This is a genomic window from Xenorhabdus hominickii, from assembly GCF_002632725.1.
In the GTDB taxonomy this organism is placed as follows: domain Bacteria; phylum Pseudomonadota; class Gammaproteobacteria; order Enterobacterales; family Enterobacteriaceae; genus Xenorhabdus; species Xenorhabdus hominickii.
Window position 1 is genome coordinate 924,748 of sequence record NZ_NJAI01000001.1, and the last position, 57,671, is coordinate 982,418.

56 protein-coding genes and 4 pseudogenes (1 of these 60 running past the window's edge) are annotated in these 57,671 nt (G+C 45.6%); 18 read left to right on the top strand and 42 right to left on the bottom strand.

Translation table 11 applies throughout. The annotated features are described in order from the left end of the window. The 6 genes and pseudogenes from treC to Xhom_RS04185 form a co-directional block, all read right to left on the bottom strand. On the bottom strand, positions 1 to 464 hold the 5' portion of the coding sequence (gene treC / locus Xhom_RS04165; protein WP_069317521.1) for an alpha,alpha-phosphotrehalase. 1,198 nt of this gene lie to the left of the window's left edge; only the first 464 of its 1,662 coding nucleotides appear in the window; it begins with the start codon at positions 462 to 464; its stop codon lies beyond the left edge, outside the window. 57 nt (positions 465 to 521) lie between these two features. Then, the gene (gene treB, locus Xhom_RS04170; RefSeq protein WP_069317522.1) at positions 522 to 1,955 is read right to left on the bottom strand and encodes a PTS trehalose transporter subunit IIBC; all 1,434 of its coding nucleotides are present in this window, start codon (positions 1,953 to 1,955) and stop codon (positions 522 to 524) included. 660 nt (positions 1,956 to 2,615) lie between these two features. Then, positions 2,616 to 2,739 (bottom strand): annotated as a pseudogene (locus tag Xhom_RS36340) (type II toxin-antitoxin system mRNA interferase toxin, RelE/StbE family); the annotation flags it as partial. 6 nt (positions 2,740 to 2,745) lie between these two features. Next, positions 2,746 to 2,823: pseudogene (locus tag Xhom_RS42695) on the bottom strand (type II toxin-antitoxin system antitoxin, RelB/DinJ family); the annotation flags it as partial. 43 nt (positions 2,824 to 2,866) lie between these two features. After that, positions 2,867 to 4,047, bottom strand: a pseudogene (locus Xhom_RS04180) (M20 metallopeptidase family protein). 49 nt (positions 4,048 to 4,096) lie between these two features. Then, entirely contained in the window at positions 4,097 to 4,639 is a 543-nt protein-coding gene (locus Xhom_RS04185) for a dihydrofolate reductase family protein (protein ID WP_069317524.1), read from the bottom strand. Positions 4,640 to 4,933: 294 nt separating this feature from the next. On the opposite strand from Xhom_RS04185, the gene Xhom_RS04190 reads away from it, so the two are divergent. Both Xhom_RS04190 and Xhom_RS04195 read left to right on the top strand, forming a co-directional pair. Further along, a complete protein-coding gene (locus tag Xhom_RS04190) occupies positions 4,934 to 5,158 on the top strand; it encodes a hypothetical protein (RefSeq protein ID WP_069317525.1) in 225 nt (74 codons plus the stop codon). A 327-nt stretch (positions 5,159 to 5,485) separates the two neighbouring features. Continuing rightward, the gene (locus Xhom_RS04195) at positions 5,486 to 5,701 is read left to right on the top strand and encodes a hypothetical protein (RefSeq protein ID WP_069317526.1); all 216 of its coding nucleotides are present in this window, start codon (positions 5,486 to 5,488) and stop codon (positions 5,699 to 5,701) included. 79 nt (positions 5,702 to 5,780) lie between these two features. Here the strand turns inward: Xhom_RS04195 and catB are convergent, their stop codons facing one another. The 14 genes from catB to paaA form a co-directional block, all read right to left on the bottom strand. Continuing rightward, positions 5,781 to 6,419, bottom strand: a complete 639-nt coding sequence (catB, locus tag Xhom_RS04200; RefSeq protein WP_069318528.1) for a type B chloramphenicol O-acetyltransferase — start codon at positions 6,417 to 6,419, stop codon at positions 5,781 to 5,783. 43 nt (positions 6,420 to 6,462) lie between these two features. Continuing rightward, positions 6,463 to 7,728 carry a CmlA/FloR family chloramphenicol efflux MFS transporter gene (gene cml, locus Xhom_RS04205; protein ID WP_069317527.1) on the bottom strand — a complete coding sequence of 422 codons (1,266 nt, stop codon included), beginning with the start codon at positions 7,726 to 7,728 and terminating at the stop codon, positions 6,463 to 6,465. Positions 7,729 to 7,999: 271 nt separating this feature from the next. Then, positions 8,000 to 8,941, bottom strand: a complete 942-nt coding sequence (gene paaX, locus Xhom_RS04210; RefSeq protein WP_069317528.1) for a phenylacetic acid degradation operon negative regulatory protein PaaX — start codon at positions 8,939 to 8,941, stop codon at positions 8,000 to 8,002. A 102-nt stretch (positions 8,942 to 9,043) separates the two neighbouring features. Next, a complete protein-coding gene (paaK, locus tag Xhom_RS04215) occupies positions 9,044 to 10,375 on the bottom strand; it encodes a phenylacetate--CoA ligase PaaK (protein ID WP_069317529.1) in 1,332 nt (443 codons plus the stop codon). Between the two features lie 85 nt (positions 10,376 to 10,460). Beyond that, positions 10,461 to 11,669, bottom strand: coding sequence for a 3-oxoadipyl-CoA thiolase (pcaF, locus tag Xhom_RS04220; RefSeq protein WP_069317530.1), 1,209 nt, complete (start codon positions 11,667 to 11,669; stop codon positions 10,461 to 10,463). Next, the gene (paaI, locus tag Xhom_RS04225; protein WP_069317531.1) at positions 11,666 to 12,142 is read right to left on the bottom strand and encodes a hydroxyphenylacetyl-CoA thioesterase PaaI; all 477 of its coding nucleotides are present in this window, start codon (positions 12,140 to 12,142) and stop codon (positions 11,666 to 11,668) included. The genes pcaF and paaI overlap by 4 nt, the downstream gene beginning before the upstream one ends. Next, positions 12,132 to 13,808 carry a 3-hydroxyacyl-CoA dehydrogenase gene (locus tag Xhom_RS04230; RefSeq protein WP_071933926.1) on the bottom strand — a complete coding sequence of 559 codons (1,677 nt, stop codon included), beginning with the start codon at positions 13,806 to 13,808 and terminating at the stop codon, positions 12,132 to 12,134. Before Xhom_RS04230 ends, paaI begins: the two co-directional genes overlap by 11 nt. An 8-nt stretch (positions 13,809 to 13,816) precedes the next feature. Further along, complete coding sequence (paaG, locus tag Xhom_RS04235; protein ID WP_069317532.1) at positions 13,817 to 14,614, bottom strand: 2-(1,2-epoxy-1,2-dihydrophenyl)acetyl-CoA isomerase PaaG; 798 nt, start codon at positions 14,612 to 14,614, stop codon at positions 13,817 to 13,819. A 3-nt stretch (positions 14,615 to 14,617) separates the two neighbouring features. Then, complete coding sequence (gene paaF / locus Xhom_RS04240; RefSeq protein WP_069317533.1) at positions 14,618 to 15,391, bottom strand: 2,3-dehydroadipyl-CoA hydratase PaaF; 774 nt, start codon at positions 15,389 to 15,391, stop codon at positions 14,618 to 14,620. A gap of 25 nt (positions 15,392 to 15,416) precedes the next feature. Then, positions 15,417 to 16,505 (bottom strand): 1,2-phenylacetyl-CoA epoxidase subunit PaaE, encoded by a 1,089-nt coding sequence (paaE, locus tag Xhom_RS04245; RefSeq protein WP_069317534.1) that lies wholly within the window; start codon positions 16,503 to 16,505, stop codon positions 15,417 to 15,419. Between the two features lie 26 nt (positions 16,506 to 16,531). Further along, positions 16,532 to 17,047, bottom strand: a complete 516-nt coding sequence (paaD, locus tag Xhom_RS04250) for a 1,2-phenylacetyl-CoA epoxidase subunit PaaD (RefSeq protein ID WP_069317535.1) — start codon at positions 17,045 to 17,047, stop codon at positions 16,532 to 16,534. A gap of 69 nt (positions 17,048 to 17,116) precedes the next feature. Continuing rightward, positions 17,117 to 17,893 (bottom strand): 1,2-phenylacetyl-CoA epoxidase subunit PaaC, encoded by a 777-nt coding sequence (gene paaC / locus Xhom_RS04255; protein WP_069317536.1) that lies wholly within the window; start codon positions 17,891 to 17,893, stop codon positions 17,117 to 17,119. A 12-nt stretch (positions 17,894 to 17,905) separates the two neighbouring features. Continuing rightward, positions 17,906 to 18,193 carry a 1,2-phenylacetyl-CoA epoxidase subunit PaaB gene (gene paaB / locus Xhom_RS04260; protein WP_069317537.1) on the bottom strand — a complete coding sequence of 96 codons (288 nt, stop codon included), beginning with the start codon at positions 18,191 to 18,193 and terminating at the stop codon, positions 17,906 to 17,908. Between the two features lie 73 nt (positions 18,194 to 18,266). Further along, on the bottom strand, positions 18,267 to 19,208 hold the full coding sequence (gene paaA, locus Xhom_RS04265; RefSeq protein WP_069317538.1) for a 1,2-phenylacetyl-CoA epoxidase subunit PaaA: 942 nt from the start codon (positions 19,206 to 19,208) through the stop codon (positions 18,267 to 18,269). Positions 19,209 to 19,536: 328 nt separating this feature from the next. Between paaA and paaZ the strand changes: the two genes are divergently transcribed. After that, a complete protein-coding gene (paaZ, locus tag Xhom_RS04270; protein ID WP_069317539.1) occupies positions 19,537 to 21,609 on the top strand; it encodes a phenylacetic acid degradation bifunctional protein PaaZ in 2,073 nt (690 codons plus the stop codon). 130 nt (positions 21,610 to 21,739) lie between these two features. Here paaZ and Xhom_RS04275 read toward each other — a convergent pair. The 8 genes and pseudogenes from Xhom_RS04275 to yhfZ all read right to left on the bottom strand — a co-directional run bounded on the left by Xhom_RS04275 (position 21,740) and on the right by yhfZ (position 29,441). After that, positions 21,740 to 22,433: pseudogene (locus Xhom_RS04275) on the bottom strand (IS1 family transposase). Positions 22,434 to 22,732: 299 nt separating this feature from the next. Then, the gene (locus Xhom_RS04280) at positions 22,733 to 23,812 is read right to left on the bottom strand and encodes an aminotransferase class V-fold PLP-dependent enzyme (protein ID WP_069317540.1); all 1,080 of its coding nucleotides are present in this window, start codon (positions 23,810 to 23,812) and stop codon (positions 22,733 to 22,735) included. A 3-nt stretch (positions 23,813 to 23,815) separates the two neighbouring features. Further along, positions 23,816 to 25,165, bottom strand: a complete 1,350-nt coding sequence (locus Xhom_RS04285; protein WP_069317541.1) for a YhfT family protein — start codon at positions 25,163 to 25,165, stop codon at positions 23,816 to 23,818. Positions 25,166 to 25,175: 10 nt separating this feature from the next. Continuing rightward, a complete protein-coding gene (locus tag Xhom_RS04290; RefSeq protein WP_069317542.1) occupies positions 25,176 to 25,538 on the bottom strand; it encodes a DUF2620 domain-containing protein in 363 nt (120 codons plus the stop codon). A gap of 69 nt (positions 25,539 to 25,607) precedes the next feature. Next, on the bottom strand, positions 25,608 to 26,507 hold the full coding sequence (locus Xhom_RS04295; RefSeq protein WP_232326378.1) for a phosphotriesterase-related protein: 900 nt from the start codon (positions 26,505 to 26,507) through the stop codon (positions 25,608 to 25,610). A gap of 304 nt (positions 26,508 to 26,811) precedes the next feature. Further along, positions 26,812 to 27,993 carry a YhfX family PLP-dependent enzyme gene (locus Xhom_RS04300; RefSeq protein WP_069317544.1) on the bottom strand — a complete coding sequence of 394 codons (1,182 nt, stop codon included), beginning with the start codon at positions 27,991 to 27,993 and terminating at the stop codon, positions 26,812 to 26,814. 106 nt (positions 27,994 to 28,099) lie between these two features. After that, on the bottom strand, positions 28,100 to 28,462 hold the full coding sequence (locus tag Xhom_RS04305) for a PRD domain-containing protein (RefSeq protein WP_069317545.1): 363 nt from the start codon (positions 28,460 to 28,462) through the stop codon (positions 28,100 to 28,102). Between the two features lie 70 nt (positions 28,463 to 28,532). After that, the gene (gene yhfZ / locus Xhom_RS04310; RefSeq protein ID WP_069317546.1) at positions 28,533 to 29,441 is read right to left on the bottom strand and encodes a GntR family transcriptional regulator YhfZ; all 909 of its coding nucleotides are present in this window, start codon (positions 29,439 to 29,441) and stop codon (positions 28,533 to 28,535) included. 428 nt (positions 29,442 to 29,869) lie between these two features. Here yhfZ and Xhom_RS04315 point away from each other — a divergent pair, with 428 nt between their 5' ends. Continuing rightward, on the top strand, positions 29,870 to 30,769 hold the full coding sequence (locus Xhom_RS04315; protein ID WP_069317547.1) for an alpha/beta fold hydrolase: 900 nt from the start codon (positions 29,870 to 29,872) through the stop codon (positions 30,767 to 30,769). Positions 30,770 to 30,793: 24 nt separating this feature from the next. After that, on the top strand, positions 30,794 to 31,675 hold the full coding sequence (locus tag Xhom_RS04320; RefSeq protein WP_069317548.1) for a hypothetical protein: 882 nt from the start codon (positions 30,794 to 30,796) through the stop codon (positions 31,673 to 31,675). A 78-nt stretch (positions 31,676 to 31,753) separates the two neighbouring features. Here Xhom_RS04320 and Xhom_RS04325 read toward each other — a convergent pair whose 3' ends face one another. The 8 genes from Xhom_RS04325 to gntX form a co-directional block, all read right to left on the bottom strand. Further along, the gene (locus Xhom_RS04325; RefSeq protein WP_069317549.1) at positions 31,754 to 32,296 is read right to left on the bottom strand and encodes a GNAT family N-acetyltransferase; all 543 of its coding nucleotides are present in this window, start codon (positions 32,294 to 32,296) and stop codon (positions 31,754 to 31,756) included. Between the two features lie 14 nt (positions 32,297 to 32,310). Further along, the gene (locus tag Xhom_RS04330; RefSeq protein WP_069317550.1) at positions 32,311 to 32,553 is read right to left on the bottom strand and encodes an alpha/beta hydrolase; all 243 of its coding nucleotides are present in this window, start codon (positions 32,551 to 32,553) and stop codon (positions 32,311 to 32,313) included. A gap of 299 nt (positions 32,554 to 32,852) precedes the next feature. Continuing rightward, complete coding sequence (glpD, locus tag Xhom_RS04335; RefSeq protein WP_069317551.1) at positions 32,853 to 34,358, bottom strand: glycerol-3-phosphate dehydrogenase; 1,506 nt, start codon at positions 34,356 to 34,358, stop codon at positions 32,853 to 32,855. Between the two features lie 289 nt (positions 34,359 to 34,647). Beyond that, positions 34,648 to 35,406, bottom strand: a complete 759-nt coding sequence (locus Xhom_RS04340) for a DeoR/GlpR family transcriptional regulator (protein ID WP_069317552.1) — start codon at positions 35,404 to 35,406, stop codon at positions 34,648 to 34,650. 58 nt (positions 35,407 to 35,464) lie between these two features. Further along, on the bottom strand, positions 35,465 to 36,301 hold the full coding sequence (gene glpG, locus Xhom_RS04345; RefSeq protein ID WP_069317553.1) for a rhomboid family intramembrane serine protease GlpG: 837 nt from the start codon (positions 36,299 to 36,301) through the stop codon (positions 35,465 to 35,467). Positions 36,302 to 36,377: 76 nt separating this feature from the next. Then, the gene (gene glpE, locus Xhom_RS04350; protein ID WP_069317554.1) at positions 36,378 to 36,701 is read right to left on the bottom strand and encodes a thiosulfate sulfurtransferase GlpE; all 324 of its coding nucleotides are present in this window, start codon (positions 36,699 to 36,701) and stop codon (positions 36,378 to 36,380) included. Between the two features lie 183 nt (positions 36,702 to 36,884). Next, positions 36,885 to 37,460 (bottom strand): Fe-S biogenesis protein NfuA, encoded by a 576-nt coding sequence (nfuA, locus tag Xhom_RS04355; RefSeq protein ID WP_069317555.1) that lies wholly within the window; start codon positions 37,458 to 37,460, stop codon positions 36,885 to 36,887. 59 nt (positions 37,461 to 37,519) lie between these two features. Continuing rightward, positions 37,520 to 38,203, bottom strand: coding sequence for a DNA utilization protein GntX (gntX, locus tag Xhom_RS04360; protein WP_069317556.1), 684 nt, complete (start codon positions 38,201 to 38,203; stop codon positions 37,520 to 37,522). Positions 38,204 to 38,241: 38 nt separating this feature from the next. On the opposite strand from gntX, the gene bioH reads away from it, so the two are divergent. Then, positions 38,242 to 39,015 carry a pimeloyl-ACP methyl ester esterase BioH gene (gene bioH, locus Xhom_RS04365; protein WP_069317557.1) on the top strand — a complete coding sequence of 258 codons (774 nt, stop codon included), beginning with the start codon at positions 38,242 to 38,244 and terminating at the stop codon, positions 39,013 to 39,015. 72 nt (positions 39,016 to 39,087) lie between these two features. Here bioH and Xhom_RS04370 read toward each other — a convergent pair whose 3' ends face one another. Beyond that, a complete protein-coding gene (locus Xhom_RS04370; RefSeq protein ID WP_069317558.1) occupies positions 39,088 to 39,531 on the bottom strand; it encodes an OsmC family protein in 444 nt (147 codons plus the stop codon). A gap of 386 nt (positions 39,532 to 39,917) precedes the next feature. On the opposite strand from Xhom_RS04370, the gene Xhom_RS04375 reads away from it, so the two are divergent. Next, complete coding sequence (locus tag Xhom_RS04375; RefSeq protein ID WP_211287885.1) at positions 39,918 to 41,090, top strand: MFS transporter; 1,173 nt, start codon at positions 39,918 to 39,920, stop codon at positions 41,088 to 41,090. Positions 41,091 to 41,161: 71 nt separating this feature from the next. Here Xhom_RS04375 and Xhom_RS04380 read toward each other — a convergent pair whose 3' ends face one another. The 5 genes from Xhom_RS04380 to Xhom_RS04400 all read right to left on the bottom strand — a co-directional run bounded on the left by Xhom_RS04380 (position 41,162) and on the right by Xhom_RS04400 (position 47,666). Next, positions 41,162 to 41,401, bottom strand: coding sequence for a FeoC-like transcriptional regulator (locus Xhom_RS04380; RefSeq protein ID WP_069317559.1), 240 nt, complete (start codon positions 41,399 to 41,401; stop codon positions 41,162 to 41,164). Positions 41,402 to 41,408: 7 nt separating this feature from the next. Then, entirely contained in the window at positions 41,409 to 43,721 is a 2,313-nt protein-coding gene (feoB, locus tag Xhom_RS04385; RefSeq protein WP_069318530.1) for a Fe(2+) transporter permease subunit FeoB, read from the bottom strand. A gap of 103 nt (positions 43,722 to 43,824) precedes the next feature. Next, positions 43,825 to 44,052: a ferrous iron transporter A gene (gene feoA / locus Xhom_RS04390; protein ID WP_069317560.1), complete on the bottom strand. Its 228-nt coding sequence runs from the start codon at positions 44,050 to 44,052 to the stop codon at positions 43,825 to 43,827. Between the two features lie 371 nt (positions 44,053 to 44,423). Continuing rightward, the gene (locus Xhom_RS04395) at positions 44,424 to 44,942 is read right to left on the bottom strand and encodes a pyridoxamine 5'-phosphate oxidase family protein (RefSeq protein WP_069317561.1); all 519 of its coding nucleotides are present in this window, start codon (positions 44,940 to 44,942) and stop codon (positions 44,424 to 44,426) included. Between the two features lie 375 nt (positions 44,943 to 45,317). Beyond that, complete coding sequence (locus Xhom_RS04400; RefSeq protein ID WP_069317562.1) at positions 45,318 to 47,666, bottom strand: Tex family protein; 2,349 nt, start codon at positions 47,664 to 47,666, stop codon at positions 45,318 to 45,320. 250 nt (positions 47,667 to 47,916) lie between these two features. Here Xhom_RS04400 and greB point away from each other — a divergent pair, with 250 nt between their 5' ends. The 11 genes from greB to Xhom_RS04455 all read left to right on the top strand — a co-directional run bounded on the left by greB (position 47,917) and on the right by Xhom_RS04455 (position 57,659). After that, positions 47,917 to 48,399, top strand: a complete 483-nt coding sequence (greB, locus tag Xhom_RS04405; protein ID WP_069317563.1) for a transcription elongation factor GreB — start codon at positions 47,917 to 47,919, stop codon at positions 48,397 to 48,399. Between the two features lie 176 nt (positions 48,400 to 48,575). After that, a complete protein-coding gene (ompR, locus tag Xhom_RS04410) occupies positions 48,576 to 49,295 on the top strand; it encodes an osmolarity response regulator transcription factor OmpR (RefSeq protein ID WP_069317564.1) in 720 nt (239 codons plus the stop codon). Beyond that, complete coding sequence (locus Xhom_RS04415; RefSeq protein ID WP_069317565.1) at positions 49,292 to 50,320, top strand: ATP-binding protein; 1,029 nt, start codon at positions 49,292 to 49,294, stop codon at positions 50,318 to 50,320. Before ompR ends, Xhom_RS04415 begins: the two co-directional genes overlap by 4 nt. 158 nt (positions 50,321 to 50,478) lie before the next feature. Beyond that, entirely contained in the window at positions 50,479 to 51,525 is a 1,047-nt protein-coding gene (pstS, locus tag Xhom_RS04420) for a phosphate ABC transporter substrate-binding protein PstS (RefSeq protein WP_069317566.1), read from the top strand. A gap of 42 nt (positions 51,526 to 51,567) precedes the next feature. Next, on the top strand, positions 51,568 to 52,524 hold the full coding sequence (gene pstC / locus Xhom_RS04425) for a phosphate ABC transporter permease PstC (protein WP_069318531.1): 957 nt from the start codon (positions 51,568 to 51,570) through the stop codon (positions 52,522 to 52,524). Positions 52,525 to 52,582: 58 nt separating this feature from the next. Further along, positions 52,583 to 53,434 carry a phosphate ABC transporter permease PstA gene (pstA, locus tag Xhom_RS04430; protein WP_418384942.1) on the top strand — a complete coding sequence of 284 codons (852 nt, stop codon included), beginning with the start codon at positions 52,583 to 52,585 and terminating at the stop codon, positions 53,432 to 53,434. Positions 53,435 to 53,531: 97 nt separating this feature from the next. Then, positions 53,532 to 54,308 (top strand): phosphate ABC transporter ATP-binding protein PstB, encoded by a 777-nt coding sequence (gene pstB, locus Xhom_RS04435; RefSeq protein WP_069317568.1) that lies wholly within the window; start codon positions 53,532 to 53,534, stop codon positions 54,306 to 54,308. Between the two features lie 18 nt (positions 54,309 to 54,326). Further along, a complete protein-coding gene (gene phoU / locus Xhom_RS04440; RefSeq protein ID WP_069317569.1) occupies positions 54,327 to 55,040 on the top strand; it encodes a phosphate signaling complex protein PhoU in 714 nt (237 codons plus the stop codon). 175 nt (positions 55,041 to 55,215) lie between these two features. Next, on the top strand, positions 55,216 to 56,064 hold the full coding sequence (locus Xhom_RS04445) for an ABC transporter substrate-binding protein (RefSeq protein ID WP_069317570.1): 849 nt from the start codon (positions 55,216 to 55,218) through the stop codon (positions 56,062 to 56,064). A gap of 112 nt (positions 56,065 to 56,176) precedes the next feature. Continuing rightward, the gene (locus Xhom_RS04450; RefSeq protein ID WP_069317571.1) at positions 56,177 to 56,914 is read left to right on the top strand and encodes an amino acid ABC transporter permease; all 738 of its coding nucleotides are present in this window, start codon (positions 56,177 to 56,179) and stop codon (positions 56,912 to 56,914) included. A 1-nt stretch (position 56,915) separates the two neighbouring features. Then, positions 56,916 to 57,659, top strand: coding sequence for an amino acid ABC transporter permease (locus tag Xhom_RS04455; protein ID WP_069317572.1), 744 nt, complete (start codon positions 56,916 to 56,918; stop codon positions 57,657 to 57,659). The last annotated feature ends 12 nt before the right edge of the window (positions 57,660 to 57,671 follow it).

Genomic DNA, 57,671 nt, shown 5'->3' on the forward strand with positions numbered 1-57,671 from the left:
TCTGCATGCCATTGCCACGCATTACCACCAAATTTAGACTTCCAGTTATTGGGCAGGGAATTGTTGACACTGTCTTGCCAGATATAAAACTGGCGGTAAGGACTATGAATATCTTGTGCCGCTTGGAACCACGGATGTTGAGTGGATGTGTGATTAAAGACCATATCTAAAATGATGCGAATGCCACGTTGATGAGCATTCTTCACCAAATTATCAAAGTCCTCTATCGAGCCATAATCAGGATTGATTGCGCAGTAATCGGCTACATCATAACCATTATCCACTTGTGGAGATGGATAAATGGGCGTGATCCAGATAGCTTCCACGCCAATGTGTTGTAAATAATCCAGCCGCTGGGTGATCCCGTTGATATCCCCTGTGCCACTCCCGGTACTATCCTGAAAACTTTTTGGATAAATTTGGTAGATAACGCTATCCATCCACCATGGTTTTTGTTCGGTCATAAATATACCTGCATACCTGCTAATGAATGTACTTGCTAATTGAATGCACCTGCACAATTAATTGGTTAGATCATTGGGCAAGAGTGTTTTGCGTTCATTTCTACGATAAACCAGAACGGTCAGTAGCAATGGCACAATAATCGCGACGAGCATGGCGATAAGGAAAACCATCCAGAACTGCGGCTTGATAGAAAGAATTCCTGGTATTCCCCCAACACCGATGCCATTAGCGGTCACTTGGTTGAGTCCACAGATAAGCCCTGCCAGACTTGCCCCAATCATCGCGCAGAACATTGGATAGCGATACTTGAGGTTAATACCATACATGGCAGGCTCAGTGACACCAAGATAGGCTGAAATTGCTGCGGGGATGGAAACTTCGCGTTCTTTTTTCTTCTTACTTGCCCAGATAATTCCGGCTACTGCGGAGCCTTGGGCGATATTGGATAGCGCAATAATAGGCCAGATTGGGGTTCCTCCTGTGCTCTGGATCATTTGTAGGTCAATAGCCAGAGTGGTTTGGTGTACACCTGTAATAACGAGCGGAGCGTAGAAGAAACCGAACAAAGCGGCACCGATGGGGGCAAAACTACCTGTCATCAACCCTTTGACTGCCCAAGCAACGCCGTCACCGATAGCGCGTCCAGCAGGGCCTATCAGCGCGTGGGCAAGGAAAACAGCCAGCAGCAGGGAGGTTACAGGGACAATCACAAGGTAGAGATAATCCGGCACCCATTTTTTCAGCCGGGTTTCAATCCATCCCAACGTTAGACCAGCGAGTAAGGAAGGAATGACCTGCGCCTGATAACCGACCTTAGAAATTGTAAACCAGCCGAAATTCCAGATTTCGGGGGTTTGCTGCCCAAGTAGGTAAGCATTCATTAATTGTGGAGAAACCAGCGTAATCCCCAGGATAATCCCTAAGATAGGGGTTCCTCCCATTTTTTTGACGGCAGACCAACAAATACCGACAGGGAGATAAAAGAATATTGCCTCACCGATCAACCAAAGGAAATCATAGATGTTTTTCCAGACAGGATGAAGTTGTGCAAGTGATTTACCATCGCTAAAGGGGATATCCCCGATGAGGTTACGAAAACCAAGAATTAAACCACCGCTGATGAGGGCGGGCAGTAATGGGAAAAAGATCTCAGCAAAATGTGAAATTGCATTCTCATACCATTTCATATTTTGGCGAGCGGCTTGTTTAACTTCTTCTTTATCAGCGGATTGTTTTCCGGTCGTTTCAAGCAAGGCTTTATAATAAACATCCACATTCGTTCCAATGACCACCTGAAACTGCCCGGCATTGGTGAAGCAGCCTTTGACCATCGATAATTCTTCAATGGCTTTGGCATCTGCATTTTCTGGTGTATTGAGAACGAATCTGAGACGAGTAATGCAATGTGTGACGGAAGCGATATTCTCTTTTCCACCAATTAAGGTGATAAGATTATCAATATCCTTTTGATTTATTTGTTTTTTCTTCATGCCTTTTCTCCTTGGTGGGCAGGAGTGATAACTAATCGAATTGTGCGATTAACAGAATGATTACTCTCGTGATGAGATAGTGAATAGACTGAAATAATAGCTAATTTATCCTAGTTATATTTCGAGATTTTGAATATGAAAATATGTTTTGTTTGAGTTTTGGATCACATTTTCTCACATTGGATTGAAATTTAAGGTTTTTTATATTTCAAATGCTCATTGATAAAATTTTTTTGATTGCTTAGGTAATTAATGGATATTTATTATGTATTGTGTTGATTTTGTATTTACCTTTTCACACAAAAACAGCACTTCCTAACAGAATGCTGTTACATGATATCGGCTGTTTTTTCACTAAATCAAGTGTGTTTATGAATTCATTCCATCATATGGTAAAATAAAGAAAGGTTCACATTCTTTCGCTTCACAACCCAGATAAATAGTTTTGTTGTTATTTTTAAATTCACTTATTCCACCACCATTGATAGAGAAACTCCATATCTCATTATTTAATTTAGCAGTTCCATTTATATCACATGGTGTCTGAGAAAATGCGTTATATGGGTTGTGTTCATAAAGTTGGTTGAGTAAGTTTGAGGAATAAATGCCGCTAAGGTGAATATCAATATATTTAATTTTGTAGATAATAATCCAGTCTTATTCAATATAATCATCCCGACATTCCTTATAATTCCCTTGTGGTGGGTGATATTTTATGGCGCTTCTGAGCCAATTTCAAATCCTTATGAAACTGTCCAGAGTATTCAATCTCCCGTTGTTTCATGATCTATCAGATACCCAGTTTATCAAAGAGATCATCAGCATATTTTGCTTTATGAATATCAATCCCTTTTTCACTGTTAGCAATGATGCGTCCGGTTTATATTACCATTACCGGACGCAAACGATAATTAACGACTGACGAGGTTAATAAAGATTTGAGCTCCCACCAATAGGCTGTCATCATCAACAAAATAAGGATTAGAATGCAGGTAATTATCTATTCCTTTGGCTTTATTGCCACTGCCGAGGAAAACATTGCGCCGATACGATCTCTGGTCGCGTTGATCATATAGCTGAAATCTTCGCTGCCGGTTATGGGGTGACTATTTGATTCGATATGTTCGATTGGAAGAAATTGGGCTGCGGCTTCCAGTATTCTTTGATGGGATTTCGGATGATTTTCCACAGCAGGATAGCTGTCATAGGTGATGGTGGTTTTGAATCCTCCCGCTTCACTGCGGGCAATAATTTCCTGAAAGCTGCTTTTCAGGATCTGGTCTGTTTCTTGATCCATAGCGCGGATTGTCCCGCATGCCTGAACGTGATCGGCTACAGCGTTAGGTATGGTTCCCCCTTTGATCATGCCGCAACTGAATACCGCGGGGCTGAAAGGATCCGTTTTCTTGGCAACGATATAATCCATATAATCAATGATACGACAGGTTTCCCGAATGGCATCCAACCCCTTCTGGGGCGTTGAGCTGTGGGCGGAAACTCCGTATACATCCAGTATCCATGATGAGCCCCATGAAGATACCACTCCTGCATTGAAACTGATATATCCGGTTTCCAATGCGCCGCAATTATGCAGGGCGTAGATTTCACTAACACCTTCCACACAACCCAGCTCTACCATTTTATCCTCCCCAGGAACGCGCATGTCTTCTTCCGCCATTTGGAAGATGAAACGGACATTGGCATGCATTTCATCCCGATGTTTTGACAAATAATTGGCGGCTGTCAGGGCGATGGCCATATGGGTATCATGACCACAGTTATGGGCACACCCTTCATGAATTGAGCTATATTCATTGTTGGTCATATCGGGCATGGCGAGGGCATCCATATCAGCACGGAATGCAATCAAGGGCTTCGCTGGATCAACGATTAAGTCCGCAATAAAACCGGTATAGCCTTCATAGGTTTTGGTGGCATAACCAAATTGGGTCATTAAATCATGACAATACTGGGACGTTTTAACTTCCTGACCGGATAATTCAGGGATTTTATGTAAATATTGGCGTGTTTTTTTGCTGAACTCATTCAGTTCAAACAGTTTTTCACTTACGTTATATTGGTTCTTGTTCATTAAATCCCCCTTTATATGAACAACGAGAGACGTTCTTAAGAATTTATTATCATTTCTCTATCTTGATATCCATTAATGTTTCAATCGCGCCACTGCGTAAAAAGTGCTGTTTATTAGGAGTCACTTGGATAGATTGGCTGACCGGCAGGATAGGAATGCCAGCACCTAAAAAAACGGGAACGGTGGTAATAAAGAGCTGTTGTAGTTCTCCTGCATCTGCAAAACTGGCGGCGGTTTTACCTCCTCCAACAACCCAAACATCTTTGTTTTTGGCTGCGGCTCTTGCTTGAGTGGCAATATCTTTGGGGCTGTCTTGTGTGACAACAGCATTAATGTTGTCTGGAATGGTGAAGTTTTTTGAGGAAAGAACAAAAGAAGGGATATTTTGATATGGCCATTCACCGGAGGCATTTTTCATGATCCACTCGTAGGTACCCGCTCCCATAATGGTTGCCCCGATATTTTGATAAAACTCATCATAAGGCGTAGCGTCGTCACCGAGAGGACATTCGTATAACCAATCTAATTCGTGGTTTTTCGTAGCAATATAGCCATCCATTGTTGCGGCGACATAATAGATGAGCTTTGACATGTTTTTTCCTCATTAAAATTATAGGGGATAGAACTCTGGCAATCGGGAAAGAAATTGATTAGCTATTTTGAGAGTTCTTTTTGGCGTATGTGTTTAAAATCGATATTGAACACATAAAAATCACTTGCTAACCTGACTTAATTGTAACTTTTATTACATAATATACATATAATAAATTCAACTAAGATATGTATTTTACTGGACAATAGTTTGGTTTATTCATAATATTAATTTTTATTATAGAATGTGTTTTATCAAGAATGGATTTCAACAAAACTAAAAGGATAATTAATTATGTCTAAATTTATCATAAGACAGAATAACCGGACATTCCTGAATGAAACTGTATTTCATCTGACTAAAGGAAATATGCTGACATTAAAGATTGATGGCTTAAATAGTAATGCTAGAAAACACCTTAAATTTCAATCTAATAAAACCCTGCGCCAAAATTTTACCAAGTTATTTTCATTGCAAGGACAAGGCTTTTATAAATTATCAGATGGATACTTTAAATAAGAGGTTGTAAATATGAAATATTTAATCGGTTTTATTATAATATTATTCTCTATCACTGCTTTTACAAAGCAAGATAAACTTAACTTTAAAACTTAGAGGGAAACAGGTGGTTGGGGAATCTATAATAAAAAGCCAGATAATTATTTTAAACCATTAGGAATTAATAAATATAAAAAAGGATATTTACCTTCATTTAGTTATCTTATTAGACAATTTGATTTGCAAAATGTAGATAATCAATCCTGTCTGATTGACTATAGATAGAATAAAACAAAAGATAGTGAAGAACATAAAAATATTATTGTGTTTTGGAAAACAGCAAATTATATGATTAATTGGGATCTACCCGAAGGTGAGGATGAAAACAGTTATAAATTCATTATATTCAGCAAACCATTCATTAACATGTCTACATCTGTTGTCCCTTATAAGGAAGCAGAAGGAGCACAGGCTTTATGGGCTAAAGAAGGTGTGATTCAACTTATTGATGATTGTGAATTGCATGGGCAGAAAATCACGATTAATCCCTGTGAGGTTCAATAAGCCAAACTGTCCGCAGCCTGCAAACAGTTTGGTAAAGACAATGATTTGAAATCTACTGTGTATATTGGATATGGGTGGCTTATTTCGCTCTGTTCTGAGCTTTCCACCACAGATACAGCGCTTCAATATCTGATGATGTCATCAGTTTCATGGCTGCCTTGAGTTGTTCCAGCGGCCAGTTCCACCACTGCATTTCCAGCAATAACGCGATATGCTCATCGGAAAACCGTTTTCGGAGCATTTTGGCTGGATTACCGCCAATAATGGCGTAAGGTTCTACATCCTTGGTGACAAGGGCACGAGTGCCAATTACAGCCCCATCGCCAATTTTCACGCCGGGCATGATAATCGCTTCGGCACCAATCCAGACGTCATTACCGACAACAGTATCGCCCATCGGCAGATAACCATTCTCTGCATCAGTAAAGGCGGGTTCTTCCGACATATAGAAGAATGGAAATGACGAAATCCAATCCAACCGATGGCCTTGATTACCCGCCATCATAAAGACGACACCTGTCCCAATGGAGCAGAAGCTGCCGACGATGAGCTTGTCCACATTGGTTAAATCAGGAGATAAATAACGGGCGCATTCATCAAAAGAATGACCGTGATAGTAACCAGAATAGTAGCTGAAACGTCCAACCTGAATGTTTGGGTTGGTGACTTGTTCTGCCAGTGTTTTGCCCTTAAAGGGGCTGTCGAAGTAGTTTTGCATAGAGTGCCTATTGTTATTGATTATGGGTTTCCAGATATCAGTGTTAGTCATGATCATTGTCCGACTGCGAATGACCAATTCCTCGTGGTGCGAGGGCATCATTCTCTTCACTGCTAATATGGAGTTTGTTGGGATTAAAGCAGGACAGACAAAGCACTGTTGTTGCCAGGATTAGGCAATAAGCGATAATCGGCCAGGTAGTCGAGCTGGATAAAAGTGTAAGGGTGAGCGTTCCGGCTCCTCCTAACAGCAGTCCCCCCAGGCAGAAGTAGACTGCTGTAGCCGTTCCGGCGATATGATCGAAACCTAGAAGCGCACCATTAGGTGCCACAGAAACTGCAATAGCGATACCAACACCGACAAGCCACATTGGGGCGATGAAGCCAAATACCGATTGAGGTATGAGTGTTTCTCCAATAGCTAGTAACAGTGCTCCTGCCATCAGGCAGCCCATTCCCGCCCGTAACATATTCAGGCTGCCCCACCGGACAATCAGACCTCCCACGAACCGCGAAGTCACCACCATTGCGATGGCCACTGTTGCAAATAGCAAGCTGAAGCTAAGCTGCGATAACTCTTGTCGGCCCATCATTAGCCAAGGGGCAGTCGAAAAAAAGACGAAGAAGCTGCCCATCCCCGCACTGTAGCAGAGCGTGTACAGCCAGAAATTCAGGTGTCTTACAGGAAGAAGTAGCTGCGACCACTGTAAGTCTGCCGTCCGTTGCCATCGGGTCTCTGGCCAGAGTTTCCAGGCTGCAATAATCGCTAGTGTCATTGCGACCCCGAGCAAACCAAAAATTGCGCGCCACCCCAGCCAGATGTCAACCAGCGCTCCCAGCAGTGGGCCTAAGGCTGGAACCATAGCAAGCATAGAACTGAGCAAGCCATAGATGATGTTGCTTTCCTCACGACCTGAATAGATGTCGCGTATGGTCGCGAAAGTGGCTATGAGGCATGCCGAAGCACCGCAGGCTTGAATAACCCGGAAGCCCAGAAAAATTTCTGGTGATGAAGCGGCGGCGAGGCCGAATGAAGCCGCAATGTAAGCAATCCCACCACTCAGTAACACAGGACGGCGCCCAAACCTGTCTGACAGTGGGCCGAATAGAAGCTGACCGGCTCCCAACAGAATCAGGTATAGCGTCAATGTTAGCTGTATTATCCCTGCTCCGGCACCAAGTACATCGGCGATGAAAGGAATTACGGGCAGATACATATCCATGCCCAGTGAGGCCAGTAAATCGAATGGTGATAACAGTAATATTGTGGCAGTAAGAGAATATTGCCAGGAAAAGTCTTTTGAGTGCACGAATCCATCTCCTCAAATTAAGGATTTGGCGGCGATCTCGTAAGCTATGTGGTTTTTGAGAACGCCGCAACAACCGAAAAAACTAGGAACTAGGGTTGCTGCGGCTTACTTAACTACTCTCTTGGTGAGACTCATATGCGGATTACCTTATGAATGGATCCATATCGTAACAATTTTCACGCTAAGATACGGAAAATATTAATAAAGGGCATCGTACCAACAAGAGCGTTTTTTGTCCAGTTGAGAATAACCGTTTCCTCTGGGTACATCGTCAGACGGAGCTGGATTCGTTATGCAATCCACCAAACCGACGATAATACGCAGTAGCAGGCTGGGGCAACGTACCTATGGTGGTTTCACATTGTTCGCTGACGTAACGTGTTGCAGCAAGCTCAATCCGTTGATAGATATTGATACATAAGTTGCGGGCGATCTGTCCTTTCCATTGTGCAGGCAGCAGTGCATCCGGCAGCAGTGGATCGCGTAGTACAACACGGCGATAAAAATGGATAAGCAGAAGACGTAACTGGAAGCAGCGCTCTGGTGTCAAATCGATTTCATTACTCTCTTGCAGCAGTTTCATTAAGGGACGAAATGAGACGATAAATTCGTGATAGTGTTGCGCGACTTGATCCAATGACCAACTGGCCGATACCCGATCTTTCAGGCTTTGTTCGGAACGCAGGTAGGGATAGTCTGCCCGAAAATAGATGACGGAATCACTGGCATTGAGTTCCCCAAGCAGGGCTGGGATGTCACTTTGCGAGCTGCTTGGTGCAGCCATCAGGGTATTGTTGAGCTGACCGAATCCAAGCCAACTCAGCTCTTTTTTCAGACGAGAGCGCTCTTCTTTGCTGGTTTCTTCAAGTAGCAGCAGATCCCATTTACCATCCCATTCTGGTTGCTCACTGAGGTAAATTTTGCTTTCAGCATGGCGGAATTGATTCATACCCCGCTCGGTGATGCGGTAATAGCTGCGTCGGCCGATTTTTTCCACAGCCAGCCAACCTTCTTTTTGCAAGCGAAAAAGGGATGTCCGCACAAAGCGGTCACTGAATCCCATGGGTTCCAGCAGAAGGCTCAGACTGCCAAGCCAAACTTCACCACCCCGATGACTGATGGCATCGCCAAACAAGGAAATGATCAGTGACGTTCCGCTAATGGGTTGGGCATCAAGGGCATGTCGGATAAAGTCGTCGAGTTTATGTGTCATATTTTGTCATTACCTGCTCGAAATTGTGTCATGACTTTAGCGTAACTGGGATGATGCGCTCAGGGAAACCACCACCGTTTGGAGTTAACGGTGGTAGAACCGTTAGTGATGCAGACGATTATCAATCACCCGAACAGCTTTGCCCTCTGAACGGGGAATGCCACCGCAGTTAACGATGCTGACTTCGGCGCTGAGCCCTATCATGGATTTAATGTGATGGCGCAATTGATGGCAGATATCGCAGCGTTGTTGAGCACTGAGTCGGTCGGGCTCTTTTAGTTCGACCTTGACGGACAGGCTGTCATAATTTCCTATGCGGTTTACTTCCAATTGGTAGTGTGGAGACAATTCTTTGAAGCGTGTTATCTGTTCTTCCACTTGTGATGGAAAGACGTTAATGCCACGGATGATCAGCATGTCGTCAGAGCGTCCAGTGATTTTGTCCATGCGACGCATATTGCGGGCGGTTCCCGGTAATAAACGTGTCAGGTCGCGAGTGCGGTAACGGATCACTGGCATGGCTTCTTTAGTCAGTGTTGTGAAAACCAGTTCGCCATGCTCTCCATCCGGCAGTATGTTCAAGTTGTCAGGATCAATCACTTCTGGATAGAAATGATCTTCCCAAATGGTAGAACCATCCGCATATTCCACAGACTCCATCGCAACACCCGGCCCCATGATTTCGGATAAGCCGTAGATATCTAACGCCTTGATGCTCATGCGGGTTTCGATCTCGTTGCGCAGGCCCTCCGTCCACGGCTCGGCGCCAAAAATTCCGACACGCGGGGAACATGTTCTGGCATCTCCGCCCATTTGCCGCTCCAGTTCATCCAGCAGGGTCAGGCAGTAGGAGGGGGTCATCATGAGAATATCGGGTTTGAAATCCCTAATTAGCTGTGCCTGTTTTTCTGTTTGCCCGCAAGACATCGGTATCACGGCGGCACCAAGTCGTTCAGCTCCGTAATGCGCTCCCAAACCGCCTGTGAATAAGCCGTAACCGTAGGCAACGTGGACTTTATCCTTCGCGCTGGCACCGGCAAAGCGTAGGCTACGGGCGACGAGATCTGCCCAATTATCGATATCCCGCTGGGTATAACCGACTACGGTAGGGCGCCCTGTGGTGCCGGATGACGCGTGGATCCGCACGATTTGTTCCATTGGGACAGCGAAAGTATCAAAAGGGTAGTTCTCCCGCAGATCTTGTTTGGTGGTATAGGGAAATTTAATGATGTCATCGAGTTGCTTGAAATCACTGGGGTGAATATCGATAGCGTCAAATTTGCGGCGGTACATGGGCACGTTGTTGTAGGCGTGATGCAAAGTCCACTTTATTTGCTCAAATTGCCGCGCCTGAATTTCATCTCGTGAAGCAAATTCAATGGGGTCTAGGTGCTCGTCAGGGTGGGTGTTTAAGTGTTGTACGTTGTTGCTCATAGTTTCCTGTCCTTTTGTTGATTTGGTTGTAATAACAGGTTGTTTTTTTATTTATATGCAGGTGCTGGCTATAAAAAGTTACGTATTATGAAATACGTTCAATAATCATGGCGATGCCTTGTCCTACGCCAATGCACATGGTGCATAAGGCATAACGACCGGCTCGCCGTTCCAGTTCAAGGCTGGCCGTCAGCGCAAGGCGAGCACCACTCATGCCCAACGGATGGCCCAGCGCAATCGCACCACCATTCGGGTTTACGTGTTCTGCATCATCCGGTAGCCCTAATTGGCGCGTTACGGCCAGTGACTGCGCGGCGAAGGCTTCGTTCAACTCAATGACATCCATTTGGTTCAGGCTTAAGCCCGTGAGTTCCAGTACCTTACGAGTGGCAGGCAGCGGCCCGATCCCCATGATGCGCGGCTCTACTCCACACGTTGCTGTTGCAACGATGCGTGCACGTGGAGTCAGCCCTTCCCTTAATGCCGCTGTTTCTGAGGCGATGATGAGTGCTGCCGCCCCATCGTTGATACCGGAAGCGTTTCCCGCTGTGACTGTGCCGGCAGTACGGAACGGTGTTTTCAACCGTTGCAGTTGCTCGAAAGTTGTTTCTGGCCGTGGATGTTCATCCTGCGTGATGGTTGTTGCTATGCCTTTTTTGTGGGACAGAGTGACAGGAATGATTTCTTCCGCCAGTACGGCACGCTGTTGCGCACTGGCGGTGCGTTGTTGGCTGCGCAGCGCAAAGGCATCCTGATCGTCACGGCTAATTTGGTATTGTGCGGCAACGTTTTCGGCTGTTTCTGGCATTGAATCTGTGCCGAACTGTTTTTGTATTTGCGGATTAATGAATCGCCAGCCGAGCGTGGTATCAAATATCTCTGCCTGACGGCTGAAGGCACTTTCTGCTTTGCCCATCACTAACGGCGCACGCGTCATGGATTCAACACCACCTGCCAATATCAGTCGGGCGTCACCGGCTTTGATACTGCGAGCGGCAAAAGCCAATGCATCCAGACCGGAGCCGCACAGCCGATTGATTGTCGTGCCGGAGACTGAATCCGGCAGGCCCGCCAACAGTGAAGCCATGCGCGCTACGTTGCGATTATCTTCGCCCGCCTGATTGGCACAGCCGAGGATCACATCATCAACTTTTCCCCAATCCAGCGTAGGATAGCGTGCCATCAATGCCTGTAGCGGCAAGGCCGCCAGATCATCAGCCCGTAGGCTGGATAACGCTCCGCCATAACGCCCGATGGGGGTGCGTACACCATCACAGATAAACGCATGAGTCATAATGGCTCTCCCTGATTGTTTTCTGGAATAGTTGCCGGAATGTTTTCTAGAATGGTGTGGCTGAGGCGATGGGCACGGCCACGGAACAGTGCCACGATTTTGTTGTTCTGATTGATGATTTCGACATCGTACAGACCTGTGGCTTTACCTTGATGTCGCACAGACGCATTGGCGATGAGATGATCACCAATCAACGCGGGACGGATGAAGTCAATGCTGCCACTGGATGCCACTGCTGCCATTCCTTCGCTGTTGCAGGCGTAGGCAAAGGTGGTATCTGCCAGACTGAACAGAATACCGCCGTGACAGCGTTGATGGCCGTTGAGCATATTGGGTACAATCGTCATGCTGAGTCGGGCGATCCCCACGTCAATATGCTCGATGTGCATTCCCATACTTTGAGCACAGATGTCTTTGGCATACATGGCTTCAATGCAGCGTCTAGCCAGTTGGCTGGTGGAGTTATCGTGCATCGGCGCTCTCCTTATTATGGTTTTCATTATAATTTTCGTGCTGTCCGTGAAGCTGCAATTTGGCATGATCTGCTGCCAGTTGGCGCAGCAGAGGCGCAGGTCGGTAACGGGGTTCTCCATAGAATTTCTGCAAGTTTTCCAGCGTACTGAGAATATGTTTCCAGCCCAATTGCTCACCCCATGCCAATGGGCCAATGGGATAATTCACGCCATCGAGCATCGCTAAGTCGATATCTTCGGCGCTGGCGAGGCCTTTATTGAGGGCATCCAGCGCTTCGTTACACAGCATAGCAACGGTACGCATTGTCAGCAGGGCGGGATAATCGGGCAGGAGGATCACTTGCTTGCCGAGAGATTGCAGGAAGCCAACTACTTTTGCTGTTTGATGGGGCGTATTCTGGCAAGCCGTGCTGAGGGTGATAACAGGGGCCGATAGATGATTGGCGGAAAGATCAAATTGCATCACCGGAACTCTGACTTCATCAGCAAGCTGGGCGCAGGTTCTCCCTTTAGTCAGCGTCAAAATAATATCGTCAATGTGTAAGGTGGGGGAATGGAATCGGTCATTTTTTCCTTCTTCGAAGACGATCCCATACTGCTGTAATTTAGGTTTCTGTAGCAGGGAGACAAAATGAGGCAATGCCGCCCAATTCCCGGTTGCCTTGAGCCTCGTAGGCTGTTTTTTTTCTTTGCTCTGCTTAGGCTCTATTTTGGGAAGTGGCTGAGCCTCTTTTTTTCCGCTGTTTCCTTGTACGTTATTTCCTTGCATATTATAGAGGTAGAATCCACGACCACGCTTACGCCCCAAATGGCCGGCATCGACTAATTCTTTCTGCCGCAGAGAGGGTTGGAAACGAGGATCGTTGTGGAAAGCGTGGAACAGGGATTCAGTCACCGCGTAGTTAACGTCATGACCAATTAAATCGGTAAGCTGTAATGGCCCCATCGCAAAGCCGCCAGATTCTTTCATCACTGTATCCAGCGTCGCGGGGGAAGCGACTTGCTCTTCCAGAGCACGCAAGGCTTCTGCATAAAATGGACGGGCAATACGATTGACGATAAAACCGGGGCTAGAGCGACAAATCACGGGCTGCTTTTTCCAGTTGGTGGCAAGCATTTTAAGGGTTGTCACGGTTTGGGGAGAGGTTTCCAACCCTTGTACAATTTCCACTAATTTCATCAAAGGTGCTGGATTGAAAAAATGTAGCCCAGCCATACGTTGTGGTGAAGACAGAACGCGGGCAATCGCGGTAATCGAGAGTGATGAGGTGTTGCTGGCAAATAGCGTTTGGGCCGGACAAATAGCATCCAGTTGGCGGAAAAGATCCTGTTTGGCTTCCAATTGTTCTACTATTGCTTCAATCACCAGCGCACATGGTGCCAGAGTTTGTAACGAATCAACCCGGGTAATGCGTTTTAACAGGAGTTCAGTTGCATCAGCCTCTGCTTTGCCAGCTTCCACGCGTTGACGCAGACGAGCGCGGAGATTATCCAACGCATGACTCGATGCTTCGCTGTTCACATCAAACAGCAGGACAGAATGCCCTGCTTGAGCCGCGACTTGAGCAATGCCGATGCCCATGGTGCCTGCACCAATAATACCTATAATGCCTGCATCAATAATATCTGCATCAATAGTGCTAATGGGGCTGTGGAGTAGAGGCATGGTCATGATTATTTCCCCTTGAACGCTGGATGGCGTTTTTCAATAAACGCATTAACGCCTTCACGGAAGTCTTCACTGCGTCCGCACAGGCGTTGCAAGTCACGTTCGAGATCAAGCTGTTGCTCCAAGGTATTGGCGGCTGCGGCATAAGTGGCTTGCTTGATGCAGCCAAGTGCCACTGTGGGCTGGGCTGCCAGATGCTGCGCAAGTTTCTGTGTTTTCTCTTCTAATTCATCGGGCTCGGCGACTTGCCAGATCATTCCCCATTCCTGTGCTTGATCAGCACTGATTTTGTCTCCCAATAATGCCATTCCCATTGCGCGGGCATGTCCAATCTTATGGGGCAGGAACCAGCTTCCGCCCGAATCCGGCGTCAGACCAATACGGCAGAAGGCTTGGATAAAGCTGGCGGTTCGGGAAGCGATAACAATGTCACAGGCTAGTGCAAGGGAGACGCCTGCGCCTGCTGCCACACCGTTGACGGCGCAGATAATAGGTTTAGGCAAGGAAGTCATGCGTCGGATTAGGGGATTGTAGTAACGCTCAACGGATTGACCGAGATCGGGAACTAAGCCATCGGAGATAATGGCATTACGGTCATTCAAATCCTGTCCTGAACAGAAGCCACGTCCCGCTCCTGTCAGCAAGACACTACGCACAGATTCGTCCTGTTCAGCAATACCCATCGCCTTACTTAATTGTTGATGTAATTCCTCGTTAAAGCTGTTGAGGCATTCCGGGCGGTTGAGCGTAATACTAAGAACACCGGCTTTAATATCAGTAAGTACCGTTGACATGTTTTCCATCTATCAGAACCCTTTGAATATTGGTTTACGTTTTTCCAGAAAGGCGGTGATGCCTTCCTGACGATCGGCTGTACCTGCCAGAGCGACAAACTGCTGGCGTTCGGCAAGTAACCCTTGTGACAGGCCTGTTTCCTGTGAGGTTTTGAGTGCGGCTTTGGCGGCCCGCAGTGCCAGCGGTGAAAATTTGCTGATGCGTTGTGCGATTTGTTCTGCACGTTCTAATGTCAGCTCATCAATGCAAACTTCACTGACCAGCCCTGCTTGTTGCGCTGATTGGGCATTAATAGCTTCACCCGTGAGAACCATCTGGTAAGCCAGTGCTTTGCCAACGCTGCGAATGAGCCGCTGTGTTCCCCCCGCCCCGGGGATCAGTCCCAACGTGATTTCCGGTAGGCCAAAACGGGCACTTTCTCCACAAATCACCAAATCACAAGCCAGCACCAGTTCGCAGCCTGCCCCAAGCGCATAGCCATTTACGGCGGCGATCAGAGGCTTGCTGATATTGTTTAAGCGTTGCCAGAGTTGTGGACGGCGGTCAGTCATCGCGGTGGCAACGGTTTGCTGTTGTAATTCCTTCAGGTCAGCCCCTGCCGCGAAACAGCGTGATGAACCTGTAATAACAACGGCACCAGTTCCGTTATCCACATCCGCTTGTTCCAATTGCTGGACGAGCTGTTCAAGACAATCATTACTGAGGGCATTGCGCACTTCCGGGCGGTTGAGGGTGAGTGTGCGTACCCTTTTTTGCTGGTGGCATAAAATCCATTCCTGATTCATGGTGGTTCCTCATTAATGAAAACGTCTAGACATCAAAATCTACGACTACCCCATCGCCTTTCGGCCATGACTGGCAACTTAAGATATAGCCGGCCGCCAATTGATCGGGTTCGAGGCTGTAGTTCACCGCCATATCTACTTCCCCGGACGTGAGTCGACATTTGCAGGTGGCGCACACCCCTCCTTTACAGGCGTAGGGCAAATCCGCACCTTGACGCAAAGCGGCATCGAGAATGCTGTCATCTTCGGCACTCATGGCAATGTTGAGGGTGCGGCCATCCAGATGAATTTCGACGCGAGTTTCGCTGCGTCCGGTGATATTGACGGGACGAAAACCTGCCTTAGTTTTCTGGGTATATTCGGTATTGAAGCGTTCGCTATGGATGGAGTTGGCAGACATTCCCGCTTGCTCCAGCACCGACCGGGCATCTTCCAACATGGTCTCAGGCCCACAGAGAAAGGCGTGGTCAAAGTGGGCAAAGTTGAGCAAGATTTTGCCTATTCTATGCAGGTGTTCGGTATCAATGCGCCCGTTAAACAGGGGACTATCGATGGCTTCCTGACTGAATAGATACAACACTTGGAAACGATGCAGATAGCGATTTTTGAGGTCGGCCAGCGCCTCTTTAAACATGACAGAACGGCCCGTGCGATTGCCATAAATCAAGGTGAATGAGCTATCCGGTTCCAATGCCAGTGTACTTTTGATAATAGATAGAATCGGCGTGATACCCGAGCCGGCTGCGATAGCCAGATAATTTCCCTGCTGGTTTGCATCAGGATGATGGCCAAAAGTGCCTTGTGGCAGCATCACTTCCAATTCATCCCCGACTTTTAACTGCTGATTGATAAAAGTTGAAAAACGGCCCTGATAAACGGCCTTGACGCCAATCTGCAATGAGTCATCCAGTGGTGAACTACAAATGGAGTAGCAGCGCCGTAGTTCTTCACCATTCACCTGTGCCTTGAGTGTCAGATGTTGGCCGGGTTGATAACAGAAACGAGTCTTTAGTTCATCGGGAACATGCAGCGTGACGGTAACGGCCTCTGGTGTTTCCCGTTCAATGGCGGCGATGCTCAATCGGTGAAAACTCAGGCGATGAAAAGTAACCATCTTCTACTTCCTCATTCAATTCCTTATTAAATACATTTGAAATAATCAAACGGTTCCAGACACTGCTGGCAGCGATAGAGGGCTTTGCAGGCGGTGGAACCGAATTCACTGATTTTTTCCGTTTCATGACTATTACAGCGTGGGCAGGTAATGGATTCAGCATCCATTGGTTTTTCACAAGCCAATCCCTGGGGGGGAGCGATGCCTGATTTGCGCAGGCGTTGTTTGGCATCTGTATTCATCCAATCGGTTGTCCATGCGGGAGTCAGGCTCACTTCGACATATACTGGCGAAAAACCAGCCTGTATTAGCGTTTCTTGAATGGCATTGATCAGGTATTCTGTGGCAGGACAGCCGGAATATGTTGGGGTAAATGTCACCCGCCAGCCAGTTTGTAAGGAGGTGACAGCCCGGATCATGCCGAGATCGGTAATAGAGAGATCGGGCAACTCTGGATCGGCAATCTGGTGCAGGCACTGCCAGATCTGATGGATCTGTGGTTGCCGAATTTCTAGATGGCTTGTATTAAATGGCTTTTCCATCTCTCCCCCTTATCGTTATCAGCTAGTCATTAGCGAGATCAGATCGCTGTAGCGAGTTATCCGTGTTTTTCACCAGGTGCAGTTGGGGTAAGTGCGTTGCAGAAATTGCATTTCTGCCAGTATGTATCCCAGATGTTCCGTATGCTGCCCTTGCTTGCCGCCCTGTCGGTAAGGTGACTCTTCCGGTATTTCCAATGTGGCTTCTGCGAATGTTTCATTGACGATTTGTCGCCATGGTTCATACAGGGTGCTGGGATCAACGGCGATGCCACCTTCGGCAAGCCGTTGCTCTATCTCGTCGCAATGGAACAGCTCACCCGTAAAGCGCCACAATTGATCGATCGATTGTTGTATTTTCTGGCGACTCTGCGGTGTGCCATCGCCTAAGCGGATCATCCAGCCCCGACTGAATCGCAGGTGATATTCCACTTCCTTCAAGGACTTGGTGCTGATGGCGGCCAGTTGGGAATCACGGCTCCGCCCCAGTGCTTGATGCAGCAGGACGTGATAGGCATCGATAAAAAATTGGCGTACCAGTGTGTCGTTAAAACCACCGTTAGGCTGTTCCACCAGCAGTAGATTGAGGAATTCACGTTCATCACGACCAAATGCCAGATGATCTTCATCCAGCCCTGTTCCTGAAAGGGTGGCTGCGTAGCTGAGAAAATGGCGAGACTGACCCAATAGATCGAGTCCAATATTGGACAGCGCGAGATCAAGTTCCAGTTCTGGCGCGTGTCCGCACCATTCGCACAGGCGTTGTGCCAGAATTAACGGTGTGTCTCCCTGACGTAGCACGTAATTAAACAAATCATGGTTGGTGGAGGAAACGCTATGGGTATACATAATTTCCGTCTCCTACATATTTTTGATGCCATCAGGAATAGTGTAGAAAGTCGGATGACGATAAATTTTATCCTCCGAAGGTTCAAAAAAAGCCCCGCGATCTTCTGGCTGTGATGCTATCAAATAGATGGATTTTACGACCCAAATTGAGCAGCCTTCATTGCGACGAGTGTAGGCATCGCGTGCGTTCTCCAGAGCCATTTGATCATCTGCCGCATGGAGGCTGCCGACATGGCGGTGAGCCAATCCCTGTTTACTGCGGACAAAGACTTCATACAGTGGCCAATCGGTATCGTTCATGTTTATTGTCTCCTGTTCCTGTCGCCAAGTCCCGTCACTAAATCCCGTAATATAAGTTCCCTCATTAAGAGCTTTAAGCGGCATTCTGTTTGGTGGCTTTTTTCTTGGCATGAATCGAAGCCGCCTCGCGTACCCAACTCCCGTTCTCCCAAGCTTGGCGCTTGGCCTCCAAGCGCTCGTGATTGCATATCCCTTGTCCTTTTAGCACTTGATAGAATTCTTCCCAGTCGATTTCACCAAAACGGTAATGCCCTGTGGTTTCATCCCAAGCCAGCGCCGGATCGGGGGCTGTCATGCCCAGAGCTTCCAGTTGGGGCACCGTGTTGTCGATAAATTTTTGCCGTAGTTCATCATTGCTGAATCGCTTGATTTTCCACGCCATGCTCTGGGCGCTATTGGGGGAATCACTGTCATTTGGGCCAAACATCATCAGCGTTGGCCACCAAAAACGGTTGATGGCATCTTGCAACATTGCGCGTTGAGCTTCGTTGCCATTAGCCAGCACCATGACGGCTTCGTAACCTTGTCGCTGGTGGAAACTTTCCTCTTTGCAGATTTTCACCATCGCACGGGCATAGGGACCATAAGATGCACGGCACAAAGCGACTTGGTTTACGATAGCTGCTCCATCTACAAGCCAACCAATCACACCAACATCAGCCCAACTGGGCGTGGGATAATTGAAGATCGAAGAATATTTCATCTTGCCATCTAACAGCTTCTGGTAGATGTCCTGACGAGTACAGCCCAGTGTTTCTGCGGCGCTGTAGAGGTAAAGCCCGTGGCCTGCCTCATCCTGTACTTTGGCGAGCAATACCGCTTTACGGCGTAACGAAGGGGCGCGGGTGATCCAGTTAGCTTCCGGTAGCATGCCGACTACTTCTGAATGGGCATGTTGACCTATCTGGCGTATCAGGTTGTGGCGATAGGCATCGGGCATCCAATCCTTGGCCTCGATGGAAATATCTGCCGCTATTTTGGCATCAAAGTGCACCTGAAGTGGGTCAATTGTCATAATTAACTCCATTATGATTCTTATTTTCTTATTTATAATTTAAAAGTGAATCATTTTAAGTAACTGTAAATCTACAAATTGATAACAAAAATATCAAATGCTATCACTGTGTATTTGTAGGGTTCATCACAATATGAATTTTTATTCATTTAAAAACATATGGTTAATTTTTGTTGTTTGATGTGGATAAGAATATTGATAAGTGATTAGCTGCAAATGTTTTTATTTTGTTAATTTAATGGGTGGTCTTGTTAATAGATTATGTGATACATAAATATCATTATTTTACTTAATGATTGATTCATTAATGAGATCGGTGGAGAAAAAAATGCAACAGTTAGCGAGTTACATTTGTGGAACTTGGGTTTATGGGCACGGCAACACCAGAACCATTCACCATGCAGTCAGTGGTGAAGCCTTGTATCAGGTATCTTCAGAAGGGTTGCCGCTGGCCAAGAGTTTAGAGTATGCCCGTAAAAAAGGTGGAAAGGCGCTGGCCGCTATGACGTTCCAGCAGCGTGCGCAGATGATGAAAGCAGTTGCAAAGCATCTGCTTGCCAACAAAGAAGCGCTGTACACCATTTCCGCAGAAACGGGGGCAACCCGTGCAGATGGTTGGGTGGATATTGAAGGAGGAGTTGCAACGCTCTTCTCTTATGCAGGCCTGGCCGGACGTGAGTTACCGGATGATACCCTGTGGCCGGAAGATGAAATGATCTCGTTGTCTAAACAGTCCCAGTTTATGGCTCGGCATGTACTGACTTCCCGACCCGGTGTTGCGTTACACATTAACGCTTTTAACTTTCCCTGCTGGGGAATGCTGGAAAAATTGGCGCCAACGTGGATGGCGGGGATGCCGGCCATTATCAAACCAGCTACGGCATCCGCCCAATTGACGCAGGCGATGGTGAAAATGATCATCGATAGTGGCCTGATACCGGAAGGATCATTGCAATTGATCTGCGGGGGTGTTGGCGATCTATTTGATCATCTCGATTATCAGGATGTTGTGACCTTTACCGGATCGGCACAGACAGGGCAGAAGCTACGCGCTCATCCTCGTCTGATGGAAAAATCCATCCCCTTTACGATGGAGGCGGATTCCCTTAACTGCTGCATTTTAGGTGAGGATATTACGCCTGATATGCCGGAATTTGGGATATTCATTAAGGAAGTTGCCCGTGAGATGACGGTTAAAGCGGGGCAGAAATGTACGGCTATCCGGCGGATTATTGTGCCAGCCAGCCAGATTGAAGCTGTAAAACAAGCTTTGCTCAAGCGGCTGTCTGGCGTGGCTGTGGGCGATCCGGCTTTGCCGGACGTGCGGATGGGGGCATTGATTAGCCTTGAACAACGCGATGAAGTACAAACGAAGGTCAATGAATTATTGAACAGCGGCTGTGAGGTCTTGTGTGGCGGTTCCTTGGATAAGCTAGTGTTGGCAGGTGATACCCACTGCAATGGTGCGTTTTATCCACCAACTTTACTTTACTGCGCTGATCCAATGACAAATCAGGTTGTGCATGGTACGGAAGCCTTTGGGCCGGTTTCCACGCTAATGGCTTATCAGGATACCGAACAGGCTATTGCGTTGGCGGCGATGGGGCAAGGCAGTCTGGTGGGATCATTGGTCACGGCAAATGAGCAAATTGCTTTACAGGTAATCCGCGCGACGGCGTGTGCTCATGGTCGTATGTTGGTACTGGATGAAGCGGCATCTGCGGAATCCACCGGGCATGGTTCGCCATTGCCGATGTTGGTACACGGTGGGCCGGGGCGTGCAGGGGGCGGTGAAGAATTGGGTGGGCTGCGTGCGGTGAAACACTACATGCAGCGTACTGCGATTCAAGGCAGTCCAAATATGCTGTCTGCGATTGGCCGTGAGTGGGTTCGCGGTGCAAAAGTGAAGGAAGATCCAATCCATCCATTCCGCAAATATTTCGAACAGCTAGAAATTGGTGAAAGTCTGCTGACAGCTCGCCGGACGGTGACGGAAGCGGATATCGTCAATTTCGCTTGCCTGAGTGGTGATCACTTTTATGCGCACATGGATAAAATTGGTGCGGCGGAGTCCCTGTTCGGTGAGCGCGTAGCACATGGCTATTTTGTCGTATCGGCCGCAGCGGGTTTATTCGTTGATGGGGCGGTTGGGCCTGTGCTGGCTAACTATGGTATGGAAAACCTGCGATTTATTGAGCCAGTCAAGATAGGCGATACGATCCAAGTTAGGTTGACTTGTAAGAAGAAGATCAAAAAAATCCAGAAGACTCAGGAAGACAAACCACATGGCGTTGTGATGTGGGATGTGCAGGTATTGAACCAAGAACAGCAACCTGTGGCGCTTTATAGCATCCTTACGTTGGTGGAAAGGCAACAGGGTGATTTTGCAGCATCGGTGTAGGCCAGCCAGTGAAGCGATATTTGTTAAATCAAGGGAACAATTAGAGAAAAGTTGCAGCCACCAAAGCTGCAACTTGAAATCTGTTGGGATAATCGGATGGTTTTTAATTCTAGGGGGGCGTGAATCTAATTTATTGATAATGATGAATGTTCAGATAATATCCGATGACTCTGTCATGCATTTCGATGGATTTTGAAAAAGACAACGTTTTACGAGTCAGTCTTTTACCAAATGCTGACGCAGATTCAGGTTAGGTCTTTCGATATGTTGTGTATAACGCTGGCTAACCACCTGTAGTTTTCCTATCAGCATTTTTTCATCGCTTTTCCAGCCATCCGTCATATAGACCACAATGTTGAAAGGTGTCAGTAACGCCATCAAACGCATCAAGGTCTTTTTTGTTCTTGGTCCAAAAACGTGGGCGATCACTTTTCGTCTGCTCCGGTCGTAAGCATAAAAGCGCCAACGGGGCTTTTTCTTCGACTTCACATATGACCATTGCTTATCCATTTCACAGCAGACAATCACTTCAGTGCCGGGGGCAATAGCTTCAGTTACGGATTTGGGACTGAGTTTTTTAAGTGACGAAGGACAGTATTCAGGCCAATCCCCATGACACGCGCGGTTGCCCGACATCCCATTCCGTTCATGGCCATATCGACAATTTGCTTATGTGTCCCGGGACGACATGCGGTATAGGTGAATTCCAATGACCAGGAATGACGATAAGATTGGCAAAGGTAGTGCTGATGACCAGAACGAGATCGCCCCTTACGATGGATCCCTTTAACTGCACAACAAGACGGGCAGTTTGCTGTATTCATGTTAGCTCACTTCAATACATTGACCCAAGGTTATCAGGCTCTGACGTTATTTCTGGCTGGACTTGCATTCGTCTTTACCTTCATTTGTTATTTTCTGAACCGAAAATAACCTCAGTGGCCTACTATGGAAATAGCTAGCCATCAGATCACTAACAAGTGTTGGTTTTTTTATCCGGCACTTTCCTTTAATTAAGTTCCGTTTTCAGGTTCATTTAAGTGGACGTAAACCACACACAAAAATGGTTTATCTATACACTTGTAGTTTATCCTATAGAAAGAACCAATCTGGCCTTACGTATTCAACTGACAGCTTCGCGTAAAATACGCATCACGGTATCTGTGCCACTGCGATTGGGATTAATGCGGATCATGCGTTTTTCCAGCGTGGGATCAGTCTGACGAAAGGTGTCGGAGATGCGGTAAAACAGGGGCGGTATTTCAAATTTTGACTCTGCGCCTACCGGATAAGGCAGTGCACCGAATGAGTGGGCTGCGGCGAGTACTCTTTCTGCGATAGGTTCGTGAAATTCCACCAATAATACTTTCGATTGAGCATTGGCGATAAATGCCTGTTTCACTTGTGGCAATTCTCCCTGATTCAAGCGAGTAACCAATTCGTCGTTAACTTCTGCCTGTATTGCGTGCATAACCGGTGCGAATACCAGACCGCGCAACGCCTCCATTGCCTGATACCCTTGTATCTGGCAACCGCCGGAATACATGCTGTGCCGCAGGGTATCCATGGCTGTTTGTTTTCCCGTAACCAGCCCGACGCCTTGTGGCCCCAGTAACTTAAAACAAGAGAATGTGGAGAGTGTCGCACCATATTCACAACCAATCTGTGCTACTTTCATTGCTGCGTAGTTGTCATCTACCAACGAAGGAATGTGATGTTGATTCAGTGTGGCTACCACATCTGGCAGGGAATAACTGTCAGAGAGTTTCTGGCGTGTATGTTGAATGAGGCAAGCCGCAGGCTGATATTGCCGGATGGCGGCAGTGATCTGTTCTGCGTGATTGAAATCTGCATGGACGACCTGAAGCCCCATTTGCTCAATGGATACTTTGGTTGTGGGATAAATGGGCGCATCATGCACAAGCAATGTTGAGTTGGGGCTGACTAAGGCCGCCAGCCCCGCGCGTAATGCGCCAGTTCCTGCTCCATTGACAAAAGCAGCCGATTCAGCGCTAAAAAACTCCGCAATTACCGCTTCAATGCGTCGAGTCATCCGTGGTTGGTGAAGGTCTGGGACTAAGCCCAGATCACCTTGTGAAAGAAAATCAGCCCCCGGAAAGTGATGACAGATAATATCCACCAGCTTGAATTGTTTCTGCTGTGCTTGTGCCATCGTCATGCTTTGCAATGGATAGGTTTTCATTTCTTATTTTATTCCTAGCAGGAAGAGCAAATTCGCCAGAATGCCCACGGCAATTGTTGCGATCGGGCCGATTGCCATTTCTACTAAAGGACGTTTGGAAGTGCGGTTGAGCAGATAAATGCCTGCCACAATCATAAAGCCCATACCCGGCAGAATGGCGTTGGAAGCAATCATAGCACCAACCAGCAGAGCAACTTCGAGCATTTTGGTGATTGCGGTACGGATGTGCCCGCTACATGCTTTCACGCCAGGGTATTTATCCAGCCAAATTGCGATCTTCGCCAGCAGTTGGATCTCGATGAACATGGTGATACCGCCCGCGATAAACGCAATCCACGGGTTGTTGGTTGCCAGCCCTGCCACAAACACGAATTTCATGCCATTCGGGCTATAAACTCCTGTCGCTATTGCGGTTGTTCCCACCAATGGGATAAAGCTAATGGCACGCGCCAATGCTACCAGCAGGGCATTGGTTTGCTCGCCTTGCGCCATCAATTGCAGGGATACGGGGCCTTCCGCCAACAGGCTAAATGACATCGTGGCGGCACTGGCAGTCAAGCCACCGCACAGGATCAGCAGCCATTTGTTTTTCTGAATACGCTCAATACGGGTTGAGAACAGGCCAACTAAGACTTCATTGGCACCTTTTTGCTCGGCTGTCTGAGTTGGGCGCTCTCGCATCGCAAAGTAGAACATCGCAATCATTGATAGCAGCAGTGCGGCACCGTTCGGGTCGATGCTGACGGGTTTTTCGATCATACCGCCAAAGCTCAATGGGCCAATGGCCTTGGTTGCCAAATAGCCCACCAACGCAGTGAGCATGACTAATAGCCCTTTGCGATAGCCATATTGATAGCCAACGACCATGGCAGGGAACAGGGCAAAACAGGCCACAATGGGATCACCCACTTTCTTGAGGTCATCGGTGAAATTCACTGGCAGCATGGCAAACAGTTCTACCACCGAACGCAGGCCAGCCAGCAAGGCGATGGCATACAGTGCGCCGATGATGCCGGAGCCGATAAACCCTCTTCGGCTATTAGCACACCAGATACCGATCATGTCTGTGCCCAGCAAGAGGCTGTGAACCAGCACAATCGGCGCTGTGAGGGAAAAAGGAATACCAAAACCTACAACCAAACCGATGCTCAGGGCGAAACTGGTTGCAGCGAGTACCTTGCGGCTCATACGGCCTTCAAGGTATTCCGGCAGCAGAGGGCGCAGGCCATCATGGAAAACGGCGATCCCACGGTTTGCCATCATGGAAGCAATCGCACCTATTGCTGCCAATAATCCGGCTTTGAAAGGATCAACTTCCATCAATCTCATCAGGAAATCATGGAGATGCTGCATGATAGACTCCTTATAGTGAGATAATAGCGTTGATGATCACCGGTAGGACGATATCAATATCCTGCCCCGTAAAACCAAATGCTTTCTTTCCTGCTTTCACATGGGCAATAATCTCGTCGTCAGACAGGATCTTGCCTGGCATGCCGATGGTGGCGCATTGCTCTAAGCCGATAAGGGCGATGGCGATGGCGAGAGCACCACCTCCACCCGTATTGCATGCGCCAATATAGTAATCTGCATCGCCATTTTTAATTGCCATAGCCGCTTCGATGTCATTCATGACAGTAATTGAAGTGGCTTTGTCTCCCGCCATTTGACGAATACCTTCGGCTATTGCTTCTTTCTCTATTTGTCCACCAACGACAAATCTCATGCTGTTATCCCCTTTTGTATTTTCTATCGAATGACTTGTTAAAAATGATTTTCTTGAAAATTTAAGCTGCTAAGCGCTGTGTTGAAAAAATCGAGCAGGATTATCACGTAACATCTGGTCTATCTGTGTTTGGGAAAAATCAGCTTCCAGCAACATGGGAACGAATACGGTTAACAAATAATCGAATCCATTTCCTCCATTGCTTTTTAAATGAGAGCGGCGAGTGATATCTTGGGAAAGCATGACTCGTTCAAGGAGTCCATATTTGGCGATTTGCTGCAACATGGCAACGCGCCCGTTGTCTGGATAGTAATTATTTTTGCCAATTGTGTCGAATTGCACCCATGCCCCTGCTTCCAACAATGGAATGATGGTGTCCAGGTTATCTCTCAGATCACAATGCCCGATGGTCACATGCTCGGGGGATACACCAAATTCCTGAAGCAATGCCAGTTGCTCACGTCCCATTGTGCTTAATGTGGTATGGGTGGAAATGGGGCAGCCAGTGGCTTGATGTGCCAATGCTGCTGCCGCAAAGACTTTTTGTTCACTCTCTGTGATTTGCCCAAGACTGGAGCCAATTTCAGCGATCACGCTTGCTTTTAATTCGGTGCCGTCAATGCCGATTTCAATTTCAGCGATCATGTCATTGGCGATGGCCTGTATGCTCAATTCGCTGAAGTGGGAAGGGAAGAAGGGCTGTTTGTAGTAACCCGTTGAGGCAATAATATTGATACGGGTATCACGCATCAAATCCAACAGAAAAGTTGCATTGCGCCCCATATAACGGTTGGTCATCTCTACGATATTACGTACCCCTAGGGTGTAGAGATCACGAAGCTCATCCACGATCAGATCGTATTGATCTAATCGACAGTCGAGGCTGCCTTTCGCACCAGAGAGATCGATATGCAAATGTTCATGCACATAGGTATAACCAGAAGCATCAATACAGCTATTTTGTTTTATTGCTAAATGACGATCAACGGCTTGATTATTTGATGAAGAGCGCAGTGTGTCACCCCCGACGTTCAACCTGATATCTTTGATATCCCGCGGTTCGAGTGTGTCTTCAACTGCATCAATGCTGGATGAGGAATACGAAGCGGAATGTGTGGGCGTATCTCCAATTTATTTTTAGTATCTCATAAAGCTATTTCATAAAACTATTTCATAAAGTAATTGCCACAAAATCATGCGGTAAATTGACTATAGCGAAAATAACATTATTTAAGGGTAGAGTAACATTAACTGTCATACCCTTATTGAAGGATTATTTATTGAGAAAATAACCGTTATTTTTCCAATTCCCCTGACTGTCGTAAATGCCTTCAAGTTTTGGCTTATCTGATTGAATGCCAGAAATTAAGGCTACATCGCTGCGAGTGACAAAAATTTGGGTACGGAAGCACATAACGACTGGGCTGCCAATCGGATGGATACCCGATAGAGGGAGGTTGTAATCAATACAAGGTTCGCCTAATCGTAATATCCGCGCAGTCTTATGTGAATGGCTGTGTTTTGGGAAAACCAGCGCGTGTTTCATGTGCCCACGTTTATAGTAACCGCCACCATAGCAATAACTATTACCGTCGTAGTGATGCGAGACTTCTGTGACATAAACCATCGCGATATTCTCTGGCTCCCGGCCGCTGATATTGGCGGGAATAGTTCCGGTCAAGGCATGACCTGGTTCAAGATGAGTGGCTCCGTATTTGGCTAATAGTGGGATGGTATTGCAGCTCGAAGCGGAAGGGGCATTGATTTGAGAAAGTTTAATCCCGAGTTGTTCGAGTCGGTTTTTTGCGCGAATGAGAGTCAGTAAATTGGTGGTAGGTAAGGTCGTTTGATATCGTGCATTCCATGATAAGCAAGGGAAATGAGTCAGACCGCTGAGTTTAATTCCCGGCATTTTTTTTAAGGCGCTCACCACGGCATCGAGTTCATCAAAAGTGATACCGGCTTCCTGACTGGGAAAGACGGTATCACGTTTATCAAACACTTTTAGCATGATGGGCTGAATACGCCCTAATTTCTCTGCAGCATCCGAGATGGCTTGTGCTTTTTCAAGGGAGAATACCGTAATGATATCAGGACCATGCTTGAGCATTGTTTCTATCAAATGTGTTGGTGTCTGCACCAAATGGCCGATGTGACATAGCGGTATGTCATGCTGGCTCAGGCTATAGGCTTCCCTGAAATCGACCGCGACCGCACCGCGATAGCCGAGCTGAATTAGCTTTTTGGTCAGCCACGGATTACGCCCGATTTGTTTGGTCATCAAATAAAGCTCAATGCCATATTGGTTTGCCACTTGAAGCAAGCGTCGGCCATTGTCCAAGACCTGATCGACATCAATAATGTAAGTATCTGGCAAGATTATTCCCTGTTGCCAAAGTTCTTTTGCAACTTTAATCAATTTGGGGTTCTGTTTTTTTAATGCATCAATAAACATAGGCTTCCCTTCATCTCTGCAAAGCAGCAAGGCTGTGTGAAAAATAGAAATGTTTTGTTAGATTTTTAATTTTCATTTTTTTGAATATTTATAAGATAATCAAAAGTTAATCCCTTTCGATTGAAAGCATTAAACCATATAAATTTACTAACAGGTAGCCTTCTTCGTTAGGATGTAACATGACTGTAAATTTTTCGATTAGGGCGTGATGAATGGCGAGTAATCGGTTGTAGTGTTCGGATTGTTCAATTTTTGCCAGTATTGTTTTATCCAATGGGGAAACTTTTTCACCACGACGTGAGCGCATGAAAGCGCTGGCCATATGGGTAAGTACCATTTCGCCTTGTGGATGACGGACGGGAATTAACCAAATATCTTCCAAATCATGAACAACATCTAGCATGTTATCGTAGATATCTTGGTCGATGACGCCGCCTTGTAACAGGATAGTTAGCCGTTGTTCTACCATAACTTTTTGTTACATAATCTTTTTGTTACACATTGAGATTAATCAACTGTTTATTTGGGATAGTTAAGAGTCAATAAACAGGTTCGATAGTGCCTGCGACTACGCTTTTTTGATGAGCCAGCAGTGTATCTCGATCAACCATAGTATGAAGGAACTGCTGAATGGGGATATTGTCCTTACGGGCAAGGATAACGGCTTCGGAAGCTTTGATAAAACACTCACTGTCGTCGGGCAGTTGTGTCATAAGGCCTTGTTCTATGAGTTCGTGGCCCTGTCCAACATTCCAGATGGCCGCATCAATGTGGCCTTTTATGATTTGATTCAGACATTCATGGTAGGAGACCTCGACCAATTCAATCTCTTTTCCAGCAAAGTACTGCTGTGTCATGATCTTTTGGTCTGCGGAGGTACTGTCTAAGCCAACTCGGCGAATAGATTCTATTTCGCCATGACGAAAGATTAGCCTGTGTCTGTCTGTATAACTTTGTGTCCCTAGTGAAAGCGCAATAAATATATCTTTATTTTCTGGGTGTTGCTCTGCGGCAAGCCTTGATGTTACTGCTAAGTCGTAAACGCCATTCAGTAAGCATTCAATGCGGATATCTGAGCCGCGCATATGTGCAAAGTAAAAAGGAACACCTGCACACAATGTCTTTAAACCACTTGCCAGCCCCTCATAGGCGCGGGTATAAGGCAGCGGCATTGCACAGACCACATTGCCGATATCGGCGAACTCTAAGAGTAATTTGTGGTTAATCTGTGTAAGAAAGCTACCATTACGACCACGACGCTTAACTCCAACCGCCTGTGTCTGTTCGAGAGATTTCAACGCTGCTTGCATTAAACCCACGGACAACCCACATTCTTTGGCTAATAATTCTATTGTTTTCAGACGGTTGCCACACTTTTCTGAGAGGAGATAACGAGCCAAAAACGACTGTGCAATCCCCTCTTTTTTAATGAATGTTTGACTTATCATTAGAAGTTTTTATCCATTCTCATTTATCTTCATAAATTTGAACATAAATCGCAACAAGCGAATTAAAGAAAGGGGAGTAATATCACAATCCCGGAAAAAATGAAAATTTAAAAAATAATAAAGCTTAATATTATCAATATATTGAATATATATTTTCATTTGGCTCTGAAGATATAAAATAAGCAGTATGGGAGAATATAGGGAATTTACTTGCATCCTCCCTTTATGTCTGCTGTATTTATCCGTCTAGGTGGTGATTTTTGCTGTACTATTTGTCACATCATAAAATAGTTTGGTCATATTTTGTTCCTTGATTATCGAACCAGTTGGCTGTTTATTAGTCATATTTTTTGATTAGTAAACTATGTGGATACAGCCAACAAAACTGTTACTTGGAAGATGAGCGTCATATCATAGGGTTATTACTGATGAAAGTTATAGCGAATGATGTTGCGATCGAAATAGAAGATAGTGGTGAAGGTAACAGTGGAAAAGTGCGTCCGGTTGTTTTGCTCATTATGGGGCTGGGGATGCAGCTTGTTGATTGGCCGGATGAAATCGTTAATTTATTGGTGGACGCAGGGTTTAGGGTGATTCGATATGATAATCGTGATGCAGGATTAAGCCAGCGATTTGATCATATTCCCCAACGCTCCTTTTTTTGGCAAAAGATTCGGCTGTGTTTAGGTCTGCCAGTTCGATCACCTTACAGTATTCAGGATATGGCAGATGATGCTTTGGGAGTGCTTGATGCGTTGAATATTCCACAAGCTCATATTATGGGGGCCTCAATGGGAGGTATGATCGCCCAGAGGCTGGCCGCAACTTATCCTGACCGAGTCACCAGTTTGGTGAGTATCATGAGTTCAAGCGGTGCTCATTATCTTCCTCAGCCAAAACCGGAAATTAAGGCTGCATTATTGGCTAAGCCTGCTGGCTCCAGTGAAGAAGAGTTGATTGCCCATCAAATTAAAATCATTCAACTTATTGTCTCTCCTTTTGAGTCATTGGATAAAGATGAGTTGGCTCAGCATCTGAGATTATCACTTTGTCGTAGCGGATATCATCCTAAAGGCTCAATGCGACAAACGCTGGCGATAATGGCAGATTCGCACCGACCCCATCTTCTGGCTCAAATTCACTGTCCAACATTGGTTGTGCACGGAGAGGATGACCCTTTGATTCCTATTGTTTGTGGAAAGGATACGGCCAAGCGTATTATCGGGGCTGAATTTTTTCCAATACAGCAGATGGGGCATAGTTTTCCACCTCAATTTTTAAAATCTCTGACCGAGAAGGTTATTCCGTTTTTGAATGGAATAAGATGAGAGGTATATATAGGAGGAACAGTTATGTTTAAGCCAGTCGGTATTAAACCACCCTTTGAGGTCATTACACACCAAGCTACTGACTTTAAGAGTTATTATCTTGATAATAAAACTTTATTATTTAATAACTATATTTGCGGTATTAATATTAAAATTTTTGGTAATCAAGATATGTGTATGAATGAAAATAAAATAAAAGTTCTTCAACCAATTATCTACGCGATTAATAAAATCCATAAAAGAGTCGATAATCTTTCTAAAATAGTTAGAGGTGTTAATGTTTATGTGGAAGAAGCTAATGGGTTACTTCAAGTACAGTGGCCAGAACGACAAGATAAAAAAATGTATAATGACTTGAAGTCATATGGAGTATATATTGAAAATCCATGCTTACATATAAATTGTAAAACAATGACTCAATTACATGAAAAAAAATCTCAATCATGGTTGAGTCGAATAACAAATAAATGTTTAGGTAGTAATGATGTAGATAAATTTGGTCCATGGGGTGTGGCTGATCAACTTTATGATGCGGCCTTATCAAGAAAAAGAAAATTATCGGAACCCAATCCCATTCTGTCAATAAAGGCAATTGCTTCTATCGTACATGAAATTGGGCATATTATTCACGAACAACGGAAGGAATCAAAAGAAATTTTTTGGGAAGGAAAAATGTTGGCCCTGAAATGTAACCATATTATTCCCAGTAAAATTGCTAAACAAGTTAGCAAGTACGTTGAATCAAATAATAACTCTACTGAATTTGTTGCAGAAGTTTTTACCGGTTTAATATACGAAAAAAAATATAGTAAGGAGGTATTGGAGTATTATAAATACTATTGTGGGCCTGAATTAATAGATATGAAATTGCCTGAATTACCACCAGGCTGGAGTCCGTCAACGTGAATGATTTATATTGACTCCCATCAGAAATATTGTACTTTATTACATAAATCTAGAATGGGAGTCAGTTTATTTTTGTTATTAATCTAGACGCTTAACCATTATATGCATTGTGCTTTTCTGTTTTGGGCTAGAAAATATAATATTTTTTTGCCATTTCAGCCCCTTTCTGACATAAAATTTAATGGCAGAGGTGTTCTGCTCCAATACTTCTAACCAAAGCCATTCTTGTTCCTGCTCCTGACAGAGTTTTACGACATGATCAAATAACTGATCACCGTATTTCTGCCCTGTGAGATGAGGCATCAGATAGAATTTATGCAAATAGGTGCCAACGAAGTCACTATCAGGGATAGGTTGATTGAAGATAATTTTGCCGAAACCAATAATGTTGGAGTGGTCGGTATCGGCGCTGACTGAATGGTGGGACTCAGCAATAAACCATCTGTGGTTTGGCGTGTTAAGCGAGTTTGATATTTGTTCTATCGAACATACTCCTGCAATATATTCTTCCAACTCATCGTTGTCATGCCATAAATCGGAAAAATGAAAACGGTAGCTTGTCTCAAGTAGTTGAGATAATAGTTCTGCGTCTTTTGTTGTCGTTTTCCGCATGAGTAACATAAGTATCTCCAAGATTATTTATTGGGAATTAAGCCATTACCAGATATCTCGTTGATAAGGCATTCTCTGGCTATCCATTCACCATAACCCGCAGCAGTATGGATATGTCCTGCACCAGATAGAATAATTAAATCTGATTGCCAATTATCTTGTTGCACTCTGGTAACGTTCAGATATTTTCTTTCTAAATGGGATTGCCAGTGATCTGGCCCAGAATTGGTATATCCCGGAACGATTAAGTAGGTTTTCGTCGCCATTATTTTTTATCTCAGAGAGTTATGCAGGCTAACCTTGTCTGCCAGCAGATGATGCCTCTAACATACTATCACGATGGTAAAAAAGTGCGTTTTAAATAACCAGATGAATTAAATGAAAAATAAAAGAATTCCAATGGAAAATAGGGATGATTGATTTCGAAAATTTATGACCTTTTCTAAAGGTGTTGTGAGCGGAAAAAACGTATAAGCAGAGGATAAGGTGTTATTTTATGGAAGAGAAAGAAAAAATGGCGATAAAACCAAGAGATTTTTATCGCCATTTTTGAGTTCAGACTTAATTAGCTTTGTTGCTGAGTAGCTTTGGTGTTTTGTGCCAGCCAATCAGCTACACGTTGTTTTTGCTCATCGGTGAGCCACATACCTAGCTTGGTGCGACGCCAGATAGCATCATCCAACTGGGTTACCCATTCGTGTTCAACCAAATAACGCAACTCAGCTTCATATAAGCCATGACCAAAGAATTCGCCAAGATTGGTCAGCGATTCCGCGCCTTTCAGGATGATTTGGCTGTTGCTGCCGTAAGTACGGGCATAACGCAGCGCCACGCCTTCAGGTAACCAATTATGGCGCTGGCGCAGCAGACGTGCGTAACCATCGCGGTCATAGCCTTCCAGCTCACCGCCCGGCAATTTGCCATTTTTAGTCCATGCTTTGCCTGCATTTGGATAGTACTGAACCAGTTTCTCCATGGCGTGCTCAGCCAGTTTACGATAAGTCGTCAGTTTTCCACCAAACACGGACAGTAATGGCATCTGGCCCTGCTCATCCTGAATATCCAGTGTGTAGTCACGAGTGATCGCTTGCGGAGAGTCAGATTCATCATCGCACAGTGGGCGAACGCCAGAATAAGTCCAGACAACATCATCGCGGCCCAGTTGTTTTTTGAAGTGGTCGTTATAGACTTTCAGCAAATAGTCGATCTCTTGCTCGTTAATTTTGACTTCTTTTGGATCGCCTTTGTATTCAACATCGGTTGTGCCGATGATAGAAAAATCGTTATTCCACGGAATCACAAACACGATGCGGTTATCCTCGTTTTGTAGAATATACGCTTGCGGCTCATCGTGAACGCGAGGAACAACAATATGGCTGCCCTTGATCAGGCGGATGCCATAGGGTGATTTCAGTTGCAGACCATTATCGAAAAAGTTTTTCACCCATGGGCCAGTTGCGTTGACTAAGCCCTTCGCACGCCATTTATCGGTTTTGCCCGTAGTGAGATCTTTGGCTTCGACCATCCAGTAACCATCTTCACGCCATGCACGGGTCACTTGAGTGCGAGTGCGTACTTCACTGCCGTATTTTTGAACTTCTTGCGCATTCAGGACTACCAGACGCGCATCATCAACCCAACAGTCGGAATATTCAAAGCCACGGGTGATAGATGGTTTCAATACCGAGTGTGCACCAAATTTAAGCCCTTTACTGCCCGGAAGGCTAACGCGTTTGCCTAAGTTATCGTACAAGAATAAACCGATACGGATCATCCATGCTGGGCGTAGGTGTGGCTGGTGTGGCAAGCGAAAACGCATTGGGAATGCAATATGAGGAGCCAGATTCAATAATACCTCACGTTCAGCGAGGGCTTCACTCACCAGTCTAAATTCATAATGTTCCAGATAGCGTAAGCCGCCGTGGATCAACTTGGAGCTGGCCGAGGAAGTCGCACTGGCCAAGTCTTGACCTTCCAACAGCAGGACAGAAAGTCCCCGTCCAGCAGCATCTGCCGCAATACCAGCGCCGTTAATTCCGCCGCCGATTACAATCAAGTCTTTGGTTTCCATTGCATCCCCTTTGAAATGTTCGAAACAGTTCTTTAATGTTCGTTTTCGCTCAATGATTGTAATAAAAAATCGACCAATCGCCAACTATTAACTAAGGAAAAACATCTTGACGTGATATAGATAACAAATTTCTATCTTATCCATAAGATTAATAAGGATTCTGTGGGAAACAAATCAAAGAGAGGATCTTTACAGAAGAAGAACCCCACCTACATATCAGGTGGGGAACGTAATTAAGTGATCGCCTTGCATTGGGCGAGGGTTTACAGCGCTTTTCACTAAAAGGTAATTAGCACAATTCCAGATTGACGCTATGTTGCTCGATGATTTTCTGAATGTTAGGTGGGGGCGCTTTATCTGTGAACAGAAAATCAATCAGGTTCATATTTCCGAGGTTAACCATAGCGCTGCGACCAAATTTAGAATGGTCGGCAACTAGCATGACACAACGGGAATTTTCGATGATGGCGCGTTTGGTGCGGACTTCGTGGTAATCGAATTCCAACAAAGAACCATCACTATCGATGCCGCTGATCCCAAGAATGCCGAAATCAAGGCGAAATTGGGAGATAAAATCCAGTGTTGCTTCACCAATAATGCCACCATCACGGGAGCGCACTTCACCGCCAGCCAGAATCAGACGGAAATCTTCTTTGCCCATGAACAGGGTTGCGACGTTGAGATTATTGGTGACAATCCGTAAATCCCGATGATTGAGCAGAGCATGCGCTACGGCTTCCGGTGTTGTACCAATATCAATGAACAGGGTTGCTCCGTTTGGAATTTGGGTGGCAACTTGTTGTGCAATACGGGCTTTTTCATCCGACCACATGATTTTACGATCATGATAGGCGGTGTTGACAGAGCTGGATGGCAACGCGGCCCCGCCGTGATGACGCTGAATTTTATTTTTGTCTGCGAGTTCATTCAAATCACGCCGGATGGTTTGCGGGCTGACATCAAAATATTCAACCAGCTCTTCAGTGCTGACATAACCTTGAAGACGCACCAGCTCGATTATTGCATCATGTCGCTGAGTTTGCTTCACAAAATTCCCCTAATGTTTTGCATAGATGGATTATAGTTGACCAACGTTATTTGGAATATTATTGCTTTTTTTGTTTACGTAAATTATCCCATAGCCCCATTAATAGCCCGATGATTAATCCTGAAACATGGGCGGCATTGGCAATATTTAATGAGAATAGATCGAAATAACCCACTAATAACCAGATGACAGAAACAGCGATTAACCCTCTGGGAATATTGACACCACGTTTGGGCGAAATTTCGCCAGTCAGCCAAACATATCCGATTAGCGTGTAGACCACACCAGAAAGTCCCCCAAAATAAGATCCACTGAACAATGATTGTGCCCAATCACTGAAAAGTGCAGACACTATTGTGATTTCAAAGAGTTTTCCGGTGCCAATATTCCTTTCGACCTGACTGCCGAGGTACCACCAAAACACGAGATTAAACAAGATATGTGTCAGTGAGAAATGCAGTAAGACGGGGCTAATCCAACGCCATAGTTCCAGATATTGATCACGATTAGGCCATGATAGCCAGTTCATAATATCGGGCGTCCCAGCAAGCTGCATCAAGAGGTAAACGAAAATACAAAGCGCTGTTATAGCGATGGTTAGAGGGCCGGACTGACTTTTTAGGGTATCCCAATTCAGATTATTGCGATATTTAAAAGAGCTAACAGATTTGCCTGCTTGCCAACTGGCCGCTTGATAGCGCTCATTGAGTGGATCACGGGAAAAGCGGTTAAGTTCCTGTTCGACCAGGCTCAGTTGGCTGTCATCTTCCAGCCAGAGTTCAACCTGCGACGGCTCATTGGTGGGCCGCATGGTCAAATGAATGTCCTGCGTCGCCATATAATCAATAAAGGCCTGAGCCAGTCGAGGATTGGATATTGAGGTTACATGGATCATTACACGTCTTATCTCTGCCTTAAGTTGAATTTAATCGCACAGGGGTTAATCGCATCGAAGTCAGGGCGTTAACAATTCATCGGGTGTAGACGGCGTGAGGATAGTCTTTCTGCCAGACTTCAAAGCCGCCATTGACACTATAAACGGTTTCAAACCCCATATTGACAAGGTATTGGGCGGCACCTTGGCTGCTATGACCGTGATAACACATCACCATAACAGGTTGATCAAAATCCACGTCTTGCAGGAAGTTATTGAGGGTTTCATTCGTCAGGTGAAATGCGCCTGTTGCGTGACCGGCACTGAAACTTTGTGGGTCACGAATATCAACCATGACCGCAGTTTTATTGAGCCAATGCTGGTAAGCCTGCTCAGGATTTATTGTTTGAAAGTGTTCCATAAATACTCAACGTAGTTTCTGATATTTTCCTTTTCAATATACCCATTTCTTAATAGTTATCAGGTATGACCTGCCGCCTTCCCAATGTTGATGTATTGGAAAGGCGTGGTGCTACGTATTGAAATCCATAGGCTATAGAAAATATCAGAAACAGAAAAATGGTTAAAAACAAGGATCAAAAAATCAGTAATACGAATGTTCGCCGCGTTGATGTTCCGTCAGGTCTTTCACGCCTTTCAATTCAGGGAACATCTGTAACAACTGTTTTTCAATCCCTTCTTTCAGGGTGACATCGACCATTGAACAGCCGTTGCACCCACCGCCAAATTGCAGAATGGCATAACCTTTATCAGTGATCTCCATCAGGCTGACACGGCCACCGTGTCCGGCTAGCTGAGGATTGATCTGCGATTGTAGGACATATTCAACGCGCTCAATCAGTGGAGCATCGTCTGTGACTTTACGCATTTTTGCATTCGGGGCTTTCAGGGTCAGTTGGGAGCCAAGTTGATCGGTCACGAAATCAATGACGGCTTCTTCCAGAAAAGGCGCACTGATTTCATCAATATAGGCAGACAATTTGTCGAACTTCAATTCGGTATCAGTGGCTTCAACAGCATCCGGTGGGCAATAGGAAACGCCGCATTCAGCAGTTGGAGTTCCTGGATTAATGACAAAAACACGGATCTGTGTACCCGGTTCTTGATTTGCCAGTAGCTTGGCAAAATGCACTTGCGCTGCTTCAGTAATATTAATCATGTCATTTGCTCAATAGTTGACTGTTCTAGTTGGTTATAATACGCCCATTTATAAAGGAACTACAAGGTTCGGCATATTGCCCAAGCCTGTACGGAGCGGGCGCCCGCACTAATTAACAATTGTGAGGCTTCATGCAGTGTGGTGCCCGTGGTGATCACATCATCAAAAATTGCGACATGTTGATCAGTAAAATCGCCCCGTAATTGAAAGGCATGCTTAAGGTTAGTTTTTCTCTGGGCGGCGGATAGACCCCGCTGAGTGAGTGTAGCACGTGAGCGTCGCAAAATATCGGGCTGATGCGGACATCGTAGCCAGCGCGATAGAGGGGCTGTAATTAACTCAATGTGATCGAAACCTCGTTGCCAGCGTTTTTTATTGTGCAGAGGAATACCCAGTATGCGATCAGGTTTGTGCCAGCGGCCTTCCCGATAGCCCTGTAGCCAATGCAGCAGGAACAGGCGAGCCAGCACGGTCGCGAGTTGTGTTGTCCGGTGATACTTATATCGATGGATAAGCTGGCTTAACGGCGGGGCATAATCTGTAATGGCGATCAGATGTTGCCACGAAGGAGGCTCCTTCAGGCAGCGTCCACAGGGAGCATCTTGGGATTCAGAAGGCAAAGCACAACGCGGACAGACACACTGCTGCCATTTTAAGCGCCGCATACAGACGTGGCAGATCCCGTGATGGGCAAAATATAAATTTTGATGGCATAGCCAACAGTATCCGACCATTGTTAGCATAGTTTCCTTCCTTGGTGACAAATAAGGTGAGAATAACAATGGATCAGTTGTTTTGGCAGACAATCGGTGATGCTCCACGCGATCTTGTGATGTTGCACGGATGGGGTTTGAATTCTGAGGTTTGGCGTTCAGTGGAAACGCGGTTGGCTTCGCATTTTCGCTTACATCTGGTGGACTTGCCGGGATATGGTCGCAGTCAGTCGTATCAGGCTATGTCACTGGCGGAAATGGCGGATATTGTTTGGCAGCAAGCGCCAGAGAATGCGTTGTGGTTGGGATGGTCTTTGGGCGGATTAGTCGCCAGCCGGGTTGCTCTCGATCATCCAGAGCAGGTTGCAGGCTTGGTAACGGTAGCCTCTTCGCCCAAGTTCAGTGCTGATGACGATTGGTCAGGCATTAAACCAGAAATATTGAGTACATTTGAAAATCAATTGAGAGCCGATTTTCAGAAAACCGTTGAGCGTTTTCTGGCATTGCAGACATTAGGAACAGATAGTGCCCGTCAGGATGCCCGTATACTGAAATCTGTGATTCTGAGCCAGCCAATGCCGACAGTAGATGTGCTCAATGCTGGTTTAGAAATTCTGCGTACGGATGATTTAAGGGCAGAATTGTCGCAGCTTCGATTACCTTTTCTGCGTATTTATGGTTATCTTGATGGACTTGTACCACGCAGAATAGCGACACGCCTTGATAGTGAATGGCCGCATTCTCATTCCGTTATTATGCGTCATGCTGCTCATGCGCCTTTTATCTCCCACCCTGATGAATTTGTTGAGGTATTAACGGATTTTACGGTCAGTATGGGATGATCAATATCCTAACTGACTGACGATCCAACATTACCCATAACACGAAAGACGGTTATGGGTAATTAACCCGCTTTATTTGCTCGGATAAATTTCGGTCACAATTTCTGGCGTATTAACGATAGTATCGAGGACAGGGCAATTACTTTCCACAAAATCAATAAAGTCGCGAATCTCCTGTTCGGTATTATCTGCCTTGATATAAAATTTAGAGGTAATTTTGGAAAAGCCCATTTTGGCGCTTTTATTTCTGCCAGTGAAGCCATCAGTATCCAGTTCTCCTTCCATTTTGACCTGAATATCAATCAATTTGATTTTATGTTTGCGGGCAAAGCTTTTGGCCACAATACACTGACAAGCACCGAAAGCAGAAAGTAACGCTTCCACCGGATTCATCGCTTCATCGGTTCCACCCAGACTTTCCGGTTCGTCTACGTGAAAGGTAAAATCCCGCGATGAACATTTCATCTTGAGATGACCAGCTGACTCAACTGTTGCAGTAAATAACTCTTTAGGCATATTACTATCCTCAGGTTATTAATAGAGGGAAACCGCGTATCAGATAATAAAAAAGGATTTTATTTTTTAAAATTATCTGGGTGGAATAGGGGATTTATTGCCACTTCGATATTCCATTTTTTTATGGTAAATAGAAACGATTTTTTAATAATTGAAGGTGATATTAATCACATTTTAGATTATGTTTTTCATTAATGCAGGTTGCTATTCTACTTTGAATATCTTTGTTCAATGTCATTACGAATCATGTGGACACGATTGTTCCTGCGCACAATCTGTATTCAAACTGTTTGTAATAATCAACATTTATTGGGATAGTTTATAAGTGATTGATTTATATTCACCATGTATTATCTGTGGAATACTCAATAAAAAAGGCGATTAAATTGAAAGTCCAGATAAAAAAAGAAAATATTATATTTATTGCCTGTATTACTGTTTTTTTAGCACAACTGGGTATTTCGATGTATTTGCCTGCACTACCACTGATTGCGGACATGTTATCCAGCAATCAGCAGTATATTGCGTTGGCTCTTCCTGCATTTTTGATTGGTATGGCGGCCCCTATGCTGGTTTGGGGAAGTTTAAGTGAAAAATATGGCAGGAAGACAATACTTTCAATTGCCATATTATTTTATTCAATATGCAGTATCGCCATACCGATGGTAAGTAACGCGGAGATGTTTATTTTTCTTCGTTTCTTGCAAGGACTGGGCGCGGGAGGCATGTCAGTTTTATCCCGTGTATTAATCAAAGATAATTTTAGTGGTGATCGGTTGGCAAAAAGCCTTGCTTGGCTCTCGATTTCATTTGTTATTTCAGTGGGGATAGGGCAGTTTTTTGGCGCTGCATTGACAAAAATTTGGGGCTGGCAGGCCATTTTTTTCAGTTTGTCTATCTCCACACTGGCATTGCTTCTGTTTTTTTCCCTGATTAAGCTTCCTGATGCTCCATCAACGCCTTCCTCCTTTTCTTTTAAACTGACTTACGTAAAAATTTTACAGTGCCGACAATTTCTACTGCCTGCTTTAGCGGGAGGCTTGGGATATGGCATCGTCGTCACATTTAACACCAATGCGCCGTTTATCTTTCAAAACGCTTTGCAATGGAGTGCATATGAATACGGTTTATTGGGCTGGCCGATAAGCATTGCCTATTTTATGGGGGCTGCGATAGTCAATCGTTATGTTGTGACAAAAGGCCGTGAATTGATCATTGCTATCGGTTTGGTGGGATTGTTATCCGGCTGTTCAGCGATGTTATTGGGAGGGGTCTTCCATCTGGCATTGCTTCTTTGGTTGTCGTATTGCATTGCAATCATTGGGCAGGCGATTACCTATCCTGTGAGTATGTCGATTGCTATTGAAAAATCACCCGTTGAAGGGGCTTATCCGGTTGCATTATGTGGTTTTATTCATCAGGTCATGGCAGCAATGATCGGAGTCATCGCCAGTTTATTACCAAGTCAATATCCCTGGTTGAGCACGGCCTTAATGCTTCTGTTGGCTTTAGGGGCTTTGGCCTGTGTGATGAGTTCGGATGTCGGGAAAAGGGGTTAGAACTATATCCAATTTGCCTATAGTAAAGAAAGCCTATTTGCTTAATCAAACCCTGTAAATTAGACCACTCTTCAACTTTTCACTGCCAATTGATATGCCTTAGTATCGCATTTTTGCGTTTCAGGACATTGCTTGCAGCCTCCACTCAAACAGGAGGAAGCATCCACTTCCTCCAGTTTACCCATCATGACCAGTTGCTGGAGCATGGCTTCCACCATGGGCAGTGGTGCTGAAAACTGATGACTTAATGTTCTGGCATCAGTACGCCCATTGAGGGCGACAGCATCTCTGATTTCCAGCAGACTAATCATATGACTCCTAGTGGCAACTATCGTTTGAGCATCCGCAATCGCGATCTGCTGTGTTATTGAACGTGACGGTGACTCTGCTACGTGCGCGGCGTAAGCCAATAAAGATCAGTACGTTAAATAAAATTACTGCCAAGATAGTGATCAGGCTGCTTTGTGGGTGAGCAGAAAACGTTGTGATTTGATAAAAAAATGCGGCCAGCGAATAAGCGACGTTTAATCCCCACAGGATGGAGAATGTCATCCAACCACGGCTGGTTTCTCGGGCAATGGCTCCCATGACGGAAACACAGGGCACGTACAGCAGTACGAAGATCAAATAACTGTAAGCGGAAATGGCAGAACCAAATTTGGCGCTCATTGTGCCCATCGAACTGCGATCCATACTTCCATCGCCTTTGCTGGCTCCGATTGGGTTGGAAAGTGCGCTCAGAGTAAAGGTATCTTTCAGGCTGTCCCATGTTTCCGCAACGGAATCTTTCAACTGATCCAGTAAACTGAATTCATTTGGGTTGAAAGGCTCTTTAGTGATGTTCTCTGCGGTATACAGGGTATTCAGCGTTCCAACAACCACTTCTTTTGCCATTGCTCCCGTAATAAGTCCGACGGTTGCCTGCCAGTTATCAGGATGGACACCGATAGGATACAGTACAGGCGTGATCACTTTACTGACTGAAGCCAGCGCCGATTCGTTGATGTTATCCACTGCCTTGCCCGAGAAGGAGAAACTGTTCAGGGCACCAATAAACATACTGGCTGCGATAATCACTTTACCCGCCCGTATCACAAAACCTTTCAGTCTCTGCCATGTCTGGAGCAGCAGGGTTTTTGCATGGGGCACGTGGTAGACCGGCAGCTCCATGACAAAGGGGGATGCTTCACCACGCATCAGGGTATATTTGAGGAGCAACCCTGTCAGGATAGCGACCACTATTCCCAATATATACAGGGAGAAAACGATGCTTGCCCCACTTTTGCCAAAGAACGCAGCAGAAAAGACGGCGAAGATCGCCAGCCGTGCACCGCAGGACATAAATGGCGCCATCATGATGGTAATCAGGCGCTCACGGGGAGCGTCCAGAGTTCTTGCTCCCATTACGGAGGGCACGTTACAACCAAAACCGACAATCAAGGGCACAAAGGATTTACCCGGTAGCCCTAAAGACTGCATTAGTTTGTCCATTACAAATGCGGCACGAGCCATATAGCCCGAGTCTTCGAGGAAAGAAAGGAACAGATACATCATGCCGATCTGTGGAACCAACGGCAGCATAGTATTGATACCACCTCCGATGCCTTGGGCAAGGAAAACCGTCAACCAATCTGGAAAATGGAGTGTAATACCGAGCCACTGCATGCCATCAATGAAAATGGCTGAGGAAGCACCGTCGAAGATTGGCTGTAATGCGCCACCAATATTAATCGCCAGAACGAACATCAGGTACATGATAAACAAGAATATCGGCACACCGAGCCAACGATTTAGAATAACGGCATCCAATGCTTGAGTCAGTTTATTCGGTATTGCTGAGTGCGTATCGATGACAGACAAACAGAGTTCATTAATCGTTTGATAGCGTGCGCCGGCAATAACGAGATCAGGCTCTGTAATATTTTGTTGTTGCAGACGAGTTTTGCTGTCAGTCAATTGCGCCGGAGTCAACCCAGAAATTTCTCGGCTATAAATATCTCCTTCCAGTATTTGTAAGGTGAGCCAGCGGTACTGCTGTGGGTTGAAACTATTTTTGATCTGGCTGGAAAGAAGCTCGACTTCTTGTGATAACGCATCAGGATATTCAACTTTCAGAGGGTTAAATTTCTGCGGGTAATTATCGATAGCTTTTTTCAGTACATCAATGCCCGTGGCACGGGTAGAAACCAGCGGAATAACCGGGCAGCCCAGACGTTTTTCCAGTGCTGCAACATCAATATTGATACGTTGACTTTGGGCGATATCTAACATGTTTAGTGCAATGATGCAGGGGATCCCTTGTTCAATCAGTTGCAGTGTAAGATAGAGATTACGCTCTAAATTCGATGCATCCACCACATTGATCAGCATATCGGCTTCACCACTCAGGATATAGTGGCAGGCAATCTGTTCATCAATGGAGGTTTGCTCAGAAATGGTTGTGAGGGAATAGGTACCAGGGAGGTCAACAAGATCGACTCGATGGTCATGCGTGGTAAAGTGGCCTATTTTACGTTCTACAGTCACTCCGGCCCAGTTGCCTACACGTTGTCGGGAACCCGTGAGTTGGTTGAAGAGTGTCGTTTTACCGGCATTGGGGTTACCGATCAGACCTATGGTTAATTGTTTCATCATACTTTCTGCCATAAGGAGGCGATTTTTGAACTCAGCTATAAAAATTGTGGATTGGGTATATATTGAACCTGACCAATTAACGGTTCTGATTTGAGCTTGGTTAGCCCAGATCTTCTTGCAATAGAATAAATTCTAAGTCTTGCTTGCGAAGAGCAAGGTTGACTCGGCGTGTTTCGATTTGTACCGGATCACCAAACGGAGCGCAGCGAATAACCTGAAATATCGAGTCAGGAAGCATTCCAAGTGACAATAATTTCTGGCGATAAGCTGGTGTAATCTCAGGAGAAAACCCCAGGATTTTATATCTGTGATTTGGAATAAGTTGCATATAAAAACCCGCCCAAGATGAAAAAATAAGTGATTATGAGAATTATTATCCTCAATAAAGGCGAAATCACAAGAAAAAAGTACTGTGATTCTTCTGAATTTGAATTATTAATGAGAATAATATGCGATTACAACACGGGTTATTTATCCCTGAATCATGATGAAGTAGATTGATATTAATCAAATTAATGGTGATTTTTTTCGAAAATAAATGGCGTAATATTCTTAGAAGTTATTTTTAATTGATAAATAATATAAATCTATTAATGGAATGAATGTGGCGGGTTTCTTTTTATTACAAGCCCTGATAATAAGCAGAGCTTGTTGATTTTTATTTTTTTATTAATTCTTTGAATGCTTTTTTATCTTTCATTAACCTTCTGAAGGATAAAGTAGTTCGCTCAATGGAACCTGAACGCGGTCATCATCTTGATGTTGGCTCCAGCCGTCGGAATCGTATACCCACCATGACTGAATTTCCAGTTCATAGAAACGGCGTATTGCATTACCCTGATAATCAAGGATCGGACGGGCTTTCTTCTTTCTGATGTTTTCATCAGGATAGGTTTTCATAAAGAAGTAATCGTACGTTTCCTGTAATTGTTCATCGGGTATTTGGCGGGCATACCCAGTAAACTGGGCACCTGCTAAATCCAGCGATAAATCTGGCATGACCCGGCTACTGTAGATTGTACCGCTGACATGAGGGTTAATATGCAGTTCTTGCGAATGGCGGGTATCTTGTTTTGAATACCAGATCAGTGTCAATGGATTGTATTTGGGAATATAAAACATTGTTGATGACCAGACTGAGTCGGCATTGAGAGTGGAAAGATTGAAAAAACGTATATTTTGGAGTAAATCAAAACTGCTTTGGATATATTTGTTCATAATTTTTCCTCAACAGTATGTCTGTGTGTGTCAAAATATTAGGGTGTTATTCATTTTCATGTTTTTTATATTATTCAATAAATTCTCATTATAACGAAATTTATTGCACAGGAGATTATACAAGGTATTTTTGGGAATAGTCAGTCATCATAAGTGATTCAAATTTATTATGTGGATGATTAATTTCATCATGCTCACTGAATATTATAAGTTTTTATGCCCTTAATATTTCAAACTGCCTCTTTGTTGGTTTAGTTCATTCGCCGCATCTCGAAATTTACATTTCAGTATCATATAAATTTAAATTTGGCTTATACCAGACTGAACTGGCTCAATCGAGCCAGTTCAGAGAGTGGAGGGGTATATATTGATGTATTAACGTTTTTTGTTGAATGCAGCCGCTAACGCATCACTCATGGCGCTGTTAGATAATGATCCAGAATGGGATGAGCGGGGATTATGGCGGCCTTTGGCATTTTCGTTGCGCTCATTGCTATTACGCTCATTGCGGTTGCCTCCAGGAGAGCCGCCGCGACGTGCAGGCGTTTCGCCTGGCTGCTCATCAAGACGCATCGTCAGTGCAATACGTTTGCGATTAAGGTCAACATCCATCACCTTCACTTTCACGATATCGCCTGTTTTCACTACGGTATGTGGATTTTCCACAAAGCGATCAGACAGAGAGGAGATATGAACTAATCCATCCTGATGCACACCGATATCAACAAAGGCACCGAAGTTGGTGACATTGGTGACAGTGCCTTCCAGGATCATGCCAGCACGCAGGTCATTCATGGTCTCAACGCCGTCAGCGAAAGTTGCTGTCTTGAACTCAGGACGTGGATCGCGGCCTGGTTTTTCCAGCTCTTTCAGAATATCGGTTACAGTCGGAATCCCGAATTTTTCCGTCGTGAAATCCTGAACTTTCAAGTCACGTAAAGCGGCTGGATTGCCCATGAGTTCTGGCAAAGTCTGTTCGGTCGTTGTCAGAATTTTCTCGACTACCGGATAGGCTTCCGGGTGAACTGTTGAAGTATCCAGCGGGTTGTCACCCTGATTGATGCGCAGGAAGCCGGCACATTGCAGGAAGGCTTTTGGCCCCAGACGATTAACTTTCAACAATTGGTTACGGTTTTCGAATCGTCCGTTATCATCACGCCAGTTAACAATATTCTGGGCAACGGCACGGGTCAGGCCAGCAACGCGGGTCAGCAAGGCGACAGATGCGGTATTCAGGTCAACACCGACGCCGTTTACACAGTCCTCAACCACATTATCCAGTTTTTTGGCCAGTTGTGTCTGACTGACATCATGCTGATACTGACCAACACCGATGGATTTTGGTTCGATTTTTACCAGTTCCGCCAGTGGATCTTGCAGGCGGCGGGCGATGGAAACAGCACCACGCAGTGAAACATCCAGCTCAGGGAATTCCTGTGCAGCCAGCTCAGAAGCGGAGTAGACGGACGCTCCTGCTTCACTGACGATGACTTTCTGTGCCGTCACATCAGGGTATTGTTTCTGGATATTGGCAAAGAAGCGCTCTGTTTCACGTGAAGCGGTGCCATTACCAATGGCTACCAGCTCCACTTGGTGCTTGGTGCACAGTGCTGCAACGGCAGCAGCCGCTTTATTTTCTTGTCCAGTGTGTGGATAAATGGTATCGGTGGCGATAAGTTTACCTGTCGCATCAACAACGGCAACTTTTACCCCGGTACGCAAGCCCGGATCCAGACCCATTGTTGCCCGCATACCTGCCGGAGCCGCCATCATCAGGTCATGCAAATTACGGGCGAATACGTTGATTGCTTCGTCTTCGGCTTTTTCCCGCAGTGTGCTCATCAGTTCGGTTTCCAGATGCAGCAACACCTTAATGCGCCATGTCCAGCTCACCACCGCTTTGCGCCAGCTATCTGCCGGGGCGTTATTCAGGCGCAGATTGAGGTGATTGGTAATAATTTGCTCACAGTAGCTTTCTTTCGGTGCTTCTTCAAATTGGGGATCGGCGTTCAGGGCCAGTTGCAGGAACCCTTCATTGCGTCCACGGTACATGGCAAGGGCACGGTGGGATGGAACTGTCGCAATCGCTTCGTGATGATCGAAATAATCACTGAACTTGGCGCCTTCCTCTTCCTTACCTTCGACAACCTTGGACACCAAATGCGCATTTTTCCACAGGTATTCGCGGACTTTCACCAACAGAGAAGCATCTTCGGAGAAACGCTCCATCAGGATATAACGTGCGCCATCCAGTGCGGCTTTGGTATCAGCAACGCCTTTGTCAGTGTCAACAAAGGTGGCGGCTGCCTGCTCGGGTTCTTGTTGTGGATCTTGCCACAACAGATCGGCCAGAGGCTCCAATCCGGCTTCAATGGCAATTTGTCCACGGGTGCGGCGTTTAGGTTTATATGGGAGGTAAAGATCTTCCAGCTCGGTTTTGCTCTGCGTGGTATTAATAGCTTCCGCAAGTTCAACGGTTAACTTTCCCTGCTCCTCAATAGATTTCAGAATAGTCTGACGGCGATCGGACAGTTCGCGCAGGTAGCCTAGACGGCTTTCGAGCTGGCGGAGCTGTGTGTCATCCAGACCACCGGTGGCCTCTTTACGGTAACGGGCTATAAAGGGAACAGTATTCCCCCCATCTAGCAGAGTAATGGCGGCTAGGACTTGCTGTGGCTGAGCCTGTAGCTCACCGGCAATGATTCGACTTAAAGATTCATTCATGGTCTGTTTTCTTCAATTTTCTTAATGCCTGTGGATGACTTCGGATATCATCAAATCGTACTTAATAGGATCTAATTTCACCTGAAACAGTATCGGCATGGTTAAAACTGGCTCCATTTATACGTGCTGAGCGCAATAATTTCCAGTTTAGCGCGATATTTCAGTCATGTTGCGACAGAATTTATCGAATATCTCCATGGTTGAGATATAGTACTGCGCCATTAATCACCTTTTCTCAAGTGAGTTTTTCATGGCCAAGAGTAACTACATTACCCGAGAAGGCTGGTGTGCGCTTGATCAGGAATTAAAATATCTCTGGAAAATAGAGCGCCCAAAAGTTACTCAGGCTGTCTCGGAAGCGGCTGCATTGGGGGACCGCTCGGAGAACGCTGAGTATATTTATGGTAAAAAAAGGTTAAGAGAAATTGACCGGCGTGTGCGATTCTTGTCCAAACGACTGGATGTGCTAAAAATTGTCGATCCTGATCCACGGCAAGAAGGAAAAGTTTTTTTTGGGGCATGGGTGAAAGTCGAAAATGAAAATGAAGAAGAACATATTTTTCGTCTGGTGGGGTCGGATGAGTTTGATCCGGCCAAGAAGTGGATTTCCATTGATTCTCCAGTGGCAAGGGCGCTACTTGGCAAGCAGGTTGAAGATGAAGTCACTGTGATGACGCCTAACGGCATGGCGACTTACTGGATATTGGAAATTGGCTACCAGCCTTTGGCATAAGTCATGGTGACAGCGTGATAGACATAGGGAGAACAGGGAGAGAAAACCAAAGCATAAGCAATTATTGTCAATGCCATGAATGGCCTTAAAATACATGCCGTTAGCCGCTATTTGAGTATGGGTTTTCTGTGAGAGTAATGGATATTGCGTGCAGGGAGCATCTTGGGAGCTGAAACATGCAAGAGAGTTATAAGATCCTTGTTGTTGATGATGATATGCGTTTGCGGGCGTTATTGGAGCGCTATTTATCTGAGCAGGGATTTCAAGTTCGTGGTGTAGCAAATGCAGAACAGATGGATCGTTTATTGACCAGAGAGTCCATTCAATTGATTGTCCTGGATTTAATGTTGCCAGGCGAGGATGGGCTATCTATCTGTCGGAGATTGAGAAGTCAGAATAACCCGGTTCCGATCATTATGGTGTCCGCAAAAGGGGAAGAAGTTGATCGGATTGTGGGCCTTGAAATTGGCGCTGATGATTATCTGGCTAAGCCTTTTAATCCGCGGGAATTATTGGCGCGTATGCGTGCTGTCCTGCGGCGCCAGTCTAATGAACTTCAGGGATCACCAATAGCGGATGATACCGTGGTTAACTTTGGAAAATTTAAACTTGATCTTGGTACACGTGAAATGTTCCATCACGATGAATTGGTACCTTTGACCAGTGGGGAGTTTTCGGTGCTGAAGGCTTTGGTTTCCCACCCCCGCGAGCCGTTATCTCGGGATAAATTAATGAGTCTGTCACGGGGACGGGAATATGGCGCAATGGAGCGATCCATTGATGTTCAGGTTTCTCGTCTGCGTCGCTTGATTGAAGAAGATCCCTCTCATCCCCGCTATATTCAGACGGTTTGGGGATTGGGATACGTTTTTGTTCCTGATGGAAGCAAGGCATGAAAAAGTTTTGCCTTTCGCTGTGCGCCTTTTTCCCCCATGTCTTGCGTTTAGCGCTGGCGATACTGCTGGGCAGCCTGCTGATTAGTTATCTGGTTGCCCAATTGTTGGTCTGGATGGAAAAAATTCCATTCAGCCTCGTATTTCCTTACATGTTTATGGGAGGAACTACGATCGCATTATTCGTGTTTGCCGCATTCTATCGAAATCTCCATACTCAGAAACGGTCACTAAAAGCGATTCAAAAAGCGGTCAGCGAGCTGGGAAAAGGCAAGATGGCTGTACCGCTTTCTGAAACAGGGGCACCCGCCATACGTTCAGTGATCCGGGTTTTTAATCAGATGTCAGTGGAGTTAAAGTCCCAGGAAAATGCTCAGGCAGTATTGGTGGCAGGAGTCAGTCATGACTTGCGTACTCCACTTACCCGCATCCGGTTGGCGATGGAGATGATTGAGGAAAAAGAAAACTTTCTCACGGAATCTATCCTTCGAGATATTGATGAATGCAACGCTATTATTGAGCAGTTCATTGACTATCAACGAGCGGGGCAGGATGTGCCGATGACATGCTGTGAATTGAATGGGCTGCTTGGTGCGGTTATTGAGACAGAACAGCACCATTCCATGAATATCACATCGTCGGTAGATATCGAAAATCACTTGTCTGCCAGCGAAATTTTCATTTTTGCCAATCCGCTTTCAATCAAACGGATACTTGCCAATATGTTCACTAATGCCCTGCGTTATGGCGAAGGGTGGATTCGAATCAGTAGTGGAATAACCGAAAACTTTGGCTGGTTTCAGGTCGAAGATAATGGCTCTGGCATGACGAAAGAAGAGGCAGCTATTCTATTCCAGCCATTTGTGCAGGGAGAACGAGTCCGGGGGTTTCACAATAATGGTGGAGCCGGGCTGGGGCTGGCGATTATCCGACGCATTATCTCTATCCATGAGGGGTATATTGAAGTAGGAGAAAGTGAAAAAGGGGGGCTATCTATCCGCGCCTATCTCCCACTAAATACAAAATAAAGAGCACCTGAGAAAGAGACCTGTCATAAAAATGTCATAATTCATACATTTTACTGTCATTTAATTCACCTATTTTCCTTCCTGATCCATTTTTTAACTTGAAAACCAAATTGTTGATGATGTCTGACTTTCGTTTTTATATCCCAGTAGGAGGGAGAATGAAATCAATACGTATCACCATGGCGAACATCATGGCAGTTGTATTTACCATGACATCCTTGTCTTCATTTGCTTCCACCAGCTTGACGGGGGCTGGTGCGACATTCCCTGCACCGATATATACCAAGTGGGCAGACTCTTATCAAAAAGAAACGGGCAATAAAATCAATTACCAAGGTATCGGCTCTTCTGGTGGTGTAAAGCAGATTATTGCAAATACCGTTGATTTTGGTGCATCTGACGCGCCTTTGTCGGATGAGAAGCTGGCGGCTGATGGTCTGTTTCAGTTTCCAACTGTGATCGGCGGCATTGTACTGGCGGTGAATATTTCTGGCATCAAATCGGGTCAATTGGTTCTGGATGGCAAAATCCTCGGTGATATTTATCTGGGCAATATCAAGAAATGGAATGACCCGGCGATCACAAAACTGAACCCAAATCTCAAATTGCCGGATCAAAATATTGCCGTGGTTCGTCGGGCTGATGGTTCAGGGACTTCCTACGTTTTCACCCGCTATCTGGCCAAAGTTAACGCGGATTGGAAAGAGAAAGTAGGGGCTGGCTCTACGGTCAAATGGCCAACTGGATTGGGTGGCAAAGGTAATGATGGCATTGCGGCTTTTGTTCAACGTCTGCCTGGCTCAATTGGTTACGTTGAATACGCTTATGCGAAGCAAAATAGTCTCGCTTATACCAACCTGATTTCAGGTGATGGCACGGTAGTAACACCTACGGCAGAAAACTTCAGTGCAGCGGCCAAAGGTGCGGATTGGAATCACAGCTTCGCACAGGATCTGACAAATCAGAAAGGTGATAATGCGTGGCCGATTACTTCCACAACATTCATTCTGATCCACAAGCAGCAACCTAATGTTACTAACGGTGCTGAAGTCTTGAAATTCTTCGATTGGGCTTATGATAAAGGCAAAAAACAGGCGAAAGATCTGGATTATGCCGCTCTGCCACAAGAAGTTATTAATCAGGTACGGGCAGCATGGAAGAGCGATGTCAAAGATAGTAGTGGTAAGCCGCTATATACCCGATAGATATCAAGTTGCAGGGTATAACCCAAAATGAGAATTGAGCGTATGGCCGAACGTAAAGCGGCACTGAAAGCACCAAGCAAAAATGGCGATATTATTTTCAGCGCGCTGGTCAGACTGGCCGCATTGCTGACTTTACTACTGCTGGGGGGCATTATCATTTCACTGATAATTGCTTCTTGGCCGAGTATACAAACATTCGGTTTTTCTTTTTTATGGCAAAAAGATTGGGATGCCCCCGCAGGGCTATTTGGTGCGCTGGTCCCCATTTATGGCACATTGATGACCTCATTGATTGCCCTGATTATTGCGGTACCGGTGAGTTTTGGTATTGCCTTGTTTCTGACAGAACTGGCACCGAACTGGTTGAAACGTCCTCTGGGCGTGGCGATTGAATTGTTGGCGGCGATCCCAAGTATTGTTTACGGCATGTGGGGGCTGTTTGTTTTCGCCCCACTGTTTGCCACCTATTTCCAACAACCCGTAGGTGATGTGCTATCAAACATTCCTATTGTAGGTGAACTGTTTTCTGGCCCTGCTTTTGGTATTGGCATTCTGACGGCGGGGGTTATTCTCGCCATTATGATTATCCCTTACATTGCTTCTGTTATGCGTGATGTGTTTGAGCAAACACCCGTCATGATGAAAGAGTCTGCCTATGGGATCGGTTGTACCACATGGGAAGTCATTTGGCATATCGTTCTGCCCTATACCAAGAACGGAGTGATCGGTGGCGTCATGTTGGGGCTTGGTCGCGCCTTGGGAGAAACGATGGCCGTGACCTTCATTATCGGTAATACCTACCAGCTCGACAGTTTGTCTCTGTATATGCCGGGGAACAGTATTACCTCTGCGTTGGCAAACGAATTCGCCGAGGCGGAATCTGGCTTGCATACTGCTGCGTTGATGGAGTTGGGGCTGATCCTGTTTGTTATCACCTTTATTGTACTGGCGTTATCAAAATTGATGATTATGCGTTTGGCAAAAAATGAGGGGCGCTGAGATGAGTATCATCAATAATCAACCGCCATGTCAGGCCGGTAAGATCACTGAAGTTGATATGAAAGCCAGACTCCGCATGCAGTCATGGCGTCGCCAGAAAAACCGCATTGCCTTGATGCTGTCGATGGCAACGATGGCGTTTGGCTTGTTCTGGCTGGTCTGGATTTTAGTCTCCACTGTAACCAAAGGCATTGATGGCATGTCGCTGGCCTTGTTTACGGAAATGACACCACCACCGAATACCGAGGGCGGCGGGCTGGCAAACGCCATTGTCGGTAGTGGATTGCTCATCTTCTGGGCAACCGTGTTTGGTACGCCACTGGGCATTATGGCGGGGATCTATCTCGCGGAATATGGCCGCCGTTCATGGCTGGCAGAAATTATTCGCTTTATCAATGACATTCTTTTATCAGCACCTTCGATTGTCGTCGGTCTGTTTGTCTACACAGTAGTCGTGGCGAAAGTGCAACATTTCTCCGGTTGGGCGGGAGTAATTGCGCTGGCACTATTACAGATCCCCATCGTTATCCGTACAACGGAAAACATGCTGAAACTGGTGCCGGATAATCTGCGTGAAGCGGCTTATGCGTTGGGTACACCAAAATGGAAGATGATCTCAGCAATTACATTGAAAGCGTCAATATCCGGCATTATTACTGGCATATTACTGGCGATCGCTCGTATTGCCGGTGAAACTGCCCCGTTGCTGTTTACTTCACTTTCCAACCAGTTCTGGAGTACGGATCTTAACCAGCCGATAGCTAACCTGCCTGTCACGATCTTCAAATTTGCCATGAGTCCATTCTCTGACTGGCAGCAATTGGCATGGGCTGGGGTATTACTTATCACTCTGTGCGTATTGCTGATTAACATTGTGGCACGTGTGCTATTTACAAATAAGAAGCACTAATATTTTTAACGTTAATATCCAATGAATTTCAAGATGCAGCCAACCAAGCTGCAACCTGAAAAACGATAGATAAAGAGTATCTAAGAGAGACGCATTAATGAATAAGGCTAATGACATTGCAGGAAGCAAAATTCAGGTACGTGATCTGAACTTTTATTACGGCAAATTTCACGCACTGAAAAACATCTCGCTGGATATTGCACAGAATAAAGTAACGGCATTTATCGGGCCGTCGGGATGTGGTAAATCGACCTTGCTGCGTACTTTCAACAAAATGTATGAACTGTACGGTGAACAACGGGCAGAAGGTGAAATTATTCTGGATGGCACTAATATCCTGATGGATAAGCAAGATATTGCATTGTTGCGTGCTAAAGTTGGGATGGTTTTTCAGAAACCGACGCCATTTCCGATGTCAATTTACGACAATATTGCTTTCGGGGTGCGCTTGTTTGAAAAGCTACTCAGGACGGAGATGGACGAACGTGTTCAATGGGCGCTGACAAAGGCGGCCTTATGGAACGAAACCAAAGATAAATTGCACCAGAGCGGATATAGCCTTTCCGGTGGCCAGCAGCAACGCTTGTGCATCGCGCGTGGTATTGCGATTCGTCCTGAGGTCTTATTGCTGGATGAACCTTGTTCGGCACTTGACCCGATCTCTACAGGACGTATTGAAGAACTGATCAGTGAGTTGAAATCGGAATATACCGTAGTGATTGTCACCCACAACATGCAGCAGGCAGCGCGTTGTTCCGATTACACGGCATTTATGTATCTTGGTGAATTAATTGAATTCAGTGATACCGACAGATTATTCACCACTCCGAAGATGAAACAGACCGAAGATTATATTACGGGTCGTTACGGTTGATATGGGGTATAGCATAATATGGACAACCTGAATCTCAGCAAACACATCTCCGGCCAGTTCAATGCTGAGCTGGAGCATATTCGCACAGAATTGATGACGATGGGCGGGCTGGTGGAAGAACAGCTCAGTAAAGCCATTCTGGCAATGCACAATCAGGACGAAGAACTGGCGCGACAAGTGATAGAGGATGATCAGAAAGTAAATATGATGGAAGTGTCGATTGATGAAGCCTGCGTCCGAATCATTGCAAAACGTCAGCCGACTGCCAGCGATCTGCGTCTGATTATGGTTATCTCAAAGACCATTGCGGAACTGGAGCGCATTGGGGACGTTGCCAATAAAATCTGCCAGACTGCACTTGAGAAATTTTCACATCAACAACAATCTTTGCTGGTCAGTCTGGAATCGTTGGGGCGCCACACCATTCAAATGTTGCACGATGTCTTGGATGCGTTTGCCCGCATGGATCTGGAAGAAGCCATTCGTATTTATCATGAAGATAAAAAAGTGGATCAGGAATACGAAGGCATTGTCCGCCAGCTAATGACCTACATGATGGAAGATCCCAGAACTATCCCGAATGTTATGACTGCACTCTTCTGTGCCCGATCGATTGAGCGTATTGGCGATCGTTGCCAGAATATTTGTGAATTTATCTTCTATTACGTTAAGGGTCAGGATTTCCGTCACGTTGGCGGTGATAAGTTGGAAAAATTACTGACCAAAGAATAATAGTCTTATCTCAATATTCTTATCTCGTGAAAATGCTGGTGAGAAAAACCAGCATTTTCTTATTTGATTATTCTTAATTAGTATAAATATAGTATTTTATATTATTTCAAGTGCTATAGTGAAATTGATAGCTTTTGCTGGTCATATAAGAACTTATTACCAACAGGGGTGTTCAATGAAATTTCGCAATAAATCTCGCGTAGCGGTTACGGCGCTGCTGGCTAGTCTGACCTTAGTCTCTGGTGTAGCAAAGGCAGATAAACTCGATGACATTAAAAAAGCCGGTACGGTACGCATTGCGGTATTCGACAGTAACCCACCATTTGGTTTTATCGATCCTAAAACGAAAAAGCTGGCAGGTTATGATGTGGATATTGCCAACGCCATTGCCAGTGATTTAGGGGTGAAATTGGAACTACGTCCAACCAACCCTGCAAACCGCATTCCTCTGCTCTCTTCCAAGAAAATTGACCTAATTGCTGCTAACTTCACGATCACCGACGAACGTGCAAAGCAAGTTAATTTCTCCATTCCTTATTTTGCTACAGGCCAGAAATTTATTGCCCGTAAAGGCGTGCTGACCAGCCCTGACGATATCGCCAAACTGCGTATTGGGGCGGACAAGGGAACCGTGCAGGAAATCACACTGCGCGAGCGTTATCCTACAGCCAAAGTCATCTCTTATGATGATACACCACTGGCATTTGCTGCCCTGAGAAATGGTAATGTTCAGGCAATCACGCAGGATGATGCGAAACTGGTTGGTTTGCTGGCAAACGTACCTGACGCGCAAAAAGCAGATTTTGAAATTTCGCCATTCAGCATTACCCGAGAATATCAGGCAGTAGCGGCTTCCAAAGGGGAAGAAAGACTGATTGATACCGTGAACCAGACCTTACTGAAATTGGAAAAAGAGGGTGAAGCGGAGAAAATTTATAACCGCTGGTTTGGCCCGGAAACTAAATCTGCTCAGCCACGAGGTGACTTTAAATTCGCATCATTGGAGAGCCAGGCAAAACCCTGATTTTCCTTTCGCCTCTTTTTAGAATACGTTTGAAACCAGCCCCGCCACCACTGCGGGGCTTTGCTGTTTGTTTATACCCAATAGATGATGAAAGATATGTGTGGTGAATGATATGTTTGAGCAATTTCTTACCGAGCACTTATTAGCGCCTGAATACCTGCGATGGCTCTGGCAGGGATTTATAATCACCCTGTGGCTCTCTGCCTGTGCCATTGCCGCTTCCACTTTACTGGGCTTTGTGATTTCCGCTGTGCGGAACAGTCAAATTAAGCCATTGCACTGGCTGGTCACGGCTTATACCACCGTATTTCGTAACACCCCTCTGTTGGTTCAGCTGTTTTTCTGGTATTTCGCATCTGGCCAGATTCTGCCACAAGAGGCGATGATATGGCTGAATACGCCTCATGAAGTGACGGTTTTAGGCTTGGCTGTGGAATGGCCATCCTTTGAATTTTTGGCAGGATTTATTGGCCTGACTCTCTATTCAGCCCCTTTTGTGGCTGAAGAATTACGCGCAGGTATTCAGGGTGTCGGACGTGGACAAAAATACGCCGCTTATGCCTTGGGTTTAACAGGCTGGCAATCCATGCGTCATGTTGTGTTGCCGCAGGCATTGAAAATCGCCATGCCACCTTTGTTGGGGCAATATATGAATATCGTCAAAAACTCTTCATTAACGATGGCGATTGGTGTGGCAGAACTTTCCTATGCTTCCCGCCAAGTAGAAACCCAATCCTTGCAAACCTTTGAAGCATTTGGCGTTGCGACGGCGCTTTATATCGCGATTATTGCCGTCATGGAAGGCTGGGGACAATGGCGTCAGCAGAGAACATTAGCGAGAGGATATTAATATGGACTTTACCGTTATCGCAGAAAATTGGCGCTATTTGCTATTGGGAACCTTTCCTGACGGGCCATTGGAAGGAGCGGCATTGACGCTGGCAATCAGTATCATGGCGGGAGCGATCTCCATCGTATTGGGGACGGCCGCAGGTATCGCATTGGCGATGCTGCGTGGTTTCTGGGCTAACTTACTGGCGGCAGTACTGGGGTTCTTCCGCGCAATTCCGGTCATTATGCTGATTTTCTGGACATACTTTCTGCTGCCCGTCGTATTGGGCATGGAAATTCCTGAAATCACTACCGTTGTTTGTGCACTGGCGTTGATTACTTCGGCTTACTTGGCGCATGGCGTCAAAGCGGGGATTTTGGCGATTGGTGAAGGCCAGTGGCGTGCGGGATTGTCACTGGGATTTAACCACTGGGAAGTGCTGTGGTATATCGTTTTACCGCAGGCATTACGCATGATGGTGCCTTCATTTATCAATCAATGGATTGCACTAATCAAAGATACCTCATTGGCTTATATTGTCGGCGTGGCGGAATTATCATTTTTGGCAACACAGGTTAATAACCGCAGTATGGTTTATCCGATGGAAGTCTTTTTATTTGTTGCACTGGTTTATTTTGTGATGTGTTTATCATTGGAGTTGATTGCCGGTCACATTGCCCGTCGTTTTTCGGTAAGACGGGAAAAAACACCTTTCTTCCGATTCTGGCGTAAAAAAACATTGAACGTCATTCCGCAAAGTTAATCTCTGGCTAAA

Excerpts from the sequence above, each read along its gene's own strand:
- treB (WP_069317522.1), bottom strand. The coding sequence starts at position 1,955 with ATGAAGAAAAAACAAATAAATCAAAAGGATATTGATAATCTTATCACC.
- Xhom_RS04185 (WP_069317524.1), bottom strand. The coding sequence starts at position 4,639 with ATGTCAAAGCTCATCTATTATGTCGCCGCAACAATGGATGGCTATATT.
- Xhom_RS04190 (WP_069317525.1), top strand. The coding sequence starts at position 4,934 with ATGTCTAAATTTATCATAAGACAGAATAACCGGACATTCCTGAATGAA.
- Xhom_RS04195 (WP_069317526.1), top strand. The coding sequence starts at position 5,486 with ATGATTAATTGGGATCTACCCGAAGGTGAGGATGAAAACAGTTATAAA.
- catB (WP_069318528.1), bottom strand. The coding sequence starts at position 6,419 with ATGCAAAACTACTTCGACAGCCCCTTTAAGGGCAAAACACTGGCAGAA.
- paaX (WP_069317528.1), bottom strand. The coding sequence starts at position 8,941 with ATGACACATAAACTCGACGACTTTATCCGACATGCCCTTGATGCCCAA.
- paaK (WP_069317529.1), bottom strand. The coding sequence starts at position 10,375 with ATGAGCAACAACGTACAACACTTAAACACCCACCCTGACGAGCACCTA.
- pcaF (WP_069317530.1), bottom strand. The coding sequence starts at position 11,669 with ATGACTCATGCGTTTATCTGTGATGGTGTACGCACCCCCATCGGGCGT.
- paaI (WP_069317531.1), bottom strand. The coding sequence starts at position 12,142 with ATGCACGATAACTCCACCAGCCAACTGGCTAGACGCTGCATTGAAGCC.
- Xhom_RS04230 (WP_071933926.1), bottom strand. The coding sequence starts at position 13,808 with ATGCCTCTACTCCACAGCCCCATTAGCACTATTGATGCAGATATTATT.
- paaG (WP_069317532.1), bottom strand. The coding sequence starts at position 14,614 with ATGGAAAACATGTCAACGGTACTTACTGATATTAAAGCCGGTGTTCTT.
- paaF (WP_069317533.1), bottom strand. The coding sequence starts at position 15,391 with ATGAATCAGGAATGGATTTTATGCCACCAGCAAAAAAGGGTACGCACA.
- paaE (WP_069317534.1), bottom strand. The coding sequence starts at position 16,505 with ATGGTTACTTTTCATCGCCTGAGTTTTCACCGATTGAGCATCGCCGCC.
- paaD (WP_069317535.1), bottom strand. The coding sequence starts at position 17,047 with ATGGAAAAGCCATTTAATACAAGCCATCTAGAAATTCGGCAACCACAG.
- paaC (WP_069317536.1), bottom strand. The coding sequence starts at position 17,893 with ATGTATACCCATAGCGTTTCCTCCACCAACCATGATTTGTTTAATTAC.
- paaB (WP_069317537.1), bottom strand. The coding sequence starts at position 18,193 with ATGAACGATACCGATTGGCCACTGTATGAAGTCTTTGTCCGCAGTAAA.
- paaA (WP_069317538.1), bottom strand. The coding sequence starts at position 19,208 with ATGACAATTGACCCACTTCAGGTGCACTTTGATGCCAAAATAGCGGCA.
- paaZ (WP_069317539.1), top strand. The coding sequence starts at position 19,537 with ATGCAACAGTTAGCGAGTTACATTTGTGGAACTTGGGTTTATGGGCAC.
- Xhom_RS04280 (WP_069317540.1), bottom strand. The coding sequence starts at position 23,812 with ATGAAAACCTATCCATTGCAAAGCATGACGATGGCACAAGCACAGCAG.
- Xhom_RS04285 (WP_069317541.1), bottom strand. The coding sequence starts at position 25,165 with ATGCAGCATCTCCATGATTTCCTGATGAGATTGATGGAAGTTGATCCT.
- Xhom_RS04290 (WP_069317542.1), bottom strand. The coding sequence starts at position 25,538 with ATGAGATTTGTCGTTGGTGGACAAATAGAGAAAGAAGCAATAGCCGAA.
- Xhom_RS04300 (WP_069317544.1), bottom strand. The coding sequence starts at position 27,993 with ATGTTTATTGATGCATTAAAAAAACAGAACCCCAAATTGATTAAAGTT.
- Xhom_RS04305 (WP_069317545.1), bottom strand. The coding sequence starts at position 28,462 with ATGGTAGAACAACGGCTAACTATCCTGTTACAAGGCGGCGTCATCGAC.
- yhfZ (WP_069317546.1), bottom strand. The coding sequence starts at position 29,441 with ATGATAAGTCAAACATTCATTAAAAAAGAGGGGATTGCACAGTCGTTT.
- Xhom_RS04315 (WP_069317547.1), top strand. The coding sequence starts at position 29,870 with ATGAAAGTTATAGCGAATGATGTTGCGATCGAAATAGAAGATAGTGGT.
- Xhom_RS04320 (WP_069317548.1), top strand. The coding sequence starts at position 30,794 with ATGTTTAAGCCAGTCGGTATTAAACCACCCTTTGAGGTCATTACACAC.
- Xhom_RS04325 (WP_069317549.1), bottom strand. The coding sequence starts at position 32,296 with ATGTTACTCATGCGGAAAACGACAACAAAAGACGCAGAACTATTATCT.
- Xhom_RS04330 (WP_069317550.1), bottom strand. The coding sequence starts at position 32,553 with ATGGCGACGAAAACCTACTTAATCGTTCCGGGATATACCAATTCTGGG.
- glpD (WP_069317551.1), bottom strand. The coding sequence starts at position 34,358 with ATGGAAACCAAAGACTTGATTGTAATCGGCGGCGGAATTAACGGCGCT.
- glpG (WP_069317553.1), bottom strand. The coding sequence starts at position 36,301 with ATGATCCATGTAACCTCAATATCCAATCCTCGACTGGCTCAGGCCTTT.
- glpE (WP_069317554.1), bottom strand. The coding sequence starts at position 36,701 with ATGGAACACTTTCAAACAATAAATCCTGAGCAGGCTTACCAGCATTGG.
- nfuA (WP_069317555.1), bottom strand. The coding sequence starts at position 37,460 with ATGATTAATATTACTGAAGCAGCGCAAGTGCATTTTGCCAAGCTACTG.
- gntX (WP_069317556.1), bottom strand. The coding sequence starts at position 38,203 with ATGCTAACAATGGTCGGATACTGTTGGCTATGCCATCAAAATTTATAT.
- bioH (WP_069317557.1), top strand. The coding sequence starts at position 38,242 with ATGGATCAGTTGTTTTGGCAGACAATCGGTGATGCTCCACGCGATCTT.
- Xhom_RS04370 (WP_069317558.1), bottom strand. The coding sequence starts at position 39,531 with ATGCCTAAAGAGTTATTTACTGCAACAGTTGAGTCAGCTGGTCATCTC.
- Xhom_RS04380 (WP_069317559.1), bottom strand. The coding sequence starts at position 41,401 with ATGATTAGTCTGCTGGAAATCAGAGATGCTGTCGCCCTCAATGGGCGT.
- feoB (WP_069318530.1), bottom strand. The coding sequence starts at position 43,721 with ATGAAACAATTAACCATAGGTCTGATCGGTAACCCCAATGCCGGTAAA.
- feoA (WP_069317560.1), bottom strand. The coding sequence starts at position 44,052 with ATGCAACTTATTCCAAATCACAGATATAAAATCCTGGGGTTTTCTCCT.
- Xhom_RS04395 (WP_069317561.1), bottom strand. The coding sequence starts at position 44,942 with ATGAACAAATATATCCAAAGCAGTTTTGATTTACTCCAAAATATACGT.
- Xhom_RS04400 (WP_069317562.1), bottom strand. The coding sequence starts at position 47,666 with ATGAATGAATCTTTAAGTCGAATCATTGCCGGTGAGCTACAGGCTCAG.
- greB (WP_069317563.1), top strand. The coding sequence starts at position 47,917 with ATGGCCAAGAGTAACTACATTACCCGAGAAGGCTGGTGTGCGCTTGAT.
- ompR (WP_069317564.1), top strand. The coding sequence starts at position 48,576 with ATGCAAGAGAGTTATAAGATCCTTGTTGTTGATGATGATATGCGTTTG.
- Xhom_RS04415 (WP_069317565.1), top strand. The coding sequence starts at position 49,292 with ATGAAAAAGTTTTGCCTTTCGCTGTGCGCCTTTTTCCCCCATGTCTTG.
- pstS (WP_069317566.1), top strand. The coding sequence starts at position 50,479 with ATGAAATCAATACGTATCACCATGGCGAACATCATGGCAGTTGTATTT.
- pstC (WP_069318531.1), top strand. The coding sequence starts at position 51,568 with ATGGCCGAACGTAAAGCGGCACTGAAAGCACCAAGCAAAAATGGCGAT.
- pstA (WP_418384942.1), top strand. The coding sequence starts at position 52,583 with ATGAAAGCCAGACTCCGCATGCAGTCATGGCGTCGCCAGAAAAACCGC.
- pstB (WP_069317568.1), top strand. The coding sequence starts at position 53,532 with ATGAATAAGGCTAATGACATTGCAGGAAGCAAAATTCAGGTACGTGAT.
- phoU (WP_069317569.1), top strand. The coding sequence starts at position 54,327 with ATGGACAACCTGAATCTCAGCAAACACATCTCCGGCCAGTTCAATGCT.
- Xhom_RS04445 (WP_069317570.1), top strand. The coding sequence starts at position 55,216 with ATGAAATTTCGCAATAAATCTCGCGTAGCGGTTACGGCGCTGCTGGCT.
- Xhom_RS04450 (WP_069317571.1), top strand. The coding sequence starts at position 56,177 with ATGTTTGAGCAATTTCTTACCGAGCACTTATTAGCGCCTGAATACCTG.
- Xhom_RS04455 (WP_069317572.1), top strand. The coding sequence starts at position 56,916 with ATGGACTTTACCGTTATCGCAGAAAATTGGCGCTATTTGCTATTGGGA.